The organism is Neobacillus sp. 19, from assembly GCF_049463095.1.
Taxonomy (GTDB): Bacteria; Bacillota; Bacilli; order Bacillales; family Cytobacillaceae; genus Neobacillus.
In genome coordinates, this window is sequence record NZ_JBMPZU010000019.1 from 1 (window position 1) to 57,671 (window position 57,671).

46 protein-coding genes and 1 pseudogene (1 of these 47 running past the window's edge) are annotated in these 57,671 nt (G+C 37.9%); 31 read left to right on the forward strand and 16 right to left on the reverse strand.

What is annotated here, in order from left to right; all coding sequences use genetic code 11:
• The first annotated feature begins 128 nt into the window (after positions 1-128).
• Complete coding sequence (locus ACO1D1_RS03875) at positions 129-875, forward strand: hypothetical protein (RefSeq protein WP_423335021.1); 747 nt, start codon at positions 129-131, stop codon at positions 873-875.
• On the opposite strand, the gene ACO1D1_RS03880 is transcribed toward ACO1D1_RS03875, so the two are convergent.
• Positions 793-2,067: an RNA-guided endonuclease InsQ/TnpB family protein gene (locus tag ACO1D1_RS03880; protein WP_423335022.1), complete on the reverse strand. Its 1,275-nt coding sequence runs from the start codon at positions 2,065-2,067 to the stop codon at positions 793-795. The two genes, ACO1D1_RS03875 and ACO1D1_RS03880, sit on opposite strands and share 83 nt — an antisense overlap.
• Before the next feature lie 87 nt (positions 2,068-2,154).
• Between ACO1D1_RS03880 and ACO1D1_RS03885 the strand changes: the two genes are divergently transcribed.
• The 3 genes from ACO1D1_RS03885 to dnaB are packed head-to-tail and all read left to right on the forward strand — an operon-like array spanning position 2,155 to position 4,052.
• Positions 2,155-2,430, forward strand: a complete 276-nt coding sequence (locus tag ACO1D1_RS03885; protein ID WP_423335023.1) for a conserved phage C-terminal domain-containing protein — start codon at positions 2,155-2,157, stop codon at positions 2,428-2,430.
• Positions 2,417-2,764 carry a hypothetical protein gene (locus ACO1D1_RS03890; RefSeq protein WP_423335024.1) on the forward strand — a complete coding sequence of 116 codons (348 nt, stop codon included), beginning with the start codon at positions 2,417-2,419 and terminating at the stop codon, positions 2,762-2,764. The genes ACO1D1_RS03885 and ACO1D1_RS03890 overlap by 14 nt, the downstream gene beginning before the upstream one ends.
• Positions 2,751-4,052, forward strand: coding sequence for a replicative DNA helicase (gene dnaB / locus ACO1D1_RS03895; RefSeq protein ID WP_423335025.1), 1,302 nt, complete (start codon positions 2,751-2,753; stop codon positions 4,050-4,052). The genes ACO1D1_RS03890 and dnaB overlap by 14 nt, the downstream gene beginning before the upstream one ends.
• Positions 4,053-4,260: 208 nt before the next feature.
• Here the strand turns inward: dnaB and ACO1D1_RS03900 are convergent, their stop codons facing one another.
• From ACO1D1_RS03900 to ACO1D1_RS03915, 4 genes are all read right to left on the reverse strand, one after another.
• A complete protein-coding gene (locus ACO1D1_RS03900) occupies positions 4,261-4,479 on the reverse strand; it encodes a hypothetical protein (protein ID WP_423335026.1) in 219 nt (72 codons plus the stop codon).
• Between the two features lie 151 nt (positions 4,480-4,630).
• Positions 4,631-5,395, reverse strand: coding sequence for an IS21-like element helper ATPase IstB (istB, locus tag ACO1D1_RS03905; RefSeq protein WP_423335027.1), 765 nt, complete (start codon positions 5,393-5,395; stop codon positions 4,631-4,633).
• A 2-nt stretch (positions 5,396-5,397) separates the two neighbouring features.
• The gene (istA, locus tag ACO1D1_RS03910; RefSeq protein WP_423335193.1) at positions 5,398-6,945 is read right to left on the reverse strand and encodes an IS21 family transposase; all 1,548 of its coding nucleotides are present in this window, start codon (positions 6,943-6,945) and stop codon (positions 5,398-5,400) included.
• A 146-nt stretch (positions 6,946-7,091) separates the two neighbouring features.
• Positions 7,092-8,864, reverse strand: coding sequence for a DUF262 domain-containing protein (locus ACO1D1_RS03915; RefSeq protein WP_423335028.1), 1,773 nt, complete (start codon positions 8,862-8,864; stop codon positions 7,092-7,094).
• Positions 8,865-9,007: 143 nt separating this feature from the next.
• Between ACO1D1_RS03915 and avs4 the strand changes: the two genes are divergently transcribed.
• Positions 9,008-13,720: an AVAST type 4 anti-phage nuclease Avs4 gene (avs4, locus tag ACO1D1_RS03920; RefSeq protein ID WP_423335029.1), complete on the forward strand. Its 4,713-nt coding sequence runs from the start codon at positions 9,008-9,010 to the stop codon at positions 13,718-13,720.
• 264 nt (positions 13,721-13,984) lie between these two features.
• Here the strand turns inward: avs4 and tnpC are convergent.
• The 3 genes and pseudogenes from tnpC to ACO1D1_RS03935 form a co-directional block, all read right to left on the reverse strand.
• Positions 13,985-15,587 (reverse strand): annotated as a pseudogene (gene tnpC / locus ACO1D1_RS03925) (IS66 family transposase).
• A gap of 90 nt (positions 15,588-15,677) precedes the next feature.
• A complete protein-coding gene (gene tnpB, locus ACO1D1_RS03930) occupies positions 15,678-16,031 on the reverse strand; it encodes an IS66 family insertion sequence element accessory protein TnpB (RefSeq protein WP_223821044.1) in 354 nt (117 codons plus the stop codon).
• Positions 16,028-16,222 carry a hypothetical protein gene (locus ACO1D1_RS03935; RefSeq protein ID WP_149872886.1) on the reverse strand — a complete coding sequence of 65 codons (195 nt, stop codon included), beginning with the start codon at positions 16,220-16,222 and terminating at the stop codon, positions 16,028-16,030. The genes tnpB and ACO1D1_RS03935 overlap by 4 nt, the downstream gene beginning before the upstream one ends.
• A gap of 350 nt (positions 16,223-16,572) precedes the next feature.
• Here ACO1D1_RS03935 and ACO1D1_RS03940 point away from each other — a divergent pair, with 350 nt between their 5' ends.
• Positions 16,573-19,386: a DEAD/DEAH box helicase gene (locus tag ACO1D1_RS03940; protein WP_423335030.1), complete on the forward strand. Its 2,814-nt coding sequence runs from the start codon at positions 16,573-16,575 to the stop codon at positions 19,384-19,386.
• On the opposite strand, the gene ACO1D1_RS03945 is transcribed toward ACO1D1_RS03940, so the two are convergent.
• Positions 19,357-19,803 (reverse strand): (deoxy)nucleoside triphosphate pyrophosphohydrolase, encoded by a 447-nt coding sequence (locus ACO1D1_RS03945; RefSeq protein WP_423335031.1) that lies wholly within the window; start codon positions 19,801-19,803, stop codon positions 19,357-19,359. The genes ACO1D1_RS03940 and ACO1D1_RS03945 overlap by 30 nt on opposite strands.
• A 357-nt stretch (positions 19,804-20,160) precedes the next feature.
• On the opposite strand from ACO1D1_RS03945, the gene ACO1D1_RS03950 reads away from it, so the two are divergent.
• From ACO1D1_RS03950 to ACO1D1_RS03995, 10 genes are all read left to right on the forward strand, one after another.
• A complete protein-coding gene (locus tag ACO1D1_RS03950; protein WP_423335032.1) occupies positions 20,161-20,538 on the forward strand; it encodes a hypothetical protein in 378 nt (125 codons plus the stop codon).
• Between the two features lie 37 nt (positions 20,539-20,575).
• Positions 20,576-21,157, forward strand: a complete 582-nt coding sequence (locus ACO1D1_RS03955; protein ID WP_423335033.1) for an HNH endonuclease — start codon at positions 20,576-20,578, stop codon at positions 21,155-21,157.
• A 135-nt stretch (positions 21,158-21,292) separates the two neighbouring features.
• Positions 21,293-22,540 carry a TerD family protein gene (locus ACO1D1_RS03960; RefSeq protein WP_423335034.1) on the forward strand — a complete coding sequence of 416 codons (1,248 nt, stop codon included), beginning with the start codon at positions 21,293-21,295 and terminating at the stop codon, positions 22,538-22,540.
• A 352-nt stretch (positions 22,541-22,892) separates the two neighbouring features.
• Positions 22,893-24,203 (forward strand): hypothetical protein, encoded by a 1,311-nt coding sequence (locus ACO1D1_RS03965; protein ID WP_423335035.1) that lies wholly within the window; start codon positions 22,893-22,895, stop codon positions 24,201-24,203.
• 200 nt (positions 24,204-24,403) lie between these two features.
• Positions 24,404-25,636, forward strand: coding sequence for an MFS transporter (locus ACO1D1_RS03970; protein ID WP_149868727.1), 1,233 nt, complete (start codon positions 24,404-24,406; stop codon positions 25,634-25,636).
• Positions 25,620-27,035 (forward strand): M20 family metallopeptidase, encoded by a 1,416-nt coding sequence (locus ACO1D1_RS03975; protein ID WP_423335036.1) that lies wholly within the window; start codon positions 25,620-25,622, stop codon positions 27,033-27,035. Before ACO1D1_RS03970 ends, ACO1D1_RS03975 begins: the two co-directional genes overlap by 17 nt.
• Before the next feature lie 62 nt (positions 27,036-27,097).
• Entirely contained in the window at positions 27,098-28,027 is a 930-nt protein-coding gene (glsA, locus tag ACO1D1_RS03980; protein WP_423335037.1) for a glutaminase A, read from the forward strand.
• Between the two features lie 302 nt (positions 28,028-28,329).
• A complete protein-coding gene (locus ACO1D1_RS03985) occupies positions 28,330-28,890 on the forward strand; it encodes a DUF4240 domain-containing protein (RefSeq protein WP_423335038.1) in 561 nt (186 codons plus the stop codon).
• A gap of 141 nt (positions 28,891-29,031) precedes the next feature.
• The gene (locus tag ACO1D1_RS03990; protein ID WP_423335039.1) at positions 29,032-30,207 is read left to right on the forward strand and encodes a GNAT family N-acetyltransferase; all 1,176 of its coding nucleotides are present in this window, start codon (positions 29,032-29,034) and stop codon (positions 30,205-30,207) included.
• Between the two features lie 155 nt (positions 30,208-30,362).
• Positions 30,363-31,139 (forward strand): SDR family NAD(P)-dependent oxidoreductase, encoded by a 777-nt coding sequence (locus tag ACO1D1_RS03995; protein ID WP_423335040.1) that lies wholly within the window; start codon positions 30,363-30,365, stop codon positions 31,137-31,139.
• A gap of 103 nt (positions 31,140-31,242) precedes the next feature.
• Here ACO1D1_RS03995 and ACO1D1_RS04000 read toward each other — a convergent pair whose 3' ends face one another.
• Entirely contained in the window at positions 31,243-32,949 is a 1,707-nt protein-coding gene (locus tag ACO1D1_RS04000; RefSeq protein WP_423335041.1) for a sigma-54 interaction domain-containing protein, read from the reverse strand.
• A gap of 342 nt (positions 32,950-33,291) precedes the next feature.
• On the opposite strand from ACO1D1_RS04000, the gene hutU reads away from it, so the two are divergent.
• From hutU to hutH, 6 genes are all read left to right on the forward strand, one after another.
• Positions 33,292-35,013, forward strand: coding sequence for a urocanate hydratase (gene hutU / locus ACO1D1_RS04005; protein WP_149868733.1), 1,722 nt, complete (start codon positions 33,292-33,294; stop codon positions 35,011-35,013).
• A 171-nt stretch (positions 35,014-35,184) separates the two neighbouring features.
• Positions 35,185-36,672: an amino acid permease gene (locus ACO1D1_RS04010; protein WP_423335042.1), complete on the forward strand. Its 1,488-nt coding sequence runs from the start codon at positions 35,185-35,187 to the stop codon at positions 36,670-36,672.
• 60 nt (positions 36,673-36,732) lie between these two features.
• The gene (hutI, locus tag ACO1D1_RS04015; RefSeq protein ID WP_423335043.1) at positions 36,733-37,881 is read left to right on the forward strand and encodes an imidazolonepropionase; all 1,149 of its coding nucleotides are present in this window, start codon (positions 36,733-36,735) and stop codon (positions 37,879-37,881) included.
• Between the two features lie 133 nt (positions 37,882-38,014).
• Positions 38,015-38,653 (forward strand): M20/M25/M40 family metallo-hydrolase, encoded by a 639-nt coding sequence (locus ACO1D1_RS04020; RefSeq protein WP_423335044.1) that lies wholly within the window; start codon positions 38,015-38,017, stop codon positions 38,651-38,653.
• The gene (locus ACO1D1_RS04025) at positions 38,634-39,182 is read left to right on the forward strand and encodes a peptidase dimerization domain-containing protein (RefSeq protein WP_423335045.1); all 549 of its coding nucleotides are present in this window, start codon (positions 38,634-38,636) and stop codon (positions 39,180-39,182) included. The genes ACO1D1_RS04020 and ACO1D1_RS04025 overlap by 20 nt, the downstream gene beginning before the upstream one ends.
• A 181-nt stretch (positions 39,183-39,363) precedes the next feature.
• Positions 39,364-40,890: a histidine ammonia-lyase gene (hutH, locus tag ACO1D1_RS04030; RefSeq protein ID WP_423335046.1), complete on the forward strand. Its 1,527-nt coding sequence runs from the start codon at positions 39,364-39,366 to the stop codon at positions 40,888-40,890.
• A 65-nt stretch (positions 40,891-40,955) separates the two neighbouring features.
• Here hutH and ACO1D1_RS04035 read toward each other — a convergent pair whose 3' ends face one another.
• The gene (locus tag ACO1D1_RS04035) at positions 40,956-41,615 is read right to left on the reverse strand and encodes a FusB/FusC family EF-G-binding protein (RefSeq protein ID WP_423335047.1); all 660 of its coding nucleotides are present in this window, start codon (positions 41,613-41,615) and stop codon (positions 40,956-40,958) included.
• Positions 41,616-41,746: 131 nt separating this feature from the next.
• Positions 41,747-42,025: a CD3324 family protein gene (locus ACO1D1_RS04040; RefSeq protein WP_423335048.1), complete on the reverse strand. Its 279-nt coding sequence runs from the start codon at positions 42,023-42,025 to the stop codon at positions 41,747-41,749.
• Between the two features lie 592 nt (positions 42,026-42,617).
• Here ACO1D1_RS04040 and ACO1D1_RS04045 point away from each other — a divergent pair.
• Positions 42,618-43,316, forward strand: coding sequence for a hypothetical protein (locus ACO1D1_RS04045; protein WP_149868739.1), 699 nt, complete (start codon positions 42,618-42,620; stop codon positions 43,314-43,316).
• A gap of 281 nt (positions 43,317-43,597) precedes the next feature.
• Here the strand turns inward: ACO1D1_RS04045 and ACO1D1_RS04050 are convergent, their stop codons facing one another.
• The 3 genes from ACO1D1_RS04050 to ACO1D1_RS04060 all read right to left on the reverse strand — a co-directional run bounded on the left by ACO1D1_RS04050 (position 43,598) and on the right by ACO1D1_RS04060 (position 47,625).
• A complete protein-coding gene (locus tag ACO1D1_RS04050; protein WP_423335049.1) occupies positions 43,598-43,822 on the reverse strand; it encodes a hypothetical protein in 225 nt (74 codons plus the stop codon).
• 169 nt (positions 43,823-43,991) lie between these two features.
• Positions 43,992-45,344: a M20/M25/M40 family metallo-hydrolase gene (locus ACO1D1_RS04055; RefSeq protein WP_423335050.1), complete on the reverse strand. Its 1,353-nt coding sequence runs from the start codon at positions 45,342-45,344 to the stop codon at positions 43,992-43,994.
• A 241-nt stretch (positions 45,345-45,585) separates the two neighbouring features.
• The gene (locus tag ACO1D1_RS04060) at positions 45,586-47,625 is read right to left on the reverse strand and encodes a molybdopterin-containing oxidoreductase family protein (protein ID WP_423335051.1); all 2,040 of its coding nucleotides are present in this window, start codon (positions 47,623-47,625) and stop codon (positions 45,586-45,588) included.
• Between the two features lie 176 nt (positions 47,626-47,801).
• Here ACO1D1_RS04060 and ACO1D1_RS04065 point away from each other — a divergent pair, with 176 nt between their 5' ends.
• The 8 genes from ACO1D1_RS04065 (at position 47,802) to ACO1D1_RS04100 (ending at position 56,350) form a co-directional block, all read left to right on the forward strand.
• The gene (locus ACO1D1_RS04065; protein ID WP_423335052.1) at positions 47,802-48,356 is read left to right on the forward strand and encodes a 4Fe-4S dicluster domain-containing protein; all 555 of its coding nucleotides are present in this window, start codon (positions 47,802-47,804) and stop codon (positions 48,354-48,356) included.
• A 7-nt stretch (positions 48,357-48,363) separates the two neighbouring features.
• Positions 48,364-49,914: a PucR family transcriptional regulator gene (locus tag ACO1D1_RS04070; protein WP_423335053.1), complete on the forward strand. Its 1,551-nt coding sequence runs from the start codon at positions 48,364-48,366 to the stop codon at positions 49,912-49,914.
• 290 nt (positions 49,915-50,204) lie between these two features.
• Entirely contained in the window at positions 50,205-52,571 is a 2,367-nt protein-coding gene (locus ACO1D1_RS04075) for a molybdopterin-dependent oxidoreductase (RefSeq protein WP_423335054.1), read from the forward strand.
• A gap of 11 nt (positions 52,572-52,582) precedes the next feature.
• Positions 52,583-53,215 (forward strand): sulfate reduction electron transfer complex DsrMKJOP subunit DsrO, encoded by a 633-nt coding sequence (gene dsrO, locus ACO1D1_RS04080; protein ID WP_423335055.1) that lies wholly within the window; start codon positions 52,583-52,585, stop codon positions 53,213-53,215.
• A gap of 3 nt (positions 53,216-53,218) precedes the next feature.
• Positions 53,219-54,451 (forward strand): NrfD/PsrC family molybdoenzyme membrane anchor subunit, encoded by a 1,233-nt coding sequence (nrfD, locus tag ACO1D1_RS04085; protein WP_423335056.1) that lies wholly within the window; start codon positions 53,219-53,221, stop codon positions 54,449-54,451.
• A gap of 16 nt (positions 54,452-54,467) precedes the next feature.
• Entirely contained in the window at positions 54,468-55,154 is a 687-nt protein-coding gene (locus ACO1D1_RS04090; RefSeq protein ID WP_423335057.1) for a TorD/DmsD family molecular chaperone, read from the forward strand.
• Between the two features lie 70 nt (positions 55,155-55,224).
• Positions 55,225-56,124: a 4Fe-4S dicluster domain-containing protein gene (locus ACO1D1_RS04095; RefSeq protein ID WP_423335058.1), complete on the forward strand. Its 900-nt coding sequence runs from the start codon at positions 55,225-55,227 to the stop codon at positions 56,122-56,124.
• A gap of 16 nt (positions 56,125-56,140) precedes the next feature.
• The gene (locus ACO1D1_RS04100; RefSeq protein WP_423335059.1) at positions 56,141-56,350 is read left to right on the forward strand and encodes a twin-arginine translocase TatA/TatE family subunit; all 210 of its coding nucleotides are present in this window, start codon (positions 56,141-56,143) and stop codon (positions 56,348-56,350) included.
• A 128-nt stretch (positions 56,351-56,478) separates the two neighbouring features.
• Here ACO1D1_RS04100 and ACO1D1_RS04105 read toward each other — a convergent pair whose 3' ends face one another.
• Positions 56,479-57,671, reverse strand: the 3' portion of a protein-coding gene (locus ACO1D1_RS04105; protein WP_423335060.1) for a metallophosphoesterase family protein. It continues 22 nt past the right edge of the window; 1,193 of the gene's 1,215 nt are visible here — the last part of the coding sequence; its start codon lies beyond the right edge, outside the window; it ends in the stop codon at positions 56,479-56,481.

The following is a 57,671-nucleotide window of genomic DNA, read 5'->3' on the forward strand; positions in this document are numbered from 1 at the left end:
TTCATCCTTTTTTGCCCTTCCTCTATATATAAGAAGTGAAAGCAATGGTTCGATGGATGAATCAACTTGATGAAATGGAAGTTCAGATGGTTTATTCAGATTCGGCCTAAAGGAAAGGGTGAAAGAGGATGAGTAAATTATTAATTAATGAGTCGCCGGTGATGATTATTCCTTCATTGGCAGTAAGGCTGGGCTTAAATGAAGCGGTGGTCCTTCAGCAAATCCACTATTGGGTTACATCAAGCAGCCATGTGATCGAGGGACGGAAATGGATCTACAATACCTATAAGGATTGGCAGAAGCAGCTGCCATTTTGGTCGGAGAGTACGATCAAACGGACGATTCGTTCGCTTGAGGCCCAAGGCTACTTACTGTCAGGTAATTTTAATCAATTGAAAATCGATAAGACCAAGTGGTATACGATCGATTATGAACGATTGGAAGCATTAGAGCCAACAGAATCTGAGCTGTCGTTTGCTCAAACTGAATCATCTAGTTCATCAGCCTGCACGATGGAGGACACAAGCCTGAACCAAGCAATACCAGAGAGTACTACAGAGATTACTTCAGAGAAAGAAACTCCTGTCGTCGAAATCATCCACTACCTTAATGAAAAAACAAAGGCAGAATACAAACCCAGTACATTTGACTTCTCCCCATGGATAAATCCAGGGGATTCTTTTTTAAACCTTCATCAAAGCTGCCTATCTGCCGGGGCTTCTAGGTCTTACTGCTTTTCCAGTTCATTACGACATGTAGTGAATACCACATACCGAAGCCCAATCATAGGCACTACGCCACTGCCCTTTTTAACCCCTTATGCGAAACAATGGGAGTTAAGAGAACTCGGTGATACTTTGTATCTTCCCATTTAGGTAATTCCCGATTTTTCGTGAACTGTTTATGAACTGACTTGTCCAAAATATTAATGGCGCCTACTACATCCCGATGTCCGATCGCACCACACTGACAGTGGAAGTTCCGATTCCATTGTTTGCTGAATTCTCCGCATAAAGGGCATGTGCCGGAAGTATAGGATTCTTCCACAAGTTGGACGGTGACACCACGAAGTTTTAATTTGTATTTTATTTTTTCAATTAATTGCCCAAAACTCCAATTTGATAATTGTTGGCGAATTTCTTTTCGGGTTTTCTTTTTCTTCTTCGTATTCTTTTGAACGCCGTTTGGTGTTCCAATATAAAGCGTTTTTATGTGATGATCCACACACCAATCGGTGACCATTTTCGAAATCGCATGCAATAGGTACTCGATTCTCCGTTCCATTTTTTCTAAAAAACGGCGTTTACGCAAAATGAGTTTTTGCCTTTTATTCGAACCTGTCTTTTTCCGGCTAATGAGCTTTTGAAACTCTTTTAACTTTTTGTTTCTATAACGCTGTAACGAGCGAAGCTCTCTTCCTGTCACAATGAAGTGACTTTTTCCGTCACTTAATACGGCCGCATGTATGAGCCCTAAATCGCAGCCGGCCTCCTTTTTACCTTGTACTTGCTTTTGTTTTGGTACTTCCACTGCTATATGCATCCAGTATTGATCTTTGTGCCAAACAATTTCAGCACTTTTTATGGTATGGAAATCAATATGCTTCGGTTGAGGGATCACTAAGGGGATTTGTCGTTTTCCATTGCTAAACAGCAGCTGTTTTCCCGTACTTGTAATGGCTGCTTTTTTATATTTGACAGAAAAGAATTTTTTGTGTTTCCAGGGGTAACGCCATTGTTTGTCCCCTTTAGCGCGCAGTTCTCTCGTTCTTTTACATGTTTCTTCATGTAACTCGATGATCGCTTGAATCGTTTGGGAGTGTAATTTATGGGTGGTGGCATTGTACCATTTCTTTTTTTCTGATGCACTTGTCCAAATCTTATATACGTCAAATAGCCACCAATGGAGATCTAAGCAGTCATTCCATAGATTCGCTGCTTCCTTACGCAGAGAATCGGCTAATCTTCTCTCCTCGGCGGTTAATCGGAGGGGAAATTTCCGTATGACGATATCGCCTATGGACTCTTTTTTCTTTTGTTCTTTCATATTCTTTTTACAGGGTTCCATTTCTCTTTTCACCCCTATTGGGAACATTTGTTCTATATGTTTATTATACCATTATTGAATTTCAATTGGAAGTAAAAATGATAAAGTATGGCTTATATCCCCATTTCTAAAGAAAGGGGTTTTACGCTATCTTTTGATAAAACCCAGGAAATGATCAGAGCAAGAATGCGAGAAGGCTTTACGGTGGAGGATTTTAAAAAGGTCATAGATTTGAAGACTGCTGAATGGATGCGTGACCCGAGAATGTGCAAATACCTAAGGCCGACAACGTTATTTGGCAGTAAATTTGAATCTTATATCAACCAGAAGTCCTGCAAGAAATCCTTGAACGAGGAGGATTACGATTTAGATGATGAAGCGTGAGACTTTTGAATTATTAAAGAGAATAGTTGTTTTTTATGATCAGTTTGAGGTGAACCAAGAGAAAGTGAACCTGTGGCATGAAGTGTTAAAGGGCTATACCTTTGACGAGATACAAGGGAACCTGTTGGCCTTTGTAAAGGAGTCCTCGTTTCCACCCAAAGTGTCGGATTTAATCTCAAAGTCTGCGAATTCAAAGACGATTCCAAATGCAGAAGAGACGATGAAACTTTCTTCCAGGCTGAAACCTGCGAGTGAAATTGTCGTTCAAAGAGAGCTGGCCAAAATGAGAGCCATCTTGGGTATTGATAGGGGGGAGAAAGATGGAAGGGCATGAGCCATTTAATCAAGAAGCAGAAGAGGCGTTGGTAGGAGCGTTCTTTTTAGAAGAGGACTTGGTGAAAGAATGCACCATTCGTCCAGAACAGCTGTATTCCTGGAAACTGAAACAAATTTATTCAGCCATCCGCCGTTTGGATGAAAAAGGCAAGCCGATTGATATGATCTCGGTTATGGAGGAACTGGGGATTTCGAACCTGCAAATGGTGGGCGGGATCAGCTATATTACCCAATTAGCCGGCAGTGTACCGACAACAGCCAACTTTCATTTCTATGAAAATCTGGTCAGGGAATATGCCCAGAAACGTAAGACCATACAGATTGCCGGAAAAATCATGGAGCAGGCACAAGCGTCCGATATCAGTAAGACATTAAGTGAGGGGATCCATGAATTAATGGCCGTTGAGGAGGATGAAGCCGATGAAGATAATGGTGATATAACACCATCGCTAGTGGATTTATTTGCGGACTGTGAAAAAGATTTGGGCGAGATCGTCGGCATTCCGTCTGGTTTTGCCCATTTGGACCGTCTTACGGGAGGATTCCAAGAATCTGATTTAGTCATCATTGGCGCCCGCCCCAGTATGGGCAAAACGGCATTCGCCTTGAATTTGGCGCTGCATGCGGCATTTCAAGATGTAAGTGTCGTATTTTCCTTAGAAATGGGAAAGAAGCAGCTGCTGAAGCGCATGGCTGGTTTTACTGGATACATCGATAGTCTCAAAATGAAGAACCCAATGAAGGAGTTTCAAGAGGACGATTGGCAACATTTCACGGACAGTATCGCAACGTTATCAAAGGCCAATTTCCATATTTTTGACCGGGCAGGGATGGATGTCCCTTTTATCTGGTCAAAGCTCCGCAAGATTCGCAGGGAGTACGATCGTGAAAAAAGGATACTGGTCGTGATTGATTATCTGCAGCTGATCGCGGGTGATCCGAAATACAAACAAAACCGTCTGGCAGAGATTAGTGAATTAAGCAGAGCCTTAAAAACGATGGCGAGGGAACTGAATGTGGTCGTCATTGCCCTTTCCCAGCTGAGCCGGGGCGTTGAAAGCCGCCAGGACAAACGGCCGATCCTGTCTGACTTAAGGGAAAGCGGACAAATAGAGCAGGATGCTGATTTAATCGCCTTTCTCTATCGGGATGATTATTATACGAATGATTCTCCACTAAAGGATAGGATGGAAGTCATTCTTGCCAAGCATCGGAATGGGCCGACTGGGACGGTGGAGCTTGGGTTTAATAAGCAATTTGGGAGGTTTGTTCAATTAGAGAAGTAATATTAAGGAGGAATTAACCTTGTGAAAAAAATAGCGAAGTCTAAAGGGTGATTTTTATGGTCTTTAATGAGGTTAGCCCAGGCCGCAAAAAACTTTTCCATGGATATTTATTATTACCATTAGATAAGGTGAACCTTACCATAAGTAAATGAGTTTTTTCTAGGGAAATAGAACAGCACCAATCCATAATAGGATTGGTGTTGTGTGTTTAATTTGTAATCATATGGGGGTTCTCAATTTCAATTACTAAATCATTTTCATCGATTTCCATTGAGTCAAATAGAACATGTAAGTTTTTCCTTTTAGCTTCATTACTAATATTGGTATTTATATAAATATCTTCACCAATTTTTGCAGACTTGCTTTCATCAAACTCATTTTCTCCAACTGAATGAAATTTCACATTTAATATTTCTTCTTCATTCAATGCTTGGTAAAATGCATCTGAATCAAATAAGTATAGTTGTTGTATTACATTTAAATATACATCAATAAATGTTTTAACTGAGGTTTTTTCGGTTAGAAATTCAAAGCTAGTAGGTTGTGACCGTCAAGTAGAATGACACAATTTCTGCTCATTAATTTGAAACACTTTGTTCCCCAAATATGGTAGAACGATGCTTCATACGATAACTATCTTCATTTAAATGAATAATTTCTACTCGATGCAGAATTCTATCAAGAATTGCCGTTGTTATGGCTTGATCTCCTAATAATTCACCCCATTCTTTTGGAGCTTTGTTAGAAGTTAAAATAATGGAAGATTGATTATATAAGTCGTTTATTAAATGAAAGAACATATTTGCTTCTTGTTGATCCATTGCCATAAACATCAAGTCATCAATGATGACTAAATCAGCTTCTCTAATTCGCTTCATTCTAGCTTTAGATTTGCGTGTAATTTCTTCCGTTTTCAGATTATGAACTAAGTCTCCCATCGATGTAAAAACAGCCTTATATCCTTGGTTTATCGCTTCGATACCTAGTCCCACCGCCAGGTGGGTTTTGCCTACACCTGGCGGTCCTAGTAGTATTAAACTATATAATTGTTCAACCCAAGTTAAGTCTTTTAATCTATTTAGTTGTTTATTGCTTAGAGACTTCTGTTCTTTCAAATTGAACTCTTCTATTGTCTTGCTAAAAGGAAAGGTGGCCCACTTTAATCGATTATTTAGTTGCTTTTCTTCTCTTCGAGCTTGCTCATAGGTTGTCACCTCTAATAAGAATTGAGTGAATGAAAGGTCTTTTTCTTCTGCTTCCCGGATTAAATGGGGAAGGTGTTTGGCCGTTTCAGCGAGTCTTAGGTACTTCATTATGTCTTGAATCTGCTGTAATTGACTCATTCCTATTTAACCTCCATTAATGCGGTGTAAGAATCTATTTCCCTTTTGTGTGCATTTGTTTCTAAGACCCATTCAGACAGTTTGTTTAAAGGTTTAATTTCTTTTTTATTCTCTAAAGCTGTTTCAATTCCTTGGCGCTGGCGTTTTACATATGCAATGATATCGCCAAAATCTGTTGCACTATATAAATTCCTTTTTAAGCACTCTGCTAACGCTTTGTTCAGTACATCGCTATTGCTATCTTTTGTTTCACGCAGGATAATCTGTAGCTGGTCTTTAATGTAACGTGGATTTTTTTTCCTAACCTTCTCAAGATATTGAAAAGCCAATTCTTTATTCTCAAATTTCTCTGCCACTGTGTTTATAAACGCTTCGACTCCTTTTGTTCGATCTCTAGTATGTTTTCTATCTTTAACTAACTGACCTTTTCCTTCAGGAATCAAATGCTTTGCTATAATTTCTCCGGTATCGTGTATATAAATAACCAATTCTTTAGCCTCTGTTTCCTTGACGCATACTTTTTCTATTTTGTTATATGTTCCAAGTGGAAGAGAGTAGCGATTAGATTCAAAACGAATAGTGTTGTCCTTATGAACACATCTTGTTATACTAGAATCATAGTTATTTTGAAAATCTATTTTCTTGTGGACTGGTTTTAAGTGTTGCTTTTCGAGGAGAAACACTTCAACCGGTCTTTTTTTTGTTGAGTTGTGTATTTTAAAGTTCCCCGTTCTGTTTAGCCAATCCCACCCTTGTTCGTTCCAAGCATCAAGGTTATGGAAAACTCTATGTTTGGCAAAGTTTTGCTTAATGAACCCTACAACATTTTCAATTCTTCCTTTACTTTCAGGATCTGCCTTACGGCAAACCCGAAGGTTTAAGCCTCTAGATTCCTTGTAATTTTGAAACTCCTTAGTTAGGATTAAATCTCCACCATTCTCACTGACTACAATTAAACTATCTTGATCATATACAATCTCATTGGTCATGCCGCCATACCATTTGAATGCATTTTCATGTGCTCTAATAACATCTTGAGTTGTAAAAGGTCTATCTAGCCACTCTTTATATTTATGTCTAGAATGAGATAATACAAAAGCGATAAAGTTAAGTTTCACTTCTTTATTATCAGATGTTTTTTGCTTTGTATGGCCGAAATCCACTTGCATTTGTTCACCCATCGGAGGGTCAGGTATCGCCTCATACATTCTAGGTGAAGTCTCTTTTTTGATCATATACTCTTCTCGAAGATCCTTTACATAGGTTCTAACTGTACTTTCCCCAATATTCATATCCTCATATTTTTCTAGAAGCCAGTCATAAACTTGTGCTGCCGACATATCTGGATGCTTCCTAAGCCAAGATAATATCAGTTCTTTATGAGGATCCAGTTTTCTCTTTTTACTCTTAAGAGATTCCACCCATTCCGCCATCTCCGAAGGTGATTTCTTCAGGTGTCTGTGAACAGTTGATCTAGAAACCCCTAATTTTTCAGCTATCTTAGTCTGACTAAATCCTTGTTTTATTAATTGTTTTATCTCCATGTACATTTCCCACTTATCCACCTTTTCTGCCCTCCACTGTAAGTAATGAACTATTTCATTTTACAGGGGAAGACTAATATTCTTTGCTGGTATATTTGGGTAAATAAGTGTTTCAACAAATCAAGCAAAAACTGTACACTTTATTCTAGCAGTCACATAGGTTTGATACTTGTCCAGGAATCCTCAAGAGTAATCTCAGTTTTATTTGAATTTTGATGGATACTATGTGAGTTAGGATACTGCCAAATAGTTAATGCTTGATTAATTAAGAATTTCGAGCGATTTAATATATCGCTTTCTGTCCAGGTTGTGTAGTTTTTTAGTGTTTTTGATAAATTAAAGGATGAATTGTCGTAACCTGAAACTAACATTTCCTTTTTTTCTATAAAGTTCTTGTTACTTAAGTTACTATTATAACCAGTTAAAGTTAAGTTTCCAATTGTATGGAGATATTTTTGGTGTACTTCCTGCCAATTTTCTCCTAAATTATTTTGCCAATAAATATTAATACCTATATTTTGTGGCATAATATGTTCAATTGAAATTTGACTAGACCAATCAACTACTTCATTTGAAAGTGACTTTTCTAGAGAGTATAGAATGTATTTTTTATAATTAGTTTTAACCATGTATATATTACGCATTAAAAATGCACTTTTGAATTCCTCATTATTTGGGAATCGATGATGTCCTTTTTTGCTTAATAATGCAATTTCAAATGATTTTATAGGCTCTTTATAATTGAAATCTCTTATGAAAGTAACGAAGACTTTGTTAAGCCCTTGAGATCCATGTTCTAAGATTATTCGTCTGGATAAATAACTTTCGATTAATAATAATATCCGAGAGAAGTCTGATTTAGAAATTTTCTCTTCTAAGTAAAAATCATAAATATACATAATAAATGGATAAATAACTTTTACTTCTAATAGCTCTAATCCTTTTAAATGAGTTTTAATTTTGTTGTCGTGGTCATCTGCGGATACAATCTTTTTATAAATTTTTGAAAATTTATCGAGTTCTGTCATGAACTTCTCTATGCTAGATTTTTTTCTTGTATAGTTTTTCGAAAAGTATGATTTGAAATCAGAGAAAACTTGAGATTCTTTTGGAATCTTTAAGTTTTTTATAGTAAGAAAATCTCTAATAAAATTAGAAAGTGTATTTTTACCAAATGAATCCAGTCTCTCTTCAATTGGATACCAATACTCATTATAAATATGGGTTTGTACATCATTTTCCAATCCCATTAATAAAAAGTTTCGAATTAAATCAGATTCTACTAATTTTTCCCCAGTAGAATTTAAGCTTTCAAATATTAATTGGGGGTCATCTATATCCCTTTCTAAGGCAATTTCAACAATATCTAATTTGGCCAACCCATCATAAAGTTCTTTTATATCGATTTTTTGACTTTTTATTTGCTTATAAAAATATCGATAGTTACTAATAATGTTGTTTTTTGAATTAGCTTCGTCAAGAGGAGTACCAAAAATAAGTTTGTCGTATAATGTTTTATCTTTTTTCGTTAAGCATAGCTTAATATAGTCTTCATTTTTCTTTCTACTATTAACTAGATAAGTTTCTTCAATTTCTTCCGCAATGGTTTCATCTATATGTTCAAAATTTTCCCTTATGTAATCTCTGAGAGCTATCAATATTAATGAAACCGTGGTAATTCGTTGTTGTCCATCGATTATTGTAGCCTCATTGATTTGACTAATAAGACCGTGTTTATTTGAAATTTGAACGACAGAACCAATAAAATGTCTTTTATTAGGGTGTTTCATTATGGTTTTTATATCATTTAATAATCTTCCACAATGTGTTAAATTCCAAGTATATTCTCTTTGATATACAGGAATGGAAAACCTTCTGTTTTGAGCACTTAAGAAACCTAAAATACTATTTTTATCTGCTTCCATGCTTAACCTCCTGATAAAATCAAATTCACTATCAATTATACAATATTTAACAATCATGTTATATTGAAATTATTGAATTAATAAGAAATATAACTATATTTTTACACATGTGAAATGGTGTACTACACAAGAGGGGGGTATTTATGATTAAACCAGATTGGAATATCTTTAAAGCAAAGTTTAGTGAGAACCCACAAAATAACTTTGAATGGCTATGTTACCTTTTATTTTGCTTAGAGTTCGGAAAAGAGTTTGGTATTTTTAGGTATAAAAATCAATCTGGGATTGAGACCAATCCAGTTTATGTAGATAAGGAAGTTATAGGATGGCAAGCGAAGTTTTATGAAACCACTTTGTCGGATCATAAAGGCGAATTAATTAAAACCTTAATAAAAAGCAAAAGAGACTATTCAGATTTAACAAAAATCATTTTTTATACAAATCATGAATGGGGACAAAGTCATAATCCTAAAAAACCTGAACAAAACGATCCCCAAGCAAAAGTTGATATTGAAAGTAAGGCTAAGGAGCTTGAAATCCAAATTGAATGGAGGACTGCAAGTTTCTTTGAGTCACCCTTTGTTACCATAAAAAATGATTTAATTATCCAACATTTCTTTAGTTTTGAAAAGAGTATTGTACAACTCTTATCGGAAAAACAAACCCATTCCGAGTCAATTTTAAAGGATATTCAAACATCCATAAACTTCCATGGGGAGAAGATAGAAATAGATAGAAACGCCCTTCTTGAAAGGATAATAAGTGAAATCGAAAAAGAACAAGTATTGACGTTAACTGGTGCAGGTGGAGTTGGAAAAACAGCGGTTATCAAAAGGCTATATGAAGATCAAAAAACAAATACCCCATTTTATATTTTTAAGGCAAGTGAGTTCGAAATAAATGATATAAATAGTTTGTTCGGCGGATATAGTTTGCAGGATTTTATTGAAGCTCATAAAGAGGAAGAGAAAAAGTTAGTCGTAATTGACTCAGCTGAAAAGTTGTTAGATTTAGAAAACACAGACCCATTCAAAGAATTTGTCTCTGTTTTAATAAAAAATGAATGGAAAATTATATTTACAGCGAGAAGTAATTACTTGTCCGATTTGGACATGCAGTTTATTGACCAATATCAAGTTAAACCCATCAAATTTTATATTGAAACTCTGAGCGTGGAAGAACTGATAGGCTGCTCTCAAGCTAATAATTTTAACTTGCCAACCGACACGAAGCTGTTGGAGTTACTCAAAAACCCATTTTATTTAAACGAATATTTAAAGTTTTATAATAATGACGAGGTTATTGATTATCAAAATTTTAAAGAGAAACTATGGAATAAGTTAATAAAAAAATCAAAGCCAACCAGAGAGCAATGTTTTATGAAGATTGCATTTCAAAGAGCAAGTGAAGGTCAATTTTTTATTTCTCCTAATTGTAATGAATCGACCATTAATTCCTTAGTGCAGGATGGTATCTTGGGTTATGAAACAGCAGGATACTTTATTACCCATGATATTTACGAAGAGTGGGCTTTGGAAAAAATTATTGAATCTGAATTTATTAGGCAAGAAAATTACCATGATTTCTTGAAGAAAATTGGGGAATCTCTGCCTATTCGGCGAAGTTTCAGAAAATGGGTGTCTGATAAGCTCTTAACCGAGGATGATTCCATTGAGAATTTTATAGAAGAAGTCATTGAGGATGAAAACATTCCTTATTTCTGGAAAGATGAAGTTTTGGTATCAGTGTTACTTTCATCTTACTCGGATCAATTTATTAATTTATTTGAGGAAAAGTTACTTGAGGATAACCAAAAACTATTAAATAGAGTAACATTTTTATTAAGAGTAGCATGTAAAGAAGTAGATGAGGAATTTTTAAAAGGAGTAGGGTTGGATAAATATTCCATCTCTTATTTGCAGTATATATTTACCAAGCCAAAAGGAAAAGGCTGGGAAAGTATAATTAAACTAATTTACAATTATAAAGATGAATTTGAGGTAGAAAAACTTAACTTTATATTACCGATAATAAATGAATGGAATAATAAATTTAAAAGCGGAGAAACGACAAAGTTATCAGCTTTAATTGCCTTAAAATATTACCAAGTAATCGTTAAGGAAGACATATACCTTTCAAGAGGAGAAGATATTGAGGAGAAACTTATTCAAACAATTTTATATGGAGCTGCCGAAATAAAGGAGGAACTTACTGCCATTTTTGATGAAGTAATTAAAAATGAGTGGAGGAATTATAGAGACCCTTATTATAACTTAGTAAATGCTATTTTATCGAAAGTGGGCGAAAATCAGGAGGTTCTTAAGTCACTTCCTAATTATGTATTAGGTCTAGCAGATTTATACTGGTTCAATTCTCAGGAAAAACGTCATCCATTTCATTATAGTGTTGGCGTCGAAGGTGATTTCTGTATTGATGAGAATCAGAGGGATTATTACCCTCCAAGTGCATTTCAAACACCTATTTATTGGTTGCTTAAATATTCACTTAAAGAAACCTTTGATTTCTTACTTAGATTTATAAATAAAACAGTTGAGTGCTATGTAAAATCAGATTTAGATAGATCAGAATCAGAAGTTAAAGAAGTGGAAGTTGTTACAGACAACACAGTAGTAAAGCAATATATAAGTCAAAGACTTTGGAACACTTATCGCGGCACCTCGGTTGCACCTAATGTTTTTCAATCGATTCATATGGCATTAGAAAAGTTCCTTCTTGAAACAGCAAAAAATACTGACTCTAAAATACTGGAAAGTAATCTTTTATACTTAATAAAGAACTCAAATTCTGCTTCGGTAACAGCAATAATGGTAAGTGTTGTTTTAGCATACCCTGAGAAAACATTTAATGTTTCCAAGGTTTTATTTCAAACAAAAGAATTTTTTCTTTATGACTCCAGTAGAAGGTCAGAAGATTACTCTGCAAAAAGTCAATTTTTAATCGGGGCTGGATTGATGCCTAAAAATAAAATTCATGAAAATGAGAGAATTAATTCCTGTAATGACAGCCATCGAAAAAAATCACTTGAGGATCTCGCTCTAATATATCAATTTTTTAAGGGCGAAGGTGTAACTAATGGGGAAGTAGAAGAAAGACAAAAGGTTATTTGGGCTATTTTTGATCAGTATTATAAGGAAATTACAGACGATACAAGGGAAGACGTTAGAACATGGAGACTTTTTCTTGCTCGAATGGACGGGAGAAAAATGAAGCCTACTTTTGAAGAAGTTGATGAAGGATTGCAGATAAATTTCAATCCAGAAATCGATCCTAGCTTAAAGGAGTATAGTGATGTAGCTCTCCAAGAAAGTTCTGAAGCAATGAAATACCTTTCCTTAAAACTGTGGGCTGACTATAAAGTCAAAAATGATGAGAAGTATAAAGAGTATACTCAATATGAAGAGAACCCAAAACAGGCATTGCGGGAAGTTAAGGAGATTCTTGAAAACTTAAAAAATAATCATGGGACGTTTCACCTTTTCGAAGAGAAGATCCCTGCTCATGTTTGTACTGTTTTAGTACGGGATTATTTTGAGGAGCTTTCAAAATCAGATAAAGAACTTTGTAAAGATGTTATCTTAACATGTGCATCTTCCTCTTTCAGACCGAATTATTTGTATCAGATATGGGACGGTGTTGAAGCAACAATTTCAGTATTGCCCCTTATATTAGAAAAGTTTCCTGAAGAAAGAGAAAATATAAAAGTCATTCTGTTATTAACTTTATTCAATCCTCATTCAATAGGAGCGTATGCGAAATTTTCAGACTACTCGGCAAATGCAATACTTAATAATTTATGGGGCATTAGTTTTTCTGACGCACAATCTCTACTTATTGGATTTTTATATTTGAAACCGAAATATGAAACAATGCGAGAGACTTTGAGACAAGAAAATTATAAACAAAATAAATACGAACTATATGAGAATGAGTTAATCGAGAAATTTGTAGGGAAGTATGAAGAAGATATAGAAAAGATTATAGCAAATTCGATTACACTAGATGAAATAAAAAATATAAAAAATATAAATTTACGCATCTTAAGAACAGCATTTCAATTAATCCCCTTGAAGATACTTGATGAGTCCCATAAAATAATTACTCAAAACATCATATCTGCTTTTGCAGAGAAGTTATTATCTGATGATAGAAAGGAAAAAGTTGATTACCAGGTTAGACATGATTTCTTGATGAAACTTTCTAGGGTTGTTCTAGCTTCCTCAAGGGATGATGCTCCTGTTTATTTACACCCATTTATTGAGGGCTTTAATAACACTGAATCTATGGCAGATTTATTTAAAGAATTCATATTTGCCGAAGATTCTCTAAAAACTTATTATAACTTTTGGTTGGTATGGGACTTGTTTTATAATAAAGTCGCCGAGTTATGTAAAGGTGAAAGTTATGGTTATTACAATCAGAACATCATCAAAAGTTATCTCTTTGCTCAGACACCATGGAATGAAAATGTTTCTGAATGGCATGCGCTTAAAGATAATAATAAAAGGTTTTTAAGTAAAGTTGCAAGAAATATGGGGAATTCCCCTTCTGTTTTATATGCAATAGCAAAATTATTAAATGGAGTCGGGCAAAGGTATCTTAATAATGGAATCCTTTGGATTTCTAGAATCTTAATTGAACACGAAAAATTATGGACAGAGCAATTAGAGAGTAATACTATTTACCATTTAGAAAACCTGGTGAAAAGATATATTTATAATAATCGTGAAAAGATAAGAAGAGAAATTAAATTAAAACAAGAAGTTCTCGTCATATTGGACTTTTTAGTGGAGAAAGGATCAGTTGCTGGATATATGTTAAGAGAGAACGTTTTATAATAACTCTTAGCATTTCTAATAGTAATTTTAGAAAGAGCTTGATATTTACTGTCAGGCTCTCTCTTTTTATTAATAATTCTTAGTACCAATTGGTTGCACGATGCAATTCAAATTGCGTAGCAAAATTTATTTAACAATCAACAGCGTTATTAAATAGCTAATATGTACTTAATCTGTAAGCCCGAATTATAAAAAATAAGCGCACCTTTCGGTACGCATCACGAATAGCCGTAAATCCCGATTTTTTTCAATCGAATTTACGGCTTATTTCAATTTTTGCCCACATTCGGCCTGAATCACTTTTGACCAGGGCATGTATTGATCTAAAATTTCAGGTTTTTGATGGATGCCAAGATTGGGCAGATCCGTCAAAAGTTTCTTCAAGTATTCGTAGAAATCTACACCGTTACTTTTGGCAGTTTCTGCGATACTGAGACAAATGGCGTTCGCTTTTGCGCCGGCTTCACTGACTGAGAAAAGCCAGTTTTTTCTCCCCACGACGTTAGGGCGGATGGCGTTTTCAGCGGGATTATTATCGATTTCAACGCGCCCGTCGTTCAGGTATGCTCTAAGTCCATTTGCCCTGTTCAATGTATATTCAGCTGCTTTCGCCAGCGCATTTTTTCCATAGAATGGTGACGTTTCAACCCATTCAAGGAATTTATCTACAATTGGCTTCGAATATTTCTGGCGTTTTTTTCTTCGCTTACTCGGAGACAAATGTTTAAATTTCCTTTCAAGACGGTATAAATCGTCACAAAAGCTCACACCTATACGGCCATTTTTGCTGTCCGCCTTCAGCCAATAACGGCGAACGTGGGCCCAACAATTTGCGAAAGTAACGCCTTCCAACTTGCCATAGGCAGAATAACCATCGCAAATAATCGTTCCTGAAAAGCCTTCAATGAATCCTTCAAGGACGGATCGGGCTCGCGATAATGCACTATGAAAGAGAGTTATTGGTGGTCCTTGGCAAGGAACACTTCGAGACACCCAATTATAAGCATTGGTTTGACCCGATTTACCATCGGAACGGTGGAGTATTTGTCCATATGTTTCATCAATATGTAAAAGCGATTTATTCATCATCAAATCTTTCATTCTTTCATAAATAGGCAATAGCCAATCGTGTGATGCACGAATGACCCAATTCGAAAGATTCTTATCGTTGGTATTCAGGCCGTAACGATCCCATTCCTTAACCTGGCGGTAAAGGGGGAGGTATTGCGCAAATTTATCATAGATGACTTTGGCAAGCACGCTAGGGCTTGCGATGCTACGTTGAATGGAAGGCTGCGGTGCCTTACCACGTTTAATTTGGGCTTTTTGAAATGAATCACCTTTACAATTTTTACATTCATAAGCATGTTCTATGTGTTGGACTTTCTTCATTTTTGCGGGAATAAATTCTGCTTCTTCGCGCACGATTGTACTTCCAATTTCAATCATTTGTCCCTGGCAACAGTCACATTGTATATTTTCTGGATGATAGTGAAATGCTTCAACTTCTATATCATCTCGTAATGAATCATTTCGTTTTTTCTTTTTAATAGTTCGAACAACAGTATAAGAAATGGTCTGTTGGCTTTGTTCTTCTGTGTGCTCAGATTCGCTAAAAGACGGGTCATCATCAAATAATGACGATTGCCCTTCTGGTGCGTTATATCTTGATTTTTCAGTTTTAGAACCATATAAGAGTTTTGTTAAGTGCCGAAGTTGTTGCGTTAACGCTTCGTTCTGTTTCAACGATTGATCCAATTTTTTGGATAGCTCCTGGTTTTGTTGATTCGAATGAGCCAACTGCTCTTTCGAGCAATCGAATTACTCTATCAAATTGATTTTCATTCGTAGAAGAAGTATTCGCCACATCATTCACCACTTTTCGTTCGGATTCACTTCTTTTATTATAACGAGTTCGAACAGTGGAATAAAGATAAAATGAAGGGCTTTAACGAATTTAGAAGGCACCTTTTGGTGACTGCTGAATCGCCTTTGGCTGCTGGATAGATAACCCCTCGAGGAGCCACCTGAGCTCCTTTTGAGAGAGATTCCGTACTTCGTTTTCATCCTTTGGCCATTGGAGTTTTCCGTTATCCAAACGTTTATATAGCATGGCGAAGCCATCACCGTCGAAATATAAGCATTTATAGCGATCTTTACTCCATCCTGAAAACAAGAAAATGGAATCCCCGTATGGATCCAATTCAAAGGAATCTTGAATTAATGTGGCTAGTCCGTCAATACCTTTTCTCATATCAGTTTTACCGCAAATGATGTAAATATTTTTTACGCTAGTAAAATCGTGTTTCACGGATTTTTCAACTCCCTCATAACCGTTTGGATGATGTGCTCATCTACGCCGTTGAAGAAGGAGATTTCGGCGTTGCCGGTTTTGATCGTGCAAGTAGGATTTGGAGAAATCACTACTGGATTTGGTGCAGAAGTATTTTTGTTTTCGGAATGTAATGTAACGGGGACGATTGTGAGTTTTTGCTGCGGCATATGAAAAAGCACCTCCTTAAATTGATACGTTGATCATACCAGGAGGTGCTGCTGTTTTTATATGCGTTGTTTGAATACGGGCTTACCTTAATCTAAAGGTACCCTATTTATTCATATTACTTAAAATCGCGCTTCTTTAAATAAGAGTGTTTTCTCATTTCGATTTATTACGGTGAACCGTATCATAAATACTAAAGTAAGCTATTTTTATTAAAAATACTTGTAAGAAAATTCACCCCTCTATTTATTAAAATAGAGGATCTTTTTTATTTCCCTCCAACTATAGTACAATTTTACATATCCAATAAATAACAATACAGAGATAGAAAGCTATAGGTAGGGGAAAGCCAATGGAAGTAGTAGAAAAGAAACTAATCGTCAACTCCGATAAAGGGAACTTATTACGAGAACTAGTAAAATCAATGAATGAGTGTGTGCGGTTTTATTTTAGTGTCGCGTTTATTAACTTCAGTGGCTTACAGCTGCTGCTTGATCCTTTAAAGGAAGCGGAGCAAAAGGGCATCAAAGGGAAGATCATCACGTCAACCTATCTCAACTTTACCGATGCCAAGGCCTTGGAGAAAATTAAAGAGTTTCAAAATGTCGACTTAAAGGTTTTCGTTACCGATAAAGAAATTGGCTTTCATACAAAGGCGTACATATTTGAGTACGAGGATAGCTATAAGGTCATTATCGGCTCGTCCAATATTACCCAAAGTGCACTGAAAAGTAATATTGAATGGAATGTCGAAATTATTACCAAAGAACATGGACGCTTTATTCAGGATGTTTTAAAGGAATATAATGGGCTTTGGGATATGAGTACAGAAGCCGATCAGGCTTTTATTAGTAGATATGAAGAATTCCTGAAGAGTCTAAAGAATACGCAAAAAACTCATCAATTAATATATGAAAATAAGCAATATATTGTCCAAAATCGGATGCAGAAACGAGCAACCGAGAACCTTGAGAGACTTAGGAGCTATGGTGAGATAAAGGCATTGGTTATTGCGGCAACTGGGACAGGAAAAACCTATATGTCTGCTTTTGATGTAAAAAATGTAAAGCCTAGACGACTCCTGTTCATTGTCCATCGTGAAGAGATTCTCAAAAAAGCGAAAGACACCTTTGAAATGCTGTTACCCAATGAGGGTTTCACGTTTGGCTTGTTGACCGGGAACCATAAGCAAAAGCATGTGGATTATGTATTTGCCACAATTCAAACCATCTCAAAGTGTTTTCATGAATTTGAAAGGGATGAGTTTGATTATCTGATTATCGATGAGGCCCATCATGCCACAAGTCCGACCTATCAAACTGTTTTAGACTATTTTGAACCTCAATTCACGCTCGGGATGACGGCTACTCCTGAACGTAGTGATGGCTATAACGTATTTGATCTGTTCGATAATAATGTAGCTTTGGAGGTTCGTTTACACGAAGCCTTAGAGGATGAGCTTGTTATCCCCTTCCATTATTTTGGAATCACCGATATTGATGGTGTTGATTTAAGTGATGTGGATATTGATGATATCACTGAAATTACCAAACGGTTAAAGGTCAATGAACGGGTTGATTTTATTATTGAAAAAATGGATTTCTACGGTCATGACGGTGAGAAAAGAAAAGGCCTCGGTTTTTGCGTCAGTATTGAACATGCTCAATATATGGCAAGTGAATTTAATAAAAGAGGCTATAAAAGTATTTGCTTATATGGGGCTGACACACCGGAAAAACGTGAGCAATATATTCAACGATTAGAAGATGAACAGGATGAGTTAGAATTCATTTTCACCGTAGATATTTTTAATGAAGGGGTCGACATACCTTCTATTAATACCGTATTAATGCTGCGACCAACCAACTCACCGATTATCTTTATTCAACAACTCGGGAGAGGATTACGGAAACATGCGGATAAAAGCTTCTTGACGGTGCTCGACTTTATTGGAAACCATCAGAAAACCTTCCTCATTGCATTGGCGTTAAATGGGAGTCGCTACTATGATAAAGAAAGCCTAAAGGTAGCAGTGGCAACGGGATTCGCTAATATTCCTGGTTGTACCCATATCCAAATGGATAAGATCTCACAGGATAGAATTTTGGAGCAAATTGATAAGGAAAACTTCAATTCTATGAAGTATCTGAAGGAAGAGTATGGTGAATTTAAAAAGCTGAATCAGGGTCGGATTCCCTATTTGTTATTGGATTACCTCAAATATGATGGTGCTCCGGATCCCGTTAAGTTTATTAATCGCGAGAAAACATACTTATCCTTTGTGGCCAAGGTCGAGAAAGATGACTATTTAAAGGAACTTTTACTAAATGAAGCCTTTGAGGCAACGATGAAGGAATTATCAAGCAAGCTGCCGCTTAAGCGAATTTATGAGTTTGTTATCCTACGTTATTTGCTAGAGCATGAAGAAATTAATCTAGAAATGGCCAAGCAGCAAATTCTCAAAATGATGGATTATGTCGATGATGATAGTATTTTACATGCATTTGAGTGTCTAAATCAAAACTACTATGATAGCGTCCAGCTGAAGAATAAACCTAAATTTGTACAATATAGTCACGGCATTCTGACGAAGACGGATAGCCTTACAAAACTATTAGAAAATGAGGAATACCGTAAGTTTGTTGATGACATTATCACTTATGGTATTTTCCGATACGAGAAAGATTTTAAAAGAGAATACTACGGTGTCCCACATTTCAAATTGTATGAGCAATATCAAATGATCGACGCAGCGTTGCTGTCAAACTATCGGAAGATCCATAGTTCCTTTAGAGGATCGGGATTGCTGGCCAATGGCAATGAATATTTTCTCTTTATTGATTTGCATAAAGAGGAAGACGTAAAGGAAAGTATCAACTATAAAGATAAATTTATTAATCCACATGAATTCCAATGGCAATCGGTTAACAATACGACGCAACAATCTGAACGAGGGAAAAATATCATTTTTAATCAGCAGCGTGGGATTCATCTTCATTTGTTTATTCGAAAGTACAAAGAAATGGATGGCAAAACGGAGCCTTATATTTACATCGGGAAAGGAAATTCTGTTGAATTTGAAGGGGACAAGCCGATTACGGTCCGAATGGAATTAGAAAATGAGGTTCCAGCAAATTTATATACGGAGTTTACAGAAAAAGTGTAGTCTTCTCATTTCGAGAAGACTATTTTCTTGAATTAATTGTACAACTGCTGGAATATCGGCCGGCGCCCACTTTAGCGATTCTAAATTTTCTCTTTTCAACCAGATCAGCTTAGAGTGTTCACTGGCTGTTGGAAGGCCCTCCACTACTCTGCATTTAATCGAGATTAAATTAATAATAAAGGTTTCGTATTCATGCGTATTATCATTGAATACTTCTTTGGTAGTTTCGACCGTACAATCTAACTCCTCAGAAATTTCTCTTATTAGCGCGTTGAAAATGTCCTCGTTTGCTTCCACTTTTCCACCGGGAAACTCCCACTGATTTGGAATTGACATTTCAGGAGATCTAAGGGCGCAAAGGATTTCATTATTTTCATTTTCAATAATTGCAGCGACAACTTTCACTTGTTTTTTCATGATAGCCTCCAAATTTTTTACTCATTAATAATGATAACATGGTTTTGCCAATTCTAATAAAAGAACAACATTTGTAGATAATTTTTGCATCTTTGTTTAAAGAAAGATTGAAGTTATCATAATCTAGGCTGCATTTTTTTGTTGGAAAAATAATCCCAGTGATTTATCATGAACATGAGTGAATTAAGACTATTAACCTAGCAGAAAGATGACTGAATAAAAAAGGTAAATTTATTTTTTAAAAGATTAATCATGATGGGATGATTACATATGGATAAAAGAACATTTAAATTAAGTGTAGTAAATTTACTAGATTAAGATGTTGCTGGCTTAACTAGGGAGAAAAAAATCAGATATATGAAAAAGTGGATAAGGGAGTATGAACAAGAAAAGAAAGACTCCCCTGAGCAACCCTCACAGCAAGACGCAATGAAGATTGGACAATTAGTAAGGTCTATTTTAAAAAGTTTGGTAAAAGGCCATTCTTTATCCGATGAACAAGTTTTATTATTACAAGATGTTAGGTACTGTAAATCAACATTTGATATTAATTATGCATTATTAAAAAAGGTTGCAGTAGGCTCAACTCCTTCACAACAGAGGAAAATCAATGGATATGATCGATATTGGGAAGAGGATATTCACATAAATGGAGAGCAATATTTTGTTTGTAATGACTGGTATGAACGGAATAGAGCAAAATTTATTCGGTGGTGCAGTAATTTCAACCAGTAAAATTAATTGGAATTAATCGAGAGAAGGGAGTTACAAAATGAATCCACTTAAGGCTTTTCAAATGCCAAAACAAGTAAATATTACAGCAAGAAGCTCAAGTATTACGAATTCATTTGTAAACGGGATTATCCCCTATATTTATCCAACAGAATCAGAAGTGATAAAGGTACTAAAAATACTAGAACTAAATGCAGACAATCTTTGTTGTGCCTATTGTGGAGATAAGTCAACTGAATGGGATCATCTGCGGCCAATTGTTAAAAATAAAAAACCAACTGGCTATATTTCTGATATATATAATTTAGTTCCTGCATGCGGAAAATGTAATCAATCTAAGGGTAACAAGCTCTGGAATGAATGGATTGTCAGTAATGCCGTCCTTTCTCCAAAAACAAGAGGAGTCGCAGATCTAGAGGGAAAAATAACCCGGCTTTCAGTATATGAGAAATGGGGAAATGTAGAGCCAATAGATTTTGAAAATATTATTGAGGCTGAGATATGGGAAGAGCATTGGAGTAATTGTGATAGACTGCATGAGGACATGAAAAAGGATCAGGAATTAGCGGCAGTGATTAAGCAAAAAATAAAAGATAGAATGGACTATAATATGAATGAGTGATTGTTGTATCTTTGGATTTTAAAGTAATTAACTCTGAAAAAGGCGCTCAAATCATAAAAATTATAAGAAGATTTTGTAGTAATTCATAAATAATTGTTAGACAATAAATGGATAGAGAAGCAGGGAGTGGTTTAAATGAATCAATTTCTCCAGATGGGAGCCAATACGGTTTTAAGTTCTCCAAAAGGTAATGTTACTGTTAGCTACGAAATTTCTAATTCGATCGATATTTCCTTAACAGCTTTCCTTTTAAGTGATTCAGACAAGGTACAAGGAGATAGCGGGATTATATTTTATAATCAACCAGAGAGCTCTTCTGGCGTGGCTACCCTTTTACCAGCTGAGATAGCAGGTAATACAAAAGTACATAAATTAAATTTTGACATGAGTAGGGTCCCTGAAGGTATTACGAAAATAGCTATCACTCTTACAGAGGATAATAGCACGGGATTCTTAAATGTAAAGAATTTAAAGGCTGAGATATGTACTGATCAAAATATCATTCAGTTAACCCCATCTAGTTTCAAAAATGAAAATGGAATTGTCGTAGTAGAATTATATTTAAGGAATGGTCAGATAAAGGTAAAATCAATCTGGCGCGGTTTTGATTCTGGGCTTGAGGGGTTGTGTAAAAATTACGGTGTTGAGGTTGAATCTGCTGAGCAGAGCAAGCCGTCTGAGCCTAAAACGATTCAAACACAAACCCCAAAAGAACCTGATAAGACTCTACCTGTTCCTGAAAATAAAAATAGTCAAAATACGTTGTCACCGATCAGTCTGGAAAAGGTAAAGGGTAAGGTAAGCCTCGAAAAAGGTCAAAAGTCAGTTATCATTGAAAAAACGCCAGAAATTACTGCTACGGTATCTTGGAAATCTGGGACAGATTATGATATATATGCTTTAGTCTATACAAAGGCTGGTAAGCAGATAGATGTTGCCATGTTTGGAGCGAAAGGAACTCCTCCTCTCAGGAGTTTTGGCAATGGAGCAGTGGAACATATGGGGGATGTTGGGAGAAATAGTCACTCTACGAAGACGGAAGTTATTAAATTAAGGTTAAATGATGATATTGTCGCAGTTGTTCCGGTGGTGTATTCCGCTCAGTCAAATGGAACAGGCTCATTCTACAGATACCAAGTGTCCATGAGTATAGATAATCATAATGGAACCTCCGTTACCATATCTGCCAAAAATGCAAATAACAATGATCGAATTTATTCCTGTGTGCCCGGAATTCTTCATAATACGCCAGATGGAGTGATTATAAGTCCGTTGGAACTTTATAGTACACCGAACTCAGAGCGTAGACCTAAACTTAGGATGGGGTCTTCAAATATGGTAGAAGTTATAATGGATAAAGGACCAATCAATGATTACAAGTAGACTAGAATGATATAAAATTTGAAAATAAAATTGCTAGACAGATGGACCTTTAATCATTATATGTCATGCCTAGCTGCCGTTTTAATTTGTGCTATCGCACCGATATGGATGTTATAATAATAATGCGTTTCAAACGCACGCGTGTGTTTGAAACGCATTATTATTTTTTTATCTGGTTATATTTTGAACCACGACCTTTTCTATCCCCATTTATTCTAGATTGTTAAGCAAACTAAAGAAGAGGCCGTTGACCAATAATAATCAACGACCATCACCTACTTTATTGGTGCGAAAGTAGAGTTATGATTAAAAAAAGAACTCATCTAAGTAAATTGGGAAGTGAGAATCATCTATGTATAAGGTTGGTATTGTAGGACCAAAACGATCTGTTGAGAGAATTTTACATTATGCAAAAGAATTTGAATCCAATCTATCATTTGTCGGATATTTTTATAATATTGTAAACGAAACAACAGATATACTTGAAAAGCATCATAGTAATGTCGACTTTTGGCTATTTTCAGGCTATATTCCCTATAAGATTGCACAACAATCGAAGTATTTTTCAAAGGATAGAATGGAGTACATTTTTATTACAGGGGATATGTTTCATCGCGGTGTATTAGAAATAAGCCATGAAATAGGTAAGTTAGCGAAAAACGTTAGTATCGATGTATTACATGTTCCAGAGGAAAGTTTTTTTGATGAAATAATAGATTTAGATAAAATTTTAGATCATGTATATATTAAACGATTTACTGCCAAAACATCTATCGATGAAATTATTGAACATCATGCAACACTTTGGAATGAACAAAAGATAGATAGTGTCATTACGGTATATCCGTCAGTAGAAGAAAAATTAAAGGAAATGGGAATACCTGTTTGTTTGGTTAGTCCACATACCCAGGCTATTTATCATGCGCTTCAGCTATTTAGCGAAAAAATCCAAACATTTTATTACAAGGAAACGCAAACAACTGCTTTAGTTGTTCAAATTAGAAACTTTGATTATATAAAAATGGCGAATCAAAATGGCTATGGAATCCATTTTTTGCAGCTAAATATGAAAAATATCGTTTTGCAAGTATGCGAAAGTATTGATGGATACCTAATTGAAGAAAGTAATGGGCGCTTTGTTATTTTTAGTTCGCGGGGCATTGTTGAACGAAATATTCATGCGATATTTGAAATGATTGATAGTTTAACTGCTAAGACTGAACAGCCGGTAGGTGTTGGTATTGGCCATGCCTCTACGGTTTATTATGCAGAAAATTATGCGCATCATGCATTGCAACATTTATTAGAGAAGGGAACGAAGGGTATTGTTATAATGGAGGATGATGGGGCAATAACAGAAATTGTCCAAGGTTCATCTCAAATTTCGTATACAAGTCGTGTTCAAGATAAGGAGTTAATTGAACGACTGCAAGAGACGTCTATCAGTGGAAAAATGTTTGCAAAAATCGAGGCCATTCTGAACGGGTTAAAAATTGAGGAATTTAGTGCAAAAATGTTAGCAAAAGAATTAAACATGACAGAACGGAATGCGCAGCGAATAGTTTCTGAATTGGTGAGAGTTGAACTTATTGAATATTGTGGGGAGGAAAATCGCAGTTCAAGGGGCCGCCCTGCTAAATTATATAAATTATACAAGAACTAGTGCGAAAAGGCATTTCCTATTTTTATTGATAGAAAATGCCTTTTCTTTTAATTGTATCAGCCTTTTATACCAAGACCAAATTCCAAAACTATTTTCCAATTTTCTGAAACCTCAAAAAACTCATTGCTAGCCTCCAGAATTCGATATATAATTTACGTATATTTAACGAAAATATCGTTAAAGGAGGAGAGGGTCATTTTATGGCAGAAAATATTCTTGAGAAAAAAGTTCGTAAAACACTAGTAACATTACTATTCTTAGGTTGGGCGTTAGGTAATCTAGACCGTTACTTAATCAATTATGCGGTTGTGCATATTGGTGAGGACCTTTCCCTAACAGCTACTCAAACAGGTTTGATTTTAAGTTCATTCTTCCTAGGATATGCCTTAATGCAATTACCTGGGGGGATTTTGGCTGATAAATTTGGGGCAAAACGGATTTTATTAATAGCGGTGATTGTATGGTCCATCTTTACAGGTTTAACAGCTGTTGCATGGACATTAGGTATTTTAGTGTTCATTCGTTTCCTATTCGGAATTGGTGAAGGCGGTTTCCAACCTTCAGCTTCAAAAGTCATTTCATCATCGTTTCCTGAAAATGAACGAAGTAAAGTAATGTCTATCATGCTTTCTTCCGGAGGGATTATGGCGATGCTTGTGCCAATTATATCAGCTGCATTATTAGTAACAATTGGTTGGCGCGCATTCTTTGTAATTGCTGGTTTATTGGGAGTTATTATTGCATTCCTATATTGGAAGTATGTACCGAAGGATAAAGTAGCACATCAATCCGTACAAGGGCCACAAGTAAAAAGGATATTAGGGATTTTATTTAAAATACCATTAATGTGGAGTTTAGTTATAGCTTACTTTACTATTTATGCGGTGAACTGGGGTTTAAATTCTTGGATGCCAAAATATTTGTCAGATGTACGTGGGCTTGATTTAGTTTCCATTGGCTGGCTACAAATGATTCCCGGTGCCATTCAGATTATTGCAATGATAGCATTCGGTTATCTAATCGATAAATTGGATTTGAAAGTGAATAAATTTATTGGTGCTATATGTGCACTTGTTTTAGCTGGATTCCTATTTTTAATGTTTAATGCAGAATCGATTACATTATTTATCACATACCAAAGTGTCGTAACATTGTTATTGACTTTTGTGCTATTGTTATTACCATCATTTGTATTAAAGAGAATTCCTTCAGATTATGCAGGAACAGCTATGGGTATGGCAAACACTGGGGGGCAATTGGCGGGATTTGTTACGCCTGCATTAATAGGATTCATGGTCGATTCGTTCAATGGTTCTTATAATGCTGCTATGTGGCTGTTAGTGGTGATTTCAATTATTTGTGTAGGTGCGATTTTAACAATCTCCCCAAAAAATCAAGCTAATAAGGAGGTTGAACATGAGAGCATTGCATAATTCATTATTTAGTGTAAGCGATTTCCTTCGAGGAAAAAAGACAACATTTACAACAATCAGTGATAAAATCTGGGCAAAACCAGAATTGCATTTTAAAGAAAAATATGCGGTTTCAGTAATGGAGGAAGCATTAAAAGCAGAAGGGTTTGCAGTTGAAAAAAATGTAGCAAATCTTGAAACTGCGATTATGGGTAGCTTTGGCAGTGGTGCAACTGTTATTGCATTTTTAGGTGAGTATGATGCCCTGCCATTTTTAAGTCAAGAAGGCGGGAAGGCGGAATTTTCTCCAATTGAAGAGAATGGGAATGGGCACGGCTGCGGACACAATTTACTTGGCGCAGGTGGATTTGCAGCAGCAGTAGCAGCGAAAGAATATGTTGAAAAAACAAATGCACCGTTCACTATTCGTTTTTATGGTTGTCCAGCGGAAGAAAACGGATCAGGTAAAGCATACATGGCAAAGCATGGTGTGTTTGATGATGTAGATATGGCTATTACTTGGCATCCAATGACAAACAATACAACGTGGAATATAACGTCACTAACGAACTATGCAGCGACTTTTAAATTTACAGGAAAGAGTGCTCATGCGGCTGCTGCCCCTCATCTGGGGCGAAGTGCTTTAGATGCAGTGGAGTTAATGAATGTTGGTGTAAACTACCTGCGTGAACATATTATCCAAGAGGCACGCATCCATTATGCAGTAACTCATAGTGGTGGAACATCTCCAAATGTAGTTCAGCCCTATGCAGAGGTTTCTTATTTAATTCGTGCACCAAAGAAACAGCAAGTAGTGGATATCCATAAGCGAGTTCAAAAAATTGCTCAAGGTGCGGCCTTAATGACAGAAACAACATTTGAGGAGCATTTTGATGGGGCAGCATCAGATTTAATTCCAAATACAACGCTTGCAAAAGTGATGCAGCAGCAATTTGATGAGGCCCCAGCGCTTCAATTTAGTGAAGAGGACTTTACCTTTGCTGAGCAAATTTATCAATCATTGGATGATGAAAGTAAGGCTTCGGCTAATATGAATTTGTCTTCTGAACAAAAGGAATTAATAGGAAACAAGCGTCTATGCGAGCTTGTATTGCCATTATCACCAGAGATAATGCTGTATGGTTCGACGGATGTTGCAGATGTCAGCTGGAAGACACCAACAGTACAATGTACAACAGCTTGTTTTGTACTTGGTACACCACTCCATACCTGGCAAGCAGTAGCTGTAGGTAATACGCCAATTGGTCATAAGGGAATGCTTTATGCGGCAGATATTATGGCTCGTACTGCAATTTCTTGTATGGAAAATCCAACAATTATTGAAGAAGCAAAACAAGAGTTAAAGACACGTTTGAAAGGTGAGAAGTACGTGTCACTAATTCCAGAAAAAATAAAGTAATCGAAAAAGAGATGTTACCATTATTGGTTCATCTCTTTCGTGCCGTAGGGAGAGGTATGCGGATGTTAATGGAAATCACAAATGAAGCCAAAACATATATAAAGAAAGGAAAACCTGCATCTTACATTCCAGTATTAGCGCTTCAATCTGTAGAGAAATTTGCTGCATGTATAATTGACCAAAATGGAAATTCCTTTGAGGCTGGTAATATTGATGCACAATTTACGCTGCAAAGCATTTCAAAGGTAATTAACTTTATGGTTGCCTGTGAATATCACGGATTACAATTTGTGCTTGATAAGGTAGATGTAGAACCAACAGGAGATCCCTTTAATTCGATTATTCGTCTAGAAAGTACGGCACCGGGTAAACCATTTAATCCGATGATTAATGCAGGTGCTATTACTGTTGCCTCAATGTTACCTGGGGAAACAGTAAAGGATCGAATAGCATATGTTGCAGACTTTTTAAGTCGTATTACAGGTAGTTCTCATCAAATAAGTGAAGCAGTTTATCGTTCCGAAATAGAAACAACCTATCGAAACCGGGCAATCGCTTATTATTTAAAAGCAAATGATTATTTACTTTGTGATGTAGAGGAAGCGATAGAGGCTTATATTCGTTTATGCTCACTTGAGGTTTCTGCAAAAGACCTTGCAAAGATAGGGCTTATGCTTGCAGGGAATGGCGTGCATCCATTAACAAACGAAAAGTTTATAACACCTAAAACAGCAAAAGTAACAAAAGCTTTAATGACAACTTGTGGACTTTATAATGCCTCAGGGAAGTATGCTGCTTCTATTGGTATTCCAATGAAAAGTGGTGTATCAGGTGGTGTTTTATGTACGGTATCGCAGGGTAAAGTAGAGTACCTTGAGGGAAAATTAGGTATTGGTGTCTATAATCCGGGAATCGACGACATAGGTAACAGTGTTGCTGGCATGAAATTTATTGAAAAACTTTCGCAGACTTATGATTTAAGTATTTTTTAAAAGGTAAATACGCCAAATGGGGCTATTATAAGTCCGTTGGAGCTTTATATAAAGTTTGGAAATAAAATTGCTAGACAGGTGGACATTTAATCATTATATGTCATGTCTAGCTTCTTTTTTTTATCGGAGATTTAGTGCCTGATCCCCAGTGAAGTAAAGTATTAACGTATTGGGGCCAGGTATCAGTTCTTTTACATTTCAATAATAATCGGGAGAATCATAGGCTTTCTCTTTGTTGCAGGAAAGTGGGTGAAAAAGGCGAATGTAATAGGTGCATTAGAAGCAAAATTGGAGGTATTTAGATGGATAAAACAGAGTTTTGGAAATTGGTTGAAGAATCGAAGGAATATGAGGAAGATCAGGCTGAATGGCTGACAAATACATTGAGTACGAAAACGGAAAACGAAATATTGGATTTTGAGTTTATCCTCGAAAGTTATTTGAATGAAAGTTATCAATCACGACTTTGGGGAGCTGCTTATGTAATAATGGGTGGGTGTTCTGATGATTCTTTTGATTACTTCCGGGGCTGGCTAATCTCGCAAGGAAGAGAAGTTTATGAGCAAACCATAAAGAACCCTGAGTGTTTAGCTGACTATATTTCCGATGAAAATCTTGGTGAAGAAGGGGTTCCTGAATTTGAAGATTTCTTGACTATTGGATTTGATGCCTATACGGTGAAAAAAGGCGGAGACCAAGAAGAATGGGATGGAGATTTATTTGATGAAATGCAAGATTTACTAGCTGACAAAGGGTTAAAGATTAACAGTGATATCGAATTTGATTGGGAAGACGAAGATGATTTAGCTGAGATGTTTCCGGCACTATGGGAGCGGTTTGGCGAAGATCCATTGGGATATTAGAATGGAAAATGTGCCTGACTCCCATTACACTCGAGTCAGCCAATGCCGTCATATTTGGTACCGCGGGCAAAAAAAAATTCTCTAAATGAAGCTCTGGCGATGCAAAAAATAAATGAAGTTAGGTAGAGGAGATGTGAATAAATGTTGGTTACTGAAGTGAAAGATGATGAATACTTAGAATCTGTAAAACTGTCAATGTATGCATTTCAATATAAGATTGCGGAATCTGACTTACCTGCAAGGAAAGAAATGGTGAAAAACCATAAAATATTAGGGATATGGGATGAGGATATTCTGGCTGCCAAACTTCATATTATTCCATTCAACGTTCATATGAAAGATGATGAATGGAAAATGGGGGGAATCGCAGGTGTCGCTACATACCCGGAATACCGACGAAACGGTTTTGTAAAAACACTCATTCTGGATTCTTTAAAGCACATGCGTGAAAATGCTCAAATCGTATCACTTTTACACCCATTTGACATCTCCTTTTATCGGAGATTTGGATGGGAAATATTTAGTGAGCAGAAAAAAATAACGATTGAAAATAAGGACTTGAAGTTTCTCGAAAGCCAGCAAGGTTTTATAAAAAGATATTCAAAAGAGACCCATAAGGAGGAAATTGAAAAGATCTACCAACAATTTAGCGTTCAACATACCGGAATGCTAAAACGCGATACTAATTGGTGGAAACATCATGTATATGATGAAGATTCGCAGCTTGCTGTCTATTATGATTCCGAGAACGAGGCTAAGGGGTATATTCTTTACCATGTGAAGGAACGAAAAATGGATGTGCAGGAGATGATTGCCATGGGCCAGGAAGCAAGAATCGGGCTATGGAATTTTATTTGCCAGCACGACTCCATGGTTGAAACCGTGACGATTACTCTTGCCAGTCAGGATCCGTTTCCTTATTTTCTGCCACAGCCTAAGGTGAAAACAGAGTTAATCCCTTATTTTATGGCAAGGGTCGTTGATGCTGAGGAATGTTTACGGAGATTTCCTTTTATAACAGGAAATGAGGTGCTATTCCTTCATCTGGAAGATTCACATGCCCCTTGGAATAATGGAAGCTATTTAATTGGAAATGGAGAAATAAAGGTATTTAAAGAAAAAGCTGGCGGCCAATGTGTTCATCCTCCTAAAAAAGGGATTCGCTTAACTATCAATTCCCTTTCTGCGATTCTTTTTGGATATAAAAAACCGATGGAGCTTTTTGAAATGGGGTACTTGAAAGGATCGGAGATGGAGATTGAGCTATTCGAAAAAATGATCCCATCTATGAAATCATCATTTTTTGATTTCTTTTAATTCATCTATCCTCATGTCAAAATCAAACTTCAGTGAAACGGATAAAGAAGTGGATGCTAGTTTGAACCGTTAAACAGTCACTAGTAGTGTTTGAAAAAGGCTTAGGAAAATAATAAACTAAAATTATCTGAAAAAGAGGTGAGAGGAGATCGCAAATGTCTAAATTAGCTGGAAAAGTCGCCGTGATTACTGGCGGTGCAGGCGGGATTGGCAAGGAAACTGCTGAATTATTTTTAAGAGAAGGTGCAAAGGTAGTTTTAGTAGGCAGGTCAGAAGAATCCCTTAATAATGCTAGAGCTGAACTAGATTCGTTAGGAGAAGTAATCACCGTTAAAGCAGATGTTTCTAATGAAGCGGATACCATTCATTATGTTAAAACGGCCGTGGATCACTTTGGCAAGATTGATATCTTTTTCAATAATGCAGGCATTGAAGGGAGGATTGCCCCTTTAATTGAACAAACTGTCGAGGAATTTGATGAAGTAATGAATATTAATGTCCGCGGTGTCTTTTTAGGATTAAAGCATGTGCTGCCCGTCATGATGGAACAAGGCAGCGGGAGCATTATCAATACCGCGTCAGATGCGAGCTGGATGGGATATCCCACATTATCACCGTACGTAGCATCCAAACATGCTGTTGTAGGTCTGACAAAAACAGCCGCTTTGGAAGCAGCCAGTAAAAACGTCCGGGTGAACTCCATTCATCCGACAAGTGTCAATACAAGAATGATGCGCTCCATTGAGGAAAGAACGTATCCCAATCGTCCGGAACAAGCCAAAGAAGAATATACACAAATTATTCCTTTCGGAAGATACGCTGAGCCAATTGAAATCGCCAAATTGGTGTTATTTCTTGCTTCGGATGACAGCTCCTTTATAAGTGGCAGCCAGTATCGAATTGACGGCGGATTGTCGGCTAATTCAAATTAAAAAGGTGGGGGCGTGCTCCCATTTTCAAACAAAAAACAACCTTGCTAATCTCCCTTAGCAAGGTTCTGTTTTTAAGCATGTTTCCGAATCAATTCCATTCTGTTCAGGGTTTAACCAAACCATGTTTTTTAATATGATACTGCAAGCTTTGCCTTGAGATTCCTAATGTTTTAGCAGCCTTCGAGATGTTCCAGGCAGTTTCATCCAACGTCTTTTGAATATAATGAACTTGTGAGTTGGAAAAAATTGATTTTAATGGATTCCTTTTTAGTTCTTTTTGTTTACTAACAGTAACGGACTGATTCGAAATTATTTTTTTCTTCATATAGGCAGGAAGATGCTCTATATCAATGGTATCGTCTGAGTCACTTGCACGAATAATCAAATTTTCGATTAAATGCTCGAGTTCTCTCGTGTTGCCGGGCCATTGATATTGAAGGAGCAATGAAAGCAATTCCTGAGAAAGGTCTGGAACAGATTTGTTAAATTTTTTTCGATATTTGTTAAGAAAATAATGAATGAAAAAGTGAATATCTTCTGTTCGTTCTCGCAATGGCGTAATATAGAGACTAGTGTGGGCGAGCCTGTAAAACAAGTCCAGGCGCATTTTTCCATATTCGATTAATTTTTCAGGATCCTCGTTAGATGCACTAATAATGGTACATTCAACCTGTGTAACCTCGTTTGACCCAACCCTTCGGACTAACCGTTCCTGTAAAACACGTATTAATTTAGATTGTAATGTAATGGGCATAGAGTTAATTTCGTCAAGAAAAAGCGTTCCTTTCTTGGCATATTCGAATAGCCCTATCTGGTTAGTCGCCCCTGTAAACGCTCCTTTCACTGTCCCAAATAACGTGCTCTCTAGAAGGGTTTCAGGGATCGCAGCACAGTTAATGGCAACGAACGGGCTATCTGCCCTTAGACTGTGATTATGCATACTTTGAGCAAATAATTCTTTTCCTGTTCCTGTTTCTCCGACAATTAACACGTCAGTATTATGTATAGCAATATTTTCAGCTTCATGAATTAAGTTTTTTAATGCCATACTTTTTCCTTTTATATCATCAAAAGAAAAGGTAGTGCCATTCTTGTGAGGTCGATGATTCAGGTCCTCATGCTCCACCTGCCTTTTTAATTCTATCGTTTGATGGAGCCAATTCTTGAGATTTGATTCATTCGTACTTAGGGAAAAAACGGCTATCGTTTCCCCGTCCTTTTGGATCGGGTAGGTACTATAATTGACATACTTCGGTACACCATTCACTGTTGAGTGTGCCCGATATCTGGAAAAAATAGGTTTCCCCGTTTTAAAAGTATGTTTATGTTCGGAATATTGCGGGTTATAGTTATATGCTTCCCAGAGAGGTTTTCCGATAATTTCTCCGCTGTCTAAACTTTCTAGTTTTTCCTGAGCGTCATTATAAAGAACAATCTTTCCATTATGATCACTCATCATTACGCCTTCCCTGAGGGTATCAACAATTTTTTCGAGGCAATATAATCTAGTTTTCTGATTTGTTGTGAGATTGATGGAATCTTCGATACAAATAATGGTATAGTCCAAATCGGCAGCAAATTTTTTCACCTTAATATCCAGCTTTCTATTGTTAACAGTGATGGAGAATGTTTCTTCTCCTATTAACTGTTCCTCGGTGTAAGGGATAATTTCGAGTAAATGATCGCCATCGGTGGTATCTAAGGGAATAACTGAATCAACGTCATACCAAAGTATTTCACATTCGTCATTTAACACAATTACTCCATCGACAAAACTTCTTATCATTGAACCGATAGATGCTGCAAACAAGTTTCATTCCCCCTTTTAGTAACCTATTCAGAATATAACATGTATTGCAAACATTTGAAATAATCTGCATGCAAATTTTATCTGCAGTAATAAAAATGAAATCGTTTACAAGTAGAGTGTAATAATTGTGTGAGTGACAGATAAATGATGCAAAAAACATCTGCAGTCAAAATTGAATATTTTACCAGAATACTTTAATAGGATGCATAGATTAGTTCATTAATACCGTGAATTTTAGGCAAGGAATGAAAATTTCATATAACTCAACCGGCTTGGCACGATACTTGCAACAAATAAAAACGAGAACACCCACACTACTTTCATTACTAGGAGGAAATAGTTATGTCAAAACCAGAAATCTTATATTCCGTTAAAGCACAAAGAGGACCAGAGCTGCGTTGTAAGGGCTGGAGACAAGAGTCAATCTTGCGGATGCTTGAAAATAATATGGAAAATGCGGAGAAGCCTGAAGAACTAGTCATTTATGGCGGTATCGGTAAAGCTGCCCGTAACTGGGAGTCTTACCATGCGATTGTAAAATCTTTAAAGGAACTTGAAGATGATGAAACACTAGTTGTTCAATCAGGTATGCCTGTTGCAGTTTTCAAAACCCATAAATATGCGCCAACAGTTGTAATGGCAACAACCAATATTATGAAAGCTGACTGGCCGACTTTTTATGACTTGCAAGATAAGAACTTAACGATGTATGCCAACTATACAGCCGCTCCGTGGGAATATATTGGAACCCAAGGTGTAATTCAAGGGACATTTGAAACGCTTTCTGCGATTGCCCGCTTACATTATGATGATTCACTTGTTGGGAAAATTCTGTTGACAGCTGGTGCCGGCGGTATGGGCGGAAATCAGACAAGAGCGATGACTATGCACGGCGGTGTAGCGATCCTTTGTGACTCTAATGTGGAAATCATTAAGCGCCGGATTGAAAAGAAATTTATTGATGTGTTAGTCGATTCATTAGATGAAGCCATTGCCTTGGCAAAAGAATATGCGGCTGCCGGAAAGCCATTAGGGATTGCTGTTGTCGGAAATGCAGCTGATATTTTTGAAGAAGTTCTGCAAAAAGGATTTCTGCCAGATATTACAACGTCAATGACACCAGCTCATGACCCAATTTCGTATCTTCCATCAGGATATACAGTTGAAGAAGCTGAGGAACTGCGCGATACCAACAGAGACCTTTACTTAGAAAAAGCACGTGCAACAATGATTCGTGAACTAAAAGCACTTATTAAGTTCTTAGACCTTGGAGTTAAGTCATTTGAGTATGGCACAAGTATTCGTAAAGAGTGTATTGATGCAGGTATGGATGAAAAAGAGGCCAGACGTCTCCCAGGATTCGTCGCAGAATACATTCGTCCCCTCTTCTGTGAAGGCCGTGGACCTTTCCGCTGGATTTGCCTATCTGGTGAGGAAGAAGATTTAAGAAAAATTGATGATATGATTTTAGAAAAATTCAGTGATGACCTGCTTGTAACACGCTGGATCAAGCTTGCAAAAGATCATATTCCAATTGAAGCATTACCTGCACGTATTTGTTATATGGGCTTTGGACAGCGTAAAAAGTTTGCGTTAGAAGTAAATGATATGATCAGACGCGGAGAGCTTGCCGGTCCAGTTGCTTTCTCTCGTGACAATCTTGACTCCGGTTCTATCGTGAATCCGACATTCGAATCGGAAAACATGAAAGACGGGGGTGACCTTATCTCTGACTGGCCGGTATTGAATGGTCTATTGAATGCTGTTGGAATGTGTGATTTGATTGCCCTGCAAGCCAACTATTCAATGGGTGAAGCCGTTCATACTGGTGTGACGATGATTGCCGATGGAACGGCTGAATCGGATATGAGACTTGAAGTTGCCATGACTGTTGACTCTGGAATCGGTGTAATCCGCCATGCTCAAGCAGGCTATGAAACGGCTCGTGACGTTGCCAACGGGAAAGGGAAACTTACAGACGAAAGCATTAAGGTTCCATTATGGTGGTCACCAAAAGCAACATTTGGTCCAAAAGATTTAGAAAAAGAAAATGTGAAGGCTTAATAAAGTCCAAATTTTTATTCTTAAACCAAAAGAATTAGCAGGGATCCTTAAAAGGGTCTCTGCTAAACTACCAACCTCTAAAATCCTGTAACATTCATTGAAAAAATCTTATCCCGTTTATAGTTCCTGCTTAAATTAATATTTTTATATAGAAGTTAAGGGGGCGTTCGTTTGGAAAATACACCTTTACATGCAGCAGCTGATGTTAAACAAAATGAACCATCTGGCCATCTCCAAAAGAAGCTAAAAACACGTCATGTATCGATGATTGCCTTGGGCGGTACAATCGGAACGGGTGTTTTTCTTGGAACCGGACCAGCTATCCATGCAGCAGGACCAGGTGGTGTTTTAGTTGCCTATAGTATTATTGGAATCATGGTATATTTTGTCATGACAGGGCTGGGGGAGCTCGCAACATTTATGCCGACAAGCGGTTCTATTAGCACGTATGCAACACGTTTTATTGATCCTGCATTAGGGTTTGCATTTGGCTGGAACTACTGGCTGTCTTGGGCTATGACCCTTGCAGCAGAATTATCAGCTTCAGTCTTGCTTATGAAATATTGGTTTCCTGATAGTCCGTCACTATTATGGAGCGGGTTGTTTTTAGCATTACTATTCCTTTTAAATATTTTATCTGTTAAGGGGTTTGGCGAAGGAGAGTACTGGTTTTCGTTTATTAAAGTCGCAACTATTATCATCTTCATCGTTGTTGGGACTTTAATGATTTTTGGAATTATGAATGGCAGCGAGCCAGCTGGATTTAAGAATTTCACTGTTGGCGATGCTCCATTTGTTGGAGGGTTTCTTGGAACATTGGGGATTTTCCTCGTAGCCGGTTTCTCTTTCTCTGGAACAGAATGTATCGGAGTCGCTGCAGGTGAAACGGAGAATCCCGTTAAGAATATTCCTCGTGCGATTCGTAGTGTTTTTTGGCGTATTCTTCTCTTTTACATCTTAGCCATACTCATTATTTCATTTCTTGTTCCATACACGAATGAAAGTCTCCAAAGCTCATCGGTTTTGACGAGTCCATTTACAATTGTTTTTGAAAAAGCTGGATTTGCTTTGGCCGCTTCCGTCATGAATGCAGTCATTCTAACTGCTGTATTATCTGCTGGTAATAGCTGTCTCTATGTAACAAGTAGAATAATGTATGCGATGGCCCAAGACGGCCAAGCGCCAAGGTTTTTTACGAAGGTGAGTAAACGGGGGGTTCCAGTAGCCGCACTAGTTTCTACTTCGTTGATTGGTATGCTGGCATTTTTAGCCTCTTTTGTGGGTGATGGAAAGATCTATCTTTGGTTGATGAACTCTGTCGGAGTGACCACCTTTATATTTTGGCTCGGAATTGCTTTAAGTCATTACCGATTCCGCAAAGCTTACGTTGCACAAGGAAATTCTATTAAAGATCTTCCATATCGCGCCAAATGGTATCCATTCGGACCAATCTTTGCATTTGTTATTTGTTTTGTGATTTTACTTGCACAGGACTATCAAGGCTTTACATCAGGGGATATCGATTGGGAAGGTGTCATTGCTGCCTACCTTGGTATTCCAGTGTTCCTAACATTTTGGCTTGGTTATAAATTTATTAAGAAAACAAAAGTAATACCACTGAAAGAATGTAAGATTGATATAAAAGAGTTTCGTCACTAAGGTAAAGCGAAATAGGAATCTCTTTATTTAGAAAAATCCAACTGAGGGAGGGCACACACAATGGTTGAAAATGAACGAGGCATAAAACCTGATTTAATCATTCGTAATGCGGCAGAAGTTATCACCTGTACAGGGGAGCGCATGGAGGATATAGGCTTACTGACAAATGCATCCATTGCAATAAAGGAAGGGAAGATTGTGGGTGTCGGCTCCAATGAGGAAATCAGCATAAGATTTAACTCAGAAGAAGCGGATACTATTGATGCCAACGGGAAAGTTGTTGCCCCGGGCTTTATCGATTCCCACACTCATTTAGTTTTTTATGGTACTCGGGTGGAAGAGTATTGTGCAAAGCTGACAGGGAAAAATGATCTCGAAACATTAAAAAAACTCGGCATTGCCGCAGGCCCTAACCGGACAGTTGAGTTAACAAGAAACCGGCCCCAAGAAGAGTTATTTGAACAATCAAAGAAACGCCTTATGACTATGCTGGACTATGGGATTACGACAGTCGAAAGTAAAAGCGGTTATGGATTAACGACTGAAAGTGAAATCAAAATCTTAGAAGTAAGCAGAAGGTTAAATGAAGAAACACCGCTTGATGTACTCAATACATTTTTAGGAGCCCATGGGTTTCCGGAAAATCTCACAAAAGCTGAGTATCTTGATGTGATTATTAATGAAATGATTCCACAAGTGGCTGAACGGAATTTGGCGGAATTTTGTGATGTTTGGTGTGATGAAGGATATTTTACCTCCAAGGAATCGGAATTAATTTTAAAAGCTGGCATGCAGTATGGTATGAAACCAAAAATTCATGCGGATGCCTATTCCTATATTGGCGGTACCGACCTTGCGGCTGAGATGAAAATGGTGTCCGTCGATCATTTAAATTATACTCCAGTGGAAGTGATGGAAAAGCTTGCAGAAGCAAAAGTAACAGGAGTCTTAATGCCTTCGCTAGATTTTGCAGTGGGTCATAAACGCCCATTTGAGGCACGAAAGATGCTTGATTTAGGTATGAGCATCGCCTTGGCAACCGACCTTTGCCCGGCAAGCTATACCCAATCCATGCAATTTGTCATCGTACTTGCATGTAAGCTTTATCAATTCTCTGTCGAGGAAGCGATCAAGGCTGCTACTTATGGTGGAGCTAGGGCGCTTGACCTTGAAGATAGAGGAGTTATTCAGGGAAGGGAAACTAGCTGACCTGCAAATTTGGGATGTCCCAACCTATAAGCATATTGCATATGAGCTAGGAACGAACATTGTGGAAACAGTGATTAAAAACGGGAAGGTTGTCGTGAATCGCTAGAATAATAGTTTGTAGGAGGGAATGAAATTGAAAACGAATCAAGTATCAAGTGCAGTCGATCATGTAAATGCTGAACGTTTACAAGAGCTATTTCTTGAACTGGCAAAAATAAATGCACCAAGCGGGAAAGAAAGCCATGTGGCGGATTATTTGAAAAAAGTGCTGCCAGAGCTTGGCTTTACATTGGAATTTGATGAGGCACATAAAAATTTTAACGGGGAAGTTGGAAACCTCATTGCCTGGCATGAGGGAACAGATCCTAAGGTCCCTCCGTTATTTTTCTCGACACATATGGATACGGTATTGCCAACGGAAGGACTGAAGCCTGTTATTAAGGATGGCGTGATTTATTCAGATGGCACGACCATTTTAGGTGCGGATGACCGTGCTGCATTAGCTGCTTATTTGGAAGCCATTCGGGCAATCATTGAAAGCCGTGTTCCGCATGGTCCGATTGAATTGATTCTGACTGTCAATGAACAGCCTGGTCTTGTGGGCGCTACTTATATGGATTACAGCAAGGCGAAAAGTAAAACAGGCTATATTTTTGATAGCAGCGGGGATGTTGGTCAAATTATTCTAAAAGGGCCTTATAGCAGCCGCATCTGGATGGAAGTACAAGGGAATGCCGCCCATATTGCGCTAAATGCGGAGGGAAGGAAATAGTGCTATTCTTCTTGCCGCAGAAGGATTAGCAAATATGAGGCTCGGGGCAATTGACGAAGAAACCCTAGCCAATATCGGGATTATTAAAGGCGGAGAGCTAACCTCCATCATTCCGGGCAGTGTCACTATTGCGGGGGAAGTCCGCAGTTTTTCTAAAGAAAAGCTGGATGCACAGTTAAAACATATGGAAGAAGTGATGGAACAGGCCGTAGTGAAAAAAGGCGGTAAGGTAACGGTCAAAATTGAGAAAAAATACCTTGGCTTTGATATTGCCAAGGAGGATATTTTAGTAAAAACAGCGAATGAAGCGGCTCACAATATTAAGGTAAAACCATATTTAACCGAAACATTGGGCGGCGCTGATACTAATGTATTAAATGAACATGGGTTAACCTGTTTGACACTTGGATTAGGATTCCAAAATATTCATTCTTTCAGAGAGTGTATCAGCATTGAAAATCTAATAAACACAGGCAGATTGACTGCGGCATTGATTGAGCAGTGGTATGAAAACCATAAAACAGAATAGGGTCAAGGGTGTTAAGCGGCTCCAACAAAAGGAAAATATTGGTTTCATTTACGCTGCTTGTAGTTCAGGCACTATTATTCTATTAAATTCACTATTGTCTATTGGTACTAACAAATACTAGTTTATAATAATTAAAGACGGAATATTCAGCTAAAGTATTTTAATGGGAGTTGGACACATAATGGGCAGCAAAGAATTAGTTGGGGTAAAATTAGTAGAATTAGATGGGATTACATTGGACCGCTATAAAGTACAAAGTATTGCGGATTTTGATGCGCAGGTAGGGATACCAGAACAAAACTGGCTGCGGGTACGAGTGAGCCGCGAACGGGTTGAAAAACAAATCAATGATGGAAAAGTAGTTTATGGTGTGAATACGGGCTTCGGAAAACTGAGTGATATCGAAATTGACCGCGAAGATATTGCCAAATTACAACTGAATTTATTGCGTGCCGATGCAGTGGGTGTAGGGGAACCTCTTCCAATTCCAGTGGTAAGAGCAATGATGACGTTAAGAGCCAACTCACTTGCGAAGGGGTATTCTGGAATTAAAGAAGAAACATTACAGCTCCTCATTGATATGATTAACAGGGGTGTTCATCCGGTTGTTCCTTGTAAGGGATCGGTCGGTGCGAGCGGCGATTTAGCACCGCTTTCCCATATTGCCATTGTGTTAGTTGGCGAGGGGAAAGCGGAATATAAAGGGGAAATTCTCCCTGGTGCTGAAGCGCTAAAACGCGCTGGGCTAAAACCGGTTTCCTTAGAAGCGAAGGAAGGTCTGGCCCTCATCAATGGAACACAAGCGATGTCTGCTGTTGGTACGATTGCACTTAATGAGGCGGAACGTGTTGGTTTAGCGGCAGATATGGCAGCAAGCTTAACTATGGAGGCACTAAACGGGGTAATCTCCGCATTTGATAGTGAACTATTAGCTGTCAGGCCCCATCCGGAGCTTGAATTCGTTGCTTCTCGAATGAGGAAATGGCTGGAGGGCAGCAAACGGATTACCCGACAAGGAGAAATCCGCATCCAAGATGCGTACTCCATTCGTTGTATTCCTCAAGTCCATGGTGCATCGTGGCAGGCGTTTAATTATGTGAATGAGCGTCTAAGTGTAGAAATGAACTCTACGACGGATAATCCGATTGTTCTAGAAAACGGCGAAATTCTATCAGGAGGTCACTTCCACGGCCAGCCAATTGCGTTATCAATGGACTTTTTGAAAGTTGCGGCGGCAGAGTGGGCGAATATTTCCGAGCGAAGAACAGAACGGCTCGTCAACCCGCAATTAAGCGGTTTGTCCCCATTTTTAGCGACTGACCCAGGGTTAGAATGCGGCTTGATGGTTGCCCAATATGCTGCAGCATCACTTGTTTCTGAAAATAAAGTCCTTGCCCACCCGGCAAGCGTTGATTCCATTCCGACATCTGCAAACCAAGAGGACCACGTCAGTATGGGCACTATTGCTTCCCGTCAAGCAAGAGAGATTATTCACAATTCAGCAAGAGTCATAGCGATTGAAATGATTTGTGCCTCTCAGGCGATTTATTTGGAAAAAGCCGAAAAAGAGTTAGCACCGGCAACACGTGCTTATTTAGAAAAAATTCGTGAAATCTGTCCGCCCCTTGAAAGCGACCGAGCTATTTCCGATCAAATGGAGGAACTGGCACAATTTATATTAAGGGATCAATCATTACTTTCATTATGAACCTTATGATAAATTCAAAAAATATAACAGAACCTTGCTAATCTCCCATTAGCAAGGTTCTGTTTTTAAGCATATTTCCGATTCGATTCCTCTAAAAACTCGGTCAAATAGGCAACGCTGGTTATTTTTTTATTGCATTCAGCACTGTCTAGGCAGATATAGTTTCCAATCGCTTTATAGTAATCGGGGTTATTGGACTTTTTAGCTTTGGTGATTGTGGTAATAAAGGCTACTTTACCAAAACGATTACAGAACGAACAGATATTGTCCTTATTTAAAATCGAGTATTTACATTCAATTCCCATCAAATTCTCATTCAGCTCGTAAATAATAAATTTTTTGTTAGTGCTGATATCAGACCAGCTTAGGTAGGTCATCTTCTCGAAATCAAATGCCAATAAATTCGGTACCTTTAGCTTCTTGGCTTTTGGAAACATTTTTTTCACCTGCTGCTCGGTAAGTGTTGGAAAGGGGATCAAACATTTGGCTAACTCTTGAAGATATTGATCAAACTCAGCATCCGTTTTCCATTTTGAAAGGTCCAGCCTTTCAGCTTGTTCCCCTGCAGCATGTGGAAAAAGCTCAAAAATTTGAGCATTGGCCAGTTCCCTGACAGCCTTAATGACACTTGGGTCAGTGTTTTTTTTATAACTATCCTTTATCAAATCCACTTGCCGTTTTATAAAATTAAATTGTTCATTCTTAATAAATTTTTCGTTCATCATAAACCGCCTCATTATCTTCTGTTACTTTCTATTATTTTAAAAAAAGCATCCTAATAATAAAATGGAGAAAATGACTTAGAAACAAATTGTACATATAAAGAAAACCCGCCGTTAGGTGGGCAGGTCTCTTATCAGTCATCCTTTTTTCTCTGCGAGTACACTATCTTTTTGATGGTCTCGATGGACAGGAAATACTCATCCGCTAACTGGTGGATGCTTGTTCCAATAGAAAATGAATGTTTGATTGAGGCATTTCGTTCATCAATGAACTTTCTTGCCCCTGAACAACTTCCCCATTTCCGGTAGGTTTTTTCCGGTTTAGGGATATAAAGGGTTTCCCCTTGAACATATTTTTGAATTTCTACAATCAGATTTTCAGGTAATATGTTGCTTGCGTTTACATATTTCATTGTTTGCCAGCCCCTTATTTTTATTGAACAATAAGGTGCAAAGCCGCATATTAGAAATGAAATAAAAGCTTACCTGGGCGATTTTTTAAACTAAATGTCCGCCCCATGCAAAGTATCGCCTTTCCAATACGTGGCTTTGCATGAGTGGCTGGAGTCCCTGGTAATCTACACTGATTTCCCAAGACTCATCACCTCCTGAAATGTAAGGTAATGTCCTTACTTTTTGGTAAGAGACTATACATTATTATAATTGACTTTTTACTTCAGTGACCAGTAGTATGTTACAATTTTACACATTATTAATTGGAAATTGTTTGCGATAAAAAGGGGAATTTGGATGAACGCGGGTATAATCCTTTGGACTAGTAGATCGTGTAATTTGGATCATTACTTTGTTGCTTGTTTAATCATGATGCATTTAAAGCAGTATGCAAAGGGGAATAAGAATAGCCAGTCGAATCATGAATTCGATCATCATGGACCCTCCATAAGCATGACTTTATATAACTTAAGTATATAGGCAGTTTATTAACCCTTTGTTATTCAAATGTAAATTAAATGTAAAAAGTTGCCCTGTATAGGAGACGTTACTGTGAAAATGATTAAAACGGGATTTCTACGTGTATTTGCAATTATAGCCATACTTATATTAACCCTAGGCATGTTTATTTTAGTATCTTTGATGCAAGAAGTATTGTTTGTTCCAAAGGATTATATTATCTGGGTTTTTAAATCACCCTATTCAGGGCTGGTTATAATCTTTGAACTCTATCTTTTTGTGGGATTTTTCTACATTTTCAACAAAGATTTGAGGAATGTATGGAAAAACGGAGCAATTTTTAAAAAGTATAGAAAGCTCATGATTGCTGCTTTTTCGACCTTCACTATTATTTTGCTGTACACAATTATTACAGCTGTTACTGTAGTAACTAAAGATCGGATTATTGATTATTCCTTTTTTGCTCCACAAGGCAAATCATACAGCTATGACGAAATCGTCAAGATTCAAACAGGGGTGTATGGTAAGGGGAGGACATCGTTATTTACACACGCAAAAGGTGACTTTTTTTACATAATTGAATTTAATGACGGTACAAAGATTGATTTGGCTCAAGTGGGTGGAACAAAAAAGGATGAGGATGAGCGTTTTATCCTTGAAAAGCTTGATATTCGGCTAGTAAACATGGGTATCAATAAAGAATCAAGCATGAAATACTTCGAATACAGCAAAAAAGGCTTGGCAAAAATTTATACTGATAAAATACGAAGCATATTGGAAAATACGAAATAACCTTGTGCGGTTCTTTTGGAGCCCCTAACAATATAAGAAGAAACTACCTAGGGGCAAATAGTGACATCAATGTTTGCCTCGGGCATCTGATATAAACTCTTGATCTTACTTTGGGACCCGGCTCCAATTCTTCGGTTTTCTTTAACCGTCACGCAAACCCACAGCTCTATTTCTTTTGTCAACGATAACAACCTCCCCACCAACTTTTTGTAACCGAATAGCCTGTACCGCATAATATAAAATAAATTCTAAGAAAGTGGTGTGTAAATTGACCCATCATATTACGACTGGTCCATATCCTGGACAAACGGGGGCATGTATAGCACAATATAATCACCATACCCTTGGTCACGCGCCCCATCACTACCAGTCAAATCATCATAATCCAAATCATAATCCAAATCACAATCCAAATCATAATCATATGCCGGGATATTATCAGCAACCCATTCCAACGTGGAGACCGCCCATGGCTCCATATCCTCAATTTTTTTAATTCCATTCAATAACAGACTGTTAGAGCAGGAATTTTTTTGATTACCTAATATATAAAAATATAAGTGCCTGACACCCGCTGTATTTTATTGCAGCGGGTGTCAGGCTGTTGAGAATCAGTATAAAAACAGCCTTGCCTTTTGGGAAGACTTTTAATAAATACCTTTATACTCAGGACTACTATTTTCTGATCAAACTGTATAGAGAGGCTCCAACCAGGTCGCCAGCTTCTTTCAGACGCTCAATGCTGACATGTTCAATTTTGTCATTTGGCGTATGATAATATGGCTCCAGGTTTGCTGTTCCAGGTTCGCGGCGAATAAAGTTAACTGCCGGGATGCCCGCATCATGGAAGGAAACGTGGTCAGAAGAGCCACGCTGATAGAGCACCAACTCTGATGGAGTACCAATTCTATTTGCGGTTGCCTTGGCTGTCTCTGACACAATATTTGCCTTCCCGTCAACCGTATTTAAATAAATTGCGGTCGCATTATCCCACCCGGTTCCAACCATATCCATATTGAAGTTCGCGAGGCTGCGGCTGACTTCATCTTGGCTTAACTTGCTGACATAATGTGCCGAACCGACCAAGCCGATCTCTTCAGCACCGACAAACACAAACCGCAATTCTTTATCGATTGGGTAGCTTTTTAAAACATTGGCCAATTCTAAAGCAACGGCAGTACCTGAAGCATTGTCGTTTGCTCCCGGGGCAAACGGAACACTGTCGATATGGGCCGAGACATGCACGATGTCGTGGTTTGCCCCTTGATTAGGCTTCCTAGTAGCAATTATGTTTTGTGACTTCGCATTCTTAAGACGCTGGACATTCATTGTCACCGTTTTACCTTGCGTCACAACGTCCTTCAGCAAGGCTTCACCGCTTGCTTTTGAAATGCCGCCTACCGGAACGGCCGCTTCACCGCCGATGGAAGGATTCAAAGGACCTGGCTGACTAATATTATCATAGATTAATACTCCGATCGCCCCTGCTGCGACTGCGTTATCTACTTTTTCTTTAAACGTAATTTCCCCTCTGGAGATCAGTGCAATCCTGCCCTTTGCATCTGCAGTAAAATCCGCCGCTTTGCCCAATTTTGCATCAAATAATAGAGAGGTGATTCCCTCATTAGGTGTCGCCGCGGAGCCGGCAGGTATATTCACCATCACTTCATTATTATCACTTGTATGCAAATGTCCAATCGTTTTGTCAGGAATGCTGAATTCCTGCGTTTCTACCTTATAGCCTAAAGATAAGAGACGGTTTTTTATGAATTCAACAGCCTGCTGCTCCCCCTCTGTTCCGGTTACGCGCGGACCGATTGTTTCTGATAGATAGTAGAGATCTTGATAGATTCTCTCGGCATTGACTCTCGCAATGACCTTTTGGTCAAAGGCCTTAATGCTTGGGTTCGTTACATCCTGTGCTGCGGCTGCTGCCTTAATTGGCAGATTCACCGGAGCAAAATACAAACCTGAAGTTACTAGCATGGTAGATAGTAAAATGGCCGAGCGCTTTTTTCCTCTTTTCAAAAAAATGACCCCCTAGAAGATTAGATTCCTCAAATGTATTCTCTTCCATTTTTGGTAATCCTTTTCTATTTCAAAAATTGATTCTTCTAACCTATCATTGATTTTCACTTTGGCACTTAAGGATGATTCGCTTTTGAAGAAAAAAGGAAAAAGGATGCAGGTATTTAGTCTATTGGGAAATCTATAAAGATGAAAAAACAGCATGAAAGGGGCAGTTTCCATGCTGTTATTTCAATATACTTCATAATTTTTTTATATGAACAAACGTGTCATACATTCCAATACCCTGGGAACAGGGTTTGTCTGTTCCCATATTTGTTTGCAAAGCAGGTACCAAATCATTAACGGTAACTTGGGAAACAGGATACCAGCTTTGGTAAATGACGACAATATCTTTTGGAACTTGATTACTAAATAACACTTTAATTTCTATAGATGCTTGATCATTGTATACAGATACGATTTCCCCGTTAAAAATGTCTAGTTCCTTCGCTGCTTTTGGATTTATTCTAACCACGGCCTCTTCTTCATCGGATAACTTTAAAAAATGAAATTGAGAATTAATCGCGTATGGATGGTGAGGGGTAATCAGCCAAAATGGATAATCGTTTGTTGGCATTTTCCCTTCGATAAAGGTTCCCATCGGATGATGATCAACTAATTTTGCTACTTCGAAATAAAACTGAAACTTTCCTGTTTCTGTATCAAATTGCCTGTCGCCCCATGCCACATTAGGGAGATTGGGCGCCGCGGCCCTTTCTTTCAAATCAGAAACTGATTTAATTGAATAGCAGGTAAACACCTTTTCGTTGAATTGTGCATTTAAATATTCCTCTTCTGAAGCATGAATCGGGAAAGAACATAGATCCCCAGAGTGCTGCTTCAGCCTTAGTGCTAACTCTTTGATGATACTCCATTCACTTCTGCTCTCGTAATAAGGTGAAATGGCTTTTTCATTCCATGCCATTTGGTTATGCCAAAAACTCGTCACAATATCCATTTCTTCAAAATGGGTTGTAGTAGGCAAAACGAGATTCGACATTTGTGCTGTTGGTGTCAAAAATTGATCCACAGTCACAACAAAAGGAATATCCATCATAAACTGCTTCATAAATTTCGAATCGGGCTCTTGAGTTAGTGGATTTGCACATGAAATCCACATCATTTCAATGGATGGCCGATGTACTGATGGTATTCCATTAAGTTCGCTCATTTTAATCATCCGGTTGTTACGATTTAACTTCTCAAAATCTTGATTATTAAATATCGGTAAATCGTTCCTTCTAAAGAAAATCCCCCCGCCTAATTTGCCAATATCTCCGCGGACCGCAGCTAAAGCTTCAATTGCTCGGATGGTTTGCCTGCTATGTGCGTGTTTCTGCAGTCCAGTTCCGATTAAGTAAGAAACGGCTGTTGACTCTGTCATCCAATCCAACAATAAATCAACGGCCTCTTGAGGAACACTGCATTTCAGTAAAAATTCTTTAACACTTATCCCATTAATCATCTCCAAAAATGGATCGAGCCCAGAGGAGTTATTTTCTAAGAACACCCTATCAACTGCATTCTTCTCTATTAAACCTTTGATTAAAACGTTGGCTAATGCTCCATCTGTACTTGGACGTAGTTGAATATATAAATCTGCCAGTTCGGCTGTTTGCGTATAAAGTGGATCGATAACGACAATCTTTGCACCATTTATCTTGGCATCTAGGATAAACGGAATCAAATGAATATTTGTTGCTGCGGGATTGGCCCCCCAGATTATCACCATTGACGAATCCTTAATAGTGGATGGATCAGACATTTTAACGGCACCCATATCATCTTGCATGGCTTGAAATCCAGTTGAGAAGGAAGAAGAACCAATGAGTCTAGTAGTTTTACCCATGCTTGAAAAAAACTCATCCGTGACAAAATGATGTACACCAATATTTCCGGAGCCCTTGTATAAGGCAAGTGGATGAAAGCTTCCAAAGCGTTTATGAATGTTCATCATTTCACTGATAATAAGATCAAATGCTTTCTCCCACGTAATTTTTATGAATTTCCCAGAACCTTTCACCTTTTGATAGTAAGGAAACTTTAAGCGATCACGATGACTATTTTTTTCAAGATAAGAAAATCCTTTCGCGCAAAGTTTCCCTCGTGTATAAGGGTGCATAGAATCTCCGGTAATATGAACAAGAGATTCATTTTCTACATATGAAATCATTGTGCATGAGCTAGGACAGTTTCTGGGACAAACATTCTTACATATCCTTGTTGCGTGTTTATTCACGTATGCTCACCTCGTTATTAAACCTGATTAAATAAAAGCAGACACAAAATTGTCGGTTAAAATTCACGAAATGTTAGGTAAGATGACAATTAATCTTATTAATATATTTTAAACTATAAATAGATTAGAAATGTGTCTAAAAAAGGAATAAAGAGCAGAAGGAGGTAAGGACCCAGGTGAATACTCAATTAGTATTTTCTGTTGACCTTAATAGGTGTATTGATTGTAAAACCTGTGAAATGGCCTGTAATGACCATTACGGTTTAATGGGCGTCCATCGGAGAAATGTGTTCACATATGAAACAGAGACAGATGATCAGCGCCTCCATATCTCGATTTCATGTAATCATTGTATAAATCCTGTTTGTGTGTATGTATGTCCGGAAAATAATTTTCAAAAACGGGCGGATGGTATTGTCGTACATGAGCCAAGTCGCTGCAAAGCGTGTAAGCGATGTATGGAGGCTTGCCCTTTTCACGCTCCTAAGTTAAACCCTAAAACAAATAGAGTAGATAAATGTAATTTCTGTGTAGATAGAATTGACCAAGGATTAAGGCCTGTATGCGTTGAAAATTGTACGACAGGTGCGCTTAGTATGATGGTGATGGATACAAATGAAATACAATCTAATAGTTTCAAAAGTGCCGATATACCGCTTGTTGGATACACCAAGCCGTCTGTCAATATAATAAAAAAACAACAGGGGCACACTTTTTTTAGAGAAGGATGATAATCATATGATGGTCTCATTACAAGATTTGTTATATTGTCTTCCAATGTATCAGCTTGCCTTTTTCACTCCTTTACCTAAGGAGCATGTTTATTACGAAAAAATTGCTTCATGTATTTCAGATCAAAGATTTGAAAGTCCAACATTACTAGTGATTCAAACTGAGGAGGAGTGTATAAAGTTAAACAAAAAAGAGTTAGCTTTTCAATTAATTCAAGATCGTAATCTAATTGGAATCATAATATGTCTTCAAAAAAACATACCCATTCAAGAAGACAGCCTGTCCCTTTTTCAACAATGCCAAGTACCTATTATCCAAGTAGAAGATGCGGCAGCCTTACCCATTTTTCAGAAAAAGACCAATTCGCATTACTCCCTCAGTCAGATGAGCAAAGAGTTAAATGGGTTTATGAATAAGGGGTTTATGAATATAACCTCTGGTTTATCTTTGGCTTTAGAAACACCATTTCTATACTTAGGCGAAAATAATCAGCTTCTTTGGCAAGTTGGACCTGAAGCAGAATTGCAAAAAGCTTTTCATTGGCTTAAATCTTATGAAAGAGTTACTAAGAATGGCTCCTCTGCCGAAGAGGTAAAGCATTCTTTCGAGCCTTACTTAATAAATATTGCGGATCAAATCAGTTTAACGTTGATTGCCTCGGCACACTTAGTTGATTGGCAAAAAAAGCTGATTGATAAATTAATAGGTTTGACTGCTCTTTTTTTTCAAACAGAAGAAATGTTTCGCGACCAGCAGGAAAGATTTAAAGAGCATTTCATATATGATCTTCTTTATCATAAATTTGAAGCCAAAAAGGTAATGGTAAAGCAAGGAAAAGCGTGGGGATGGAACTTGGAAAGGCCGCACCACCTGCTTATCATAAATGTTAATGACTCTAATGATATCATGGGGAATTTTGAGTGGATGGATGAATTGATTGTTCATTTAGAAGCACAAATATCACAATTAAATGAGACAATCATTATTTTTCCATTTCAAGATCAGGTTATTTTATTGGTAGAAGATCAAGAGCATAGAAACCACAATGAGAGAAAAAAATATGCCATTAAAATAGCGGAGCAGATTGAGCAAGGGCTGTTGAGTATGTGGCCAAATGGCCAATTTTGTATCGGCATAGGGAAATGGTACCAAGATTCGATAAACCTTAATAAAAGCTATCAAGAAGCGAAAGTTGCTTTACAATTTGGTCAGGTTTGGTTTGAAAAGAAACGTGTTTTTCACATGAATAATCTTGGGCTCGTCCGCTTGCTTACACATATTCACCGCGAGATTTTGTATGATTTTAGTCAAGAATATTTATCATCACTGATTGAAAGCGATGGTGAAAATGGCACGGAATATGTGAAAACGTTAAAAGCATATATTCTGCACCAAGGGATCATTAATGAGGTATCTGAAGCACTGTATGTACACCCAAATACATTAAGGAATCGGCTTAAAAAAATCGAAGAAATTACGGGTGTTGACCTTCAAAAGCCGGAAGAGTTCATGAATTTAATGGCAGCAGTGAAAATACATTTCTCTTTATCTCTGTAAAGTTTATTAAAAGTAGCTTCGATGATCGTCAAAGCTATTTTTTTCTTTTATATAAATGAAAATGACTCTTATCATTCAAAAGTTGTTCACTTTTGCTCCAAATTGACAAAGATAGACTGTTAAAAGTACACAATCTCGCTTGCCAAAGTATAGAGAAGCCCACACTCCTCATAGCAGGTTCTAAGTAATAAAATAAAACTGTAGAAGAAAAAGAAGTCTTTCATAAGGCATAATGAACCGAATTTGTATTTTTGAAAAAAGCCAAAAACTGATATAGAAGGAGAGTCACAATGGGTATTTCTAGAAGGAATTTTATTAAGGCCGGTGCAGTTGGGACAGCAAGCGTTGGTTTGTCAGGTTCTCTGTTTTCTAGTAATAAATGGTTCCAGCCTGTTGAAGCCAAAAGCAACTCCTTAGAAAAAACAGCCTTCACCTATCATACGACAAACTGTGGGGGCCGTTGTGCTTTCAAATGTACAGTGCGCGACGGCAAGCTCGCTATGATTCAACCGAATACGTGGTCTGATAAGCGGTTTTCAACGGTTTGTTTAAAAGGGCTGAGCGAGCTGGAGCGAATTTATAGTCCAGATCGTCTTCAAACACCTTTAAAGCGGGTTGGAGAAAGAGGAGAAGGGAAATTTGTTCCTATTTCTTGGGATGAGGCACTAACAACGATAGCAGATAAGTTAAAAGGGTTAAAAAGTAAATATGGCGGAGAGTCTATTTTATTTAGCTGTTCATCGGGGATTGAATATACGTATCCATTCTTACCATCATTGCTAGGAGCCCAATTTGCCATTGAAAGCGGAATCGATATTGGATTAGCAAATGGTTTAGAAGAATGTATTGGTACTACCGCATATGGCTATATCCAAAACGAGACGACTGATTGGGTTAATTCCAGCACGATCATCTTTTTAGGCTGTAATATCCTTGAAACAACCCTTACTGATTCGAAATTCTTTTTTGCTGCAAAGGATGCGGGAGCTAAAATTATTTCGATCGACCCTACATGTTCGACAACGGCATCAAAATCTGATCAGTGGATCAGAATAAAACCGGGTACGGATGCGGCATTACTTCTGGGAATGATTAGTGTAATCCTTGATAACAAATGGTATCAGCAAGATTACTTAGTAAACAATACATCAGCGCCATTTTTGATCAGATCAGATAATCAAAAATTACTAAGACAAAATGATTCAGACGAGGAAGTAGAAACGAACCCTTACTTGGTTTGGGATGAGAACAGTCATTCTTTAAAACCTTTCAATGCCCCAGGTGTGAAAGCTGCTTTAGAGGGTGAATTCTCAGTCGATGGAGTGAAAGTCAAGACTGTATTTACGTCGCTAAAAGAAAATCAGAAGCAATATACACTTAAATGGGCTGCTGATAAAACAGAAATCGAAGAAAACATCATCTTCGAATTAGCAAGAGACTATGCAACACGCGGTCCTGCCATTCTCGGCTGGGGATTTGGCGGTGGAGATAAATGGGCTAATGCAGATATTACGGGACATGCTGGAGGGATACTCGGTTCATTAACCGGAAATATTGGGCGTGTTGGCGGCGGAGTTGGAAATGCATTATATCATGGTACTTCATGGAGTGCACAACTTAGCTCGTGGGAATTGCCAGCTCAATTTAAAACTACTCCGCTGGAAATGACTACTCAAGATATGCGCGAGAAGCCGAACTCTGTAAAGGCAGTCATTAACCTAGGCAACACCTTACAACAACATTTTGCTAATTTACACAAAACCGAAAAGTGGATTAAGCAATTAGATTTCATTGTGACGATTGATCCGTTCCATAATCCAAGTGTTGATTACTCTGATATTGTCCTTCCAGCGTGCACGGCATTTGAGAGTGAGTATGATATCGTGAATATGCAAATAAACCGATCCCATGTTCTTCTTTCACAAAAAGTCATTGAGCCATTGCATCAAAGTAAGTCGGATTTCCAGATTGAAAAGGAATTGGCTGCAAAATTTGGGCTTGATCAATACTTGCCTAAAACACCGGAAGAGTTACAGAGTGCACGTCTGAAGTCATCAGATCCTGCATTAAATGGAATTAATATTAAGACTCTTAAAGAAAATAATTTTATTAAACGCCTAGAAGTACCGGATGAACCTTATCGGGGTTACATGGATCAGGTTTACCCTACGCCATCTACGAAACTAGAAATTTATCATGAAAAATTGGTGGAGGATCATCAAGCTCTTCCAAACTTTGAAGAGCCGGGAGAAGCAACTCCTGGGAACCCATTATTTAAGAAATATCCGCTCCAATTTAGTACGGCGCATACAAAATATCGGGTCCATTCGCAATTTACAAATGCCAAATGGATTAATCAGTATCAACCTGAGCCAAGGCTGGAAATGAATCCGCTTGATGCGAAAAGCCGGGGTTTACAAAATGGCGATCTAGTCGAGGTATTTAATGACCGAGGAAAATTCAAGGCGCGCTGCTTGCTTACCGAAGCATATCGACCAGGACAAATCAGACTCCATGAAGGTTGGTGGTCAAAGCATATGGAGGCAGGAAACCTTCAAAATGTAACAAATGATATCCTTAATCCTCGTCAGTACAAGCTCAGATATGGTCCAGTTATACCTTATAACGATACTTTAGTTGAAGTGAAGAAAGTGTAGGAGGTGGGCGTATGACAAAGTTAGGAATGGTTATTGATTTGAATCGTTGTGTAGGATGTCAAACCTGCGCTAATGCCTGTAAAATGCAAAATAATGTCCCAATGGGAATGTTGTGGAATCGGGTTCTTACGATGGACTCAGAAGAGATGGATGGTGTCAGTGGAATTTATCCGCATGTAAAAAAGAAGTATATTCCAGTCTCTTGTCAGCATTGTGAGAATGCCCCATGTGTAAAGGTTTGTCCGGTAGGTGCTACCTACAAAGCGGAAGATGGAAGAGTATTAATTGACTATGATCGCTGTATCGGCTGCCGATATTGCATGGCAGCCTGCCCTTATAATGTTCGTGTGTTCAATTGGACGGAAGCCGTCCGCCATCCAGGCTTTAACTATGGAGATAGCAAGGTACCTGTCCGTAAGGTTGGTGTGGTTGAAAAATGCTCGATGTGTAAAGAGAGAACAGATGAAGGCCTAGATCCGATGTGTGTCGTGTGCTGTCCAGCTGAAGCAAGAACGTTTGGTGATTTGGATGATCCGAATAGTAAAGTTTCTCGTTTAATTCGTGAGCAAAATGGCGAACAACTGTTGAAAGAAAAAGGAACGAAGCCGCAAGTCTATTATTTGGGCCTGAATGGAGGGAACTGATAGATGAAAAGTAAGGCAAACCTCTATAGCTGGATGGGAGCTTTAGGAATTCTCGCTCTTATGGGATTTAGCGCATTAGGCTATCAGCTTGTCAATGGGCTGGGTGTTACAGGTATGAATAACGCTGTCTCATGGGGATTATATATTACGATGTTTATGTTCTTTGTCGGTTTATCTGCAGGCGGATTAATTGTTTCTTCTTCAGCGACGGTGTTCAATATTCCTGCTTTTAAAGTAGTGGCTAAGCCCGCTACGATTCTTTCAACAGTTTGTATTATAGTAGCAGGAATTTTTATCATGGTAGATATCGGAAGTCCTGAACGCCTTCTAAATCTACTACTGCATTCGCAATTTAAGTCGCCATTAATGTGGGATGTATGTGTCATTACCCTATATTTAAGTATTAATGTTCTTTATCTTTATTTAATGACTCGGCCAAAGCCGGATCCTAAGAAGATGAAAATTATGTCAAGTGTAGCCCTTCCGGTTGCCATTCTTGTTCACTCCGTTACGGCCTGGATTTTTGGATTGCAAATCGCCCGTGAAGGCTGGCATAGTGCATTAATGGCTCCTTTATTTGTAGCCTCTGCATTGGACTCAGGTCTTGCGCTGTTAATCATTGTACTTGTACTGTTAATAAAGTTTAAACTTTTTACTGTGGAGAAAAAACTGATTACAAGTTTAGCCGGCCTCTTGGTAACCTGTGTTGCTGTGGACGCATACTTTGTTTTTTCAGAAGTATTGACGATGTATTATCCGCAAGAAGAATCAGTGATGCTTATTTTAAATGAGATGCTAAAGGGCTCTATGGCACCATTTTTCTGGGGTGAAGTCATTTTAGGCTTTGTGATCCCGCTTGCTATTTTACTATTTAGTAAAAATAGACAGAAAACAGGATTGGTGATCTTTTCATCAGTGCTGGTTGTGATTGGTGTATTCTTTAAACGGGTGTGGTTATTGTTCACCTCGTTTATTTATCCACATGTCGAGGGGGCCCCAGGCATTACGCTTGGTAAATATATTCCTGGTGAAGACCCTTCTGTTGTCCCTAATTTTTGGTTGAAACACGGCCAGTATGCGCCAACTCTAGTTGAATTAATGATCGTAGTTGGAATGATTGCTTTTGGTACATTGTTATTTATCGTCCTTTCTCGCAGGATCCTCTTAGCGAGTTCTAAAGAAGCACAGCAGCCAAAGCAAAACCAATCCAGAGAGAGATTGACAGCAGCGCAGTAATAGGGGGGAACCATTTATGACCAATTCATGGAATGAGGTATGGCAGCTGCGGGCATCATTGTATGGCTTTTTGGCTAATAGTTTGCTAGAGCCAATACAGGGTCAGCATACCGTTGCTTTTACGCAAAAGTTTTGGAGAGACTTTCCTTTGGAAGCGGCTAATGATCAGATGAAAGCGGGTTTAGCACAATTGATCAATTGTTCATCGGACTTAGAAGAGCTTTCCGAAGAACAGGCAATAGAAAACGTAATGGTAGAATATACAAGCCTTTTTCTTGGGCCAGGTCATCCTAAAGCACCTCCTTGCGAATCATTCTATCGGACTAGTGAACGACTTTTCTTTGGACGAACCGCGTTCGAAATAAAAGAAGTGCTGTCCATAAATGGTTTGGAAAGTAGATGGAAAAATAAGCAGCCGGAGGACCATATCGGGATAGAGCTAATGTTCATGTCTGCATTATGTAGTCAATTAATTGACCTTGAGTATGATAAACAAGTTTCTGTTGTAAAAAACCAGGCTTCCTTTATAGCCGAGCACTTGCTTTCTTGGATCCATGAGCTTTGTAATGATACAAAGCTCCATGGGAGTACTGGTTTTTATGGAGGATTAATTGAGCTGATTTGGGGATTCCTCCTTTGGGATCGGGAACTGATGGAAGAGTTTATTGCCAAATATGAGCAGGCTGCGGTTCCAATTCTTTAAAGATCCCAACTAGAGGAACACTTATCGAAAAATATAGCTGGATTCATCATTTTCAAGTGAGGTGGCTTTGGTGGGCTTATTAAGCAAGTGGGTAGAGAGCTTAGATTATGAATATGAAATACTATCTTCCTGCACCCGTCATCAGGGCCATTATTCAGCTTGTGAACAATGTATAGCTGTATGTGAGGAAGAAGCTATTTCCATTGTAAATAGACAGCCGGTAGTAGATCATAACAAATGTGTGCAATGCGGAAAATGTATCGTGGCTTGTCCTGTCCAAGCCATTGCAGGCATCCTTCCAGAGAGGAAGATCAGCCAAAATCAACTAGTGATCTCGGGGCAGCATATTCCATCTTCCAAAGAATTGCTCATTTATTATAAAAAAGGGATTCAAACAATAATTGGCAAAGATGAACCTTCTATACAATCTTGGAATCAGCCGATTGAAGAAGCAAATAAAATGCTGAGGGAACTTGGGGAATCGCCATTTTCGGTATCAGTCAAGTCTGTTGAGCAAAAAGAAGAGCATTATTCAAGGAGAGCACTTTTCTCTCTATGGAAAAATGAAAGCAAGTCTATAATGAAACAGGTTACCCCGGCAAAGTGGCGATTCAATCATGAGGTCTCCAATTTGCAGAAGCATTATACGGGCTACCAGTTTTCAAACATATCTTTAAATGTTGAAAAATGTACGTTATGTACCGTTTGCGAAAGAGTTTGTCATAAAAAGTGTTTTGCTATTGGAGAAGGACATTTTTCACTTTCCTTACAAGATTGTTCATCTTGCCGGTTATGTGCCGATACTTGCCCTGAAAAGGCTATTATAATTGAAGATAAGATTGTAAAAGTGGAAGACACCATTCTTCCTATTTATGAGAAAGTTTGCCAGTCTTGCGATCAAACATTTCAAACATTGCGCGAACACGATGATCAGTGTGTGGCCTGTATGAAACTCAAAAGTGTCTTCTAGAAAAGGAGCGGAAAAAATGCTTTCAAACATTGGAGTTCCCGGATTAATTATCGTTTTAGTTCTTGCGCTCATCATTTTTGGCCCTAAGAAACTACCAGAACTTGGACGTGCTGTGGGCCAGTCATTAAGAGAATTTAAACAATCGACTTCAGGGTTACTATCGGAGGAAGAAGAGCCAGAAAAAGACATCAATAGATCTACAGATGATAAAGGGCTTGTTTCATAGATAATGAAACGGTATGACGGCAAAAGCTTCCACACTACGTGGAAGCTTTTGCTTACATTTCAATTATAATCGGGAGGATCATTTTCCGAATAAATATTGACCTGCCGATCTTCATATTCTAGTAGCATTTATCCTTTTACCGCTTTTTCCTTTTCTCCATTGTTTAATGGTAAAGGATCCATACTTTGATCGTTCGCTGTTAAATCAATTCCGTAGTCCTTAGCGAAAACCATATGGGTTTCTACAAGAACACCTTCTTTATTTTCATCTAAATTGAATACTCTTGCTCCACGAAGTCTGTTTCGATCAGCTCCAGAAAGGCCGTACGTTCCAAAACCTGTGTTGCCGGCATAGCCAAGCAAAATTCCATAATAGTTGCCACAGTAGGTGTTTACATGATCATGTCCGCAGAAAACGCCCTTAACGTCCCCTCTATCTAACATGGCTGAAAACAAACCGCCGTTAACCGGTCCTGGACATTCGTCTTCATTTCTTTCACCTACTATATTATGTTTTGCCGCTGCAAGATCATGGTTCGCTTGTGTTCTACTATCAACACTTCCATACCACATAAAACGATGTTCCCATAGAGGGATATGAATGAATACAAGTGAAGGGACTTTAAAACCGTATTGCTTCTCAAGTTTTTTGGATTTCTCATAATACCAATTCACTTGATTAAATCGAAGCCAGTCCCAAGTAGGATACCCTTTGAAATCCTGTCCGGCAATTTCTGCTGGTGCATATCTTCCGCTATCAAGAAGCCAGAGGTTAAATGCGGCATTATTGCCTTTTGAATTTTTTATTAAAAGGTTCATGTTACCTGTTCCGGTAAGGCCCTTTTCTCCAGGTTCGTTCATATTATATTTGTAATTCATATAGAACTTCAGCATGTCGTTTTCATACATTCCACTTAGGTGTGAAGAATCTTCATCATGATTCCCAAATGTAACTGCCCACTTAATACCTCTTTTTTCCATTGGCTGAGCTACATTATTTAAGGCTTGTTTCATCTCTATTTCACTATCACAGCCGCCTGTAATATTGTCACCGTTAAGAACTACAAAATCCGGCTTCTCTGAGTCAAGAACCTTCTCCATAAGTTCAATGGTTCTGCGATCAATTCGTTCATCATCCTGAGTGTCGTTAAATTGTACAACTTTATACTTTCCATCTGAGTTAAATTGAAGCTTAGCATTTCCTAATTCATCAGCATGTACATGGTTAGTAAATAAATCTCCAGGCAATCCAGTAGACGCAAGTGTTAATGCGAGCGTACTCATTCCTCCGATTTTCATAAATTTCCTTCTGTCTATCCCTT

What these genes read in the sequence shown, in the direction of transcription:
- ACO1D1_RS03955 (WP_423335033.1), top strand. Translation starts at nt 20,576, where the DNA reads ATGAATCCACTTAAGGCTTTTCAAATGCCAAAACAAGTAAATATTACA.
- ACO1D1_RS03940 (WP_423335030.1), top strand. Translation starts at nt 16,573, where the DNA reads ATGGAAGTAGTAGAAAAGAAACTAATCGTCAACTCCGATAAAGGGAAC.
- ACO1D1_RS03890 (WP_423335024.1), top strand. Translation starts at nt 2,417, where the DNA reads ATGATGAAGCGTGAGACTTTTGAATTATTAAAGAGAATAGTTGTTTTT.
- hutH (WP_423335046.1), top strand. Translation starts at nt 39,364, where the DNA reads ATGGGCAGCAAAGAATTAGTTGGGGTAAAATTAGTAGAATTAGATGGG.
- istB (WP_423335027.1), bottom strand. Translation starts at nt 5,395, where the DNA reads ATGAGTCAATTACAGCAGATTCAAGACATAATGAAGTACCTAAGACTC.
- ACO1D1_RS04070 (WP_423335053.1), top strand. Translation starts at nt 48,364, where the DNA reads ATGATGGTCTCATTACAAGATTTGTTATATTGTCTTCCAATGTATCAG.
- ACO1D1_RS03885 (WP_423335023.1), top strand. Translation starts at nt 2,155, where the DNA reads ATGGCTTATATCCCCATTTCTAAAGAAAGGGGTTTTACGCTATCTTTT.
- hutU (WP_149868733.1), top strand. Translation starts at nt 33,292, where the DNA reads ATGTCAAAACCAGAAATCTTATATTCCGTTAAAGCACAAAGAGGACCA.
- ACO1D1_RS03985 (WP_423335038.1), top strand. Translation starts at nt 28,330, where the DNA reads ATGGATAAAACAGAGTTTTGGAAATTGGTTGAAGAATCGAAGGAATAT.
- dnaB (WP_423335025.1), top strand. Translation starts at nt 2,751, where the DNA reads ATGGAAGGGCATGAGCCATTTAATCAAGAAGCAGAAGAGGCGTTGGTA.
- glsA (WP_423335037.1), top strand. Translation starts at nt 27,098, where the DNA reads ATGTTAATGGAAATCACAAATGAAGCCAAAACATATATAAAGAAAGGA.
- ACO1D1_RS03960 (WP_423335034.1), top strand. Translation starts at nt 21,293, where the DNA reads ATGAATCAATTTCTCCAGATGGGAGCCAATACGGTTTTAAGTTCTCCA.
- ACO1D1_RS03995 (WP_423335040.1), top strand. Translation starts at nt 30,363, where the DNA reads ATGTCTAAATTAGCTGGAAAAGTCGCCGTGATTACTGGCGGTGCAGGC.
- istA (WP_423335193.1), bottom strand. Translation starts at nt 6,945, where the DNA reads ATGTACATGGAGATAAAACAATTAATAAAACAAGGATTTAGTCAGACT.
- nrfD (WP_423335056.1), top strand. Translation starts at nt 53,219, where the DNA reads ATGAAAAGTAAGGCAAACCTCTATAGCTGGATGGGAGCTTTAGGAATT.
- ACO1D1_RS03970 (WP_149868727.1), top strand. Translation starts at nt 24,404, where the DNA reads ATGGCAGAAAATATTCTTGAGAAAAAAGTTCGTAAAACACTAGTAACA.
- dsrO (WP_423335055.1), top strand. Translation starts at nt 52,583, where the DNA reads ATGACAAAGTTAGGAATGGTTATTGATTTGAATCGTTGTGTAGGATGT.
- hutI (WP_423335043.1), top strand. Translation starts at nt 36,733, where the DNA reads ATGGTTGAAAATGAACGAGGCATAAAACCTGATTTAATCATTCGTAAT.
- ACO1D1_RS03935 (WP_149872886.1), bottom strand. Translation starts at nt 16,222, where the DNA reads ATGCCGCAGCAAAAACTCACAATCGTCCCCGTTACATTACATTCCGAA.
- ACO1D1_RS03945 (WP_423335031.1), bottom strand. Translation starts at nt 19,803, where the DNA reads ATGAAAAAACAAGTGAAAGTTGTCGCTGCAATTATTGAAAATGAAAAT.
- ACO1D1_RS03880 (WP_423335022.1), bottom strand. Translation starts at nt 2,067, where the DNA reads ATGGAACCCTGTAAAAAGAATATGAAAGAACAAAAGAAAAAAGAGTCC.
- ACO1D1_RS03965 (WP_423335035.1), top strand. Translation starts at nt 22,893, where the DNA reads ATGTATAAGGTTGGTATTGTAGGACCAAAACGATCTGTTGAGAGAATT.
- ACO1D1_RS04100 (WP_423335059.1), top strand. Translation starts at nt 56,141, where the DNA reads ATGCTTTCAAACATTGGAGTTCCCGGATTAATTATCGTTTTAGTTCTT.
- ACO1D1_RS04025 (WP_423335045.1), top strand. Translation starts at nt 38,634, where the DNA reads ATGCGGAGGGAAGGAAATAGTGCTATTCTTCTTGCCGCAGAAGGATTA.
- ACO1D1_RS03975 (WP_423335036.1), top strand. Translation starts at nt 25,620, where the DNA reads ATGAGAGCATTGCATAATTCATTATTTAGTGTAAGCGATTTCCTTCGA.
- avs4 (WP_423335029.1), top strand. Translation starts at nt 9,008, where the DNA reads ATGATTAAACCAGATTGGAATATCTTTAAAGCAAAGTTTAGTGAGAAC.
- ACO1D1_RS04035 (WP_423335047.1), bottom strand. Translation starts at nt 41,615, where the DNA reads ATGATGAACGAAAAATTTATTAAGAATGAACAATTTAATTTTATAAAA.
- ACO1D1_RS04090 (WP_423335057.1), top strand. Translation starts at nt 54,468, where the DNA reads ATGACCAATTCATGGAATGAGGTATGGCAGCTGCGGGCATCATTGTAT.
- ACO1D1_RS03990 (WP_423335039.1), top strand. Translation starts at nt 29,032, where the DNA reads ATGTTGGTTACTGAAGTGAAAGATGATGAATACTTAGAATCTGTAAAA.
- ACO1D1_RS04040 (WP_423335048.1), bottom strand. Translation starts at nt 42,025, where the DNA reads ATGAAATATGTAAACGCAAGCAACATATTACCTGAAAATCTGATTGTA.
- ACO1D1_RS04075 (WP_423335054.1), top strand. Translation starts at nt 50,205, where the DNA reads ATGGGTATTTCTAGAAGGAATTTTATTAAGGCCGGTGCAGTTGGGACA.
- ACO1D1_RS03950 (WP_423335032.1), top strand. Translation starts at nt 20,161, where the DNA reads ATGAAAAAGTGGATAAGGGAGTATGAACAAGAAAAGAAAGACTCCCCT.
- ACO1D1_RS03875 (WP_423335021.1), top strand. Translation starts at nt 129, where the DNA reads ATGAGTAAATTATTAATTAATGAGTCGCCGGTGATGATTATTCCTTCA.
- ACO1D1_RS03915 (WP_423335028.1), bottom strand. Translation starts at nt 8,864, where the DNA reads ATGGAAGCAGATAAAAATAGTATTTTAGGTTTCTTAAGTGCTCAAAAC.